A 54789-nucleotide genomic window follows, 5' to 3' on the forward strand; every position below is an offset into this window, starting at 1 on the left:
GTCCACGCCACCCCACCTTAGTGAACAACCGGCTGTTGTGGATTGCTGGCAGATCGGTTGTTTGACCTGCCGTTGTCCTGCCCGCTTATCTCTCATCGGTCAACGTCGGTTTGTGCGGGTGGGCCTCAAGGGGAGTGCGCTGAGCATGGTGGGCAGGAGACGGTTGGGCCGGCAGTTCGGCTGGCTGTGGGCGTCCTATGCGGTGAGCGCGTACGGGTCCGGGCTGGGGTTCGGGGCGTTGCCGCTGATCGCCGTACTGGTGCTGCATTCCGGCCCTGCCGAGGTGTCCGTGCTGTCCGCGGTGGGGCCTGCGGTGGGTGCGCTGATCGCGGTGCCGCTCGCGCCGTGGATGGAGTTCCGGCGCAAGCGCCCGGTCATGATCACGATGGACCTGGCCCGGTTCGCGGCCATGGCGACGATCCCCGTCGCCTACGCCTTCGGATGGCTCGGTTTCGTCCAGCTGCTCGTGGTCTCGGCCGTGGCCGCCGCAGCCAAGATCGCGTTCAGCGCGGCCAGTGGCGCCTACCTCAAGGCCCTCGTCCGACCGGATGACCTGCTCGTCGCCAACGCGCGGTTCGAGTCCACGAACTGGAGCTCCATCGCCGTGGGGCCACCGCTGGGCGGGGCGGCGATCGGCCTGTTCGGGCCTGTGATCACCGTGGTGGCCGACGCCCTCAGCTACCTGCTCTCCGCGCTGGGCATCACCGCGATCCGCGGCCGGGAAGAAGCACCGCGAACGACCGGCAGGAGCCCGGCCCGGGCGGGCGCACTGCTCGACGGCTGGCGACACATCATGGGCCACCCCGGTCTTCGGCCGCTCTACCTCAACCAGATACTCGTCGGCGGGCTGATCATGGCCACCGAGCCGCTGCTGGCCGTGCTCCTGCTTCGCCAGCTCGGATTCCCACCCTGGCAGTACGCCCTCGCCTTCGCCGTCCCCTGCCTCGGCGGACTCATCGGCTCCCGGCTGGCCCGCCGTGTCGTGGCGCGCTTCGGCCGGCACTGGGTCTTCCGGACCGTCGGCACCCTGCGCGCCATCTGGCTGATCGGCCTGGCCTTCGTCCGTCCCGGCGTCGTGGGCCTCGTCACCGTGATGGCCGTCGAGCTGGCCATCATCATCAACATGAGCCTGTACAGCCCGGTGCTCGCCACCTACCGGCTCGAACACACTCCCAAGCACCTCGTCGCCCGCACCCTGACGGCCTGGTCGATCGGCCAGCAGGCGTCCATCGCCGTCCTCACCGCACTCGCCGGGCTGCTCGCCGACGTCACCGGCCCACGCACCGCACTCACGGTCGCGGGACTGCTCATCCTGGCCACACCGCTCCTGCTCCCCCGGCACGACGGGACGCCGCACCACGAGCCGGAACCGTCCCGCAGCCACTCATGAGACACCGCGACCCGCCACCCGCAGGCGGCGCGGGCATCCCCACTCCGGTCGTCTCCGGCATCAGTACCGGCGGCGTGGTCCTGTCCACCGTGCGCCTCCGGGCCGCGCGCCCTGCTCCGGGCCGACCGGCTCAAGAGGAACGGCTCAGGAGGCGAACGGCTCGATCTCGCCCGCGAAGACGATGATCTGGTCGATGAGGCTCCGCCGCAGATGGACGACGTCCGTTCCCGCGAGGCGGGGGCCTCCGTCAGGCGTGGTGAAGACCCACTGGTACCGGGCCCACTCGTCCGGCATGTCAACCGCCGAACAGCGCACCATCGTGCCGGTCCCCGCCGGGTGGCGCCGGATGTCCAGCACGAACCGCTCGACCGCCGCGATTCCTTCGCTGCGGCCCAACGGCCCCCAGAAGACCACGTCCGAGGTCAGGGCCTGGGAGAGCAGGTCGGTCACATAACTGTCGTCCGAGGCGTTGAACGCGGAGATGAATGTGTCGATCGCGGAACATGCGGTCTCATCCTGCATACCCCAGTAATACCAGGAGTCCCAGGTGCTCTTGCCCCACGATCGGCCTTCCGGGCCGGTCATGCTTCCTACTGCCCGAGGGTCATCCACTTCTCCGGCGTGACCACCGGCGCGAACCTCACCTGAATTCGATCCGACATGGAGGAGAGATGGCATCCGACATTGCCGCAGTGGCTGCGGAGCTCACCGGGATGGCCGCGGCAGATCACCGGGCCGCCCACCGGGCGAACAGCGATGATCCGGCGGAGCAGTTGGCCTGGCGCCGCTTGACCGCACAGCACGCGGACCGCCTCGGCGAGATCATGGACGCGCACGGGTGGCCGACCGCGGAACTGGTCGGTGAGGACGCGGCCCGGGCCGCGTGGCTGATCGCGCAGCACGCCGACCGGCAGCTCGACGTCCAGCGGCGCGCGCTGCGGCTGATGGAACAGGCGGTGTCCAACGGCGCTGCCAGCCCCCGGGATCTGGCCTTCCTGCGCGATCGCACGCTGGTGAACGACGGGCGGAAGCAGATCTACGGCACGCAGATCGCCGGAGTGAAGGACGGCGCGCCGGTCCCGTGGCCCTGCGAGGAACCCGAGCGCATGGACGAGCTCCGTGCCGAAGTCGGGATCCCTCCGTTCGCCGAGTACATCGCCCAGTTCTCGATCGCCTGAGCCACTCCGGCATCCGCCGGACGGACACTGGCCCCACGCACCCGGCGGCACTCCCGAGCCCTACGCAAGGAGGATGGTTCCCCATGACCGTCAGCGTTGACCTGCCCGACCATGTACGCGCTCGCTGCACCGAGCTCGGTGACGGTGCCCTGTACGCGGTCAAGACCCTGGTCCGGCAGCTGACCGACGATCCGCACCTGGGCGAGCGCACCGGCAGCCTCGGCCTGTACACGGCGACGATCGACAGTGACGCCTTCGACGCGTGCCCTCCCCTGGTCGTGCGCTACGCCTGGGGTCCACCCCTGCTGGACGTGGACCTGATCGAGATCCGGGACATCGAGGCGACCGGGCCACTGCCCGATGTCGGCGACGAGCAGGCCCCCGCGCCGGATCCTCACACGCGGCAGATCGCCGCACGACAGGTGACCGAGGCATGGCGGCGGATCACCAACTGGCTTGCGCGGCACGCGCCCGCTACCTGTGCGGCGCTGCTGCCCGGCGCGTCCCCACACGAGATCGCCGCGCTGGAGCAGGCACTCGGGGTGGGCGTGCCCGTGGAGCTGCGGGCGTTGTGGCTGCTGTGCGCGGGCGGCAAGGACACCCCGGGGGCGGGTGTGATACCCGACCGCGGCTGGGCGTTGATGTCTCTGGGCGCGGTGGCCACGTCCTACCGGTGGCATCGGGAGAACCAGCGGGAGCTGGAGGCCGAGTGGGGTGTCGAGGACTCCATGGTCTGGCAGCCGTCATGGATTCCGTTCTGCTCGTGGTCGGTGACCGACACCAGCTACGGCCTGTTCATCGACGCCGGGACGGGCGAGGTCGGGCACTGGGACGAGACGGCGGTGCGCACGGTCGGGGATCAGACGTTGAGCACGCTGCTGGAGGAGACGGCCGACACTCTGGAGAACCCGCAGCTGGCCACCGGCCGCATGCCGGGGCTGATCGGCGGCCGGCTGGTATGGGGGCCGCCACTCGCCGCGGATGAGGCCGCCCTGTGGGAGCGGTTCACCGGCTGACGTGCGGGAACGGCCGAGCAGCACACACCGTTGAAGATTGAACTTAACGTCTGAATACCGCCGGACCCGCAGGTCGTGCCGGTCTTGGATTGGCCATGTCCAAGACCGGAGCAAGGAGTTCTACGGAGATGACGATGAACGGTGCGACGACGCTCGACGGCAAGGTGGCGCTGGTGACCGGCGGCAGCCGGGGGATCGGGGCGGCGGTCGCGCTGCGGCTGGCCGAGGACGGCGCGGATGTGGCGCTGACGTACCAGGGCTCGGCCGGGCCGGCCGAGGAGGTGGTCGCCAAGATCACCGCGATGGGGCGGAACGGCTGGGCCGTCCGTGCGGACAGCGCGGACCCGGAGGCGGTGCGCGGTGCGGTGGCCGCGGTCGCCGAGCGGTCCACGCGGCTGGACATCCTGGTGAACAACGCGGGTGTCGGCGCCGTCGGCCCCATCGAGGCGGTGGCATTCGACCAGATCGACCAGGTGCTGGCGGTGAACGTGCGCGCGCCCTACCTCTATGCCCAGGCGGCGCTGCAGTACATGGCCGAGGGCGGGCGGATCGTGAGCATCGGCAGCTGCATCGCCCAGCGTGTGGCCTTCCCCGGAAGCACGCTCTACGCGACCAGCAAGGCCGCCCTGATCGGCTTCACCAAGAGCATGGCCCGGGAACTCGGCCCGCGCGGGATCACCGTCAACCTGGTCCACCCGGGCCCGATCGACACCGACATGAACCCGGGCGACGGCGATTCCGCCGACTTCCAGCGCGGCTTCACCGCGATCGGCCGCTACGGAACGGTGGTGGAGGTCGCGGACGCCGTCTCGTACCTGGCCGGTGAGAGCGCCCGATACGTCACGGGCGCGGAGCTGGCGGTGGACGGCGGCTTCGCGGTCTGAGCCCGCACGGTCCACCACCGACCGTTCGCCCCTCCGTCCACCTTGATCATGAATCATGACCAGGAGGCCAGAATGACTTCACTTGTCCTATATTCTGGGGTCATTGATTTACCATAGATCAACCTAGTGGAGAGTGAGGAGGCTGCCAGTGCCGGCCAGGCAGATCCCCAGCACCTCGACGTTGCTGGCGTTCGAGGCTGCGGCGCGGCATGGCAGCTTCTCGCTCGCTGCCAAGGAACTGGTCGTCACCGAGGGGGCGATCAGCCGCCAGGTCGCGCGACTGGAAGCGCTCCTGGGGGTGCCGCTGTTCCTTCGCCATGGGAACCGTGTCGAGCTGACGGCGCACGGGGCGCAGTACGCCGAGGAGCTGGGGCGGCTGCTCGTGTCATTGGAGCAGTCGACGCTTCAGGTGATGACCACCCCGCCGCAGCGGCGGGTGCTGGAACTCGCGACGATCGGAACCTTCGCCACCAAGTGGCTGATCCCGCGGCTTCCGTTGTTCCTGCGGGATCACCCGGACGTGGTGGTGAACCTCAGCACGCGCAACGATCCGTTCGTGCTGAACGGCAGCGGTTTCGATGCCGCGATCACCTTCGCCCATCCGGCGTGGGCAACAGCCGAATCACGGCACTTGTTTCGAAGTTCCCTGATCCCGGTATGCCGACCCGGCCTTGCGCCATCGGGTCAGCGCGCACACTCCGCGGTGTTGTCCGGGCCGCCGTTGGTGCCGTTGCTGCCATTGGTGCCGTTGCTGCACAAGACCACGACACCCGAGAGCTGGCGCGACTACTCACGCGAGTTCGGGATCGACCTTCAGGACGCGGTGGCGGGAAGCTGTTTCGAGCAGTTCTCCATGCTGATCGAGGCGGCACGTGCCGGTCTCGGCGTGGCGCTCGTTCCGTATCTCTACGTCGCCGACGAACTGCGAACCGGGGAACTCGTTTCCCTCGGTCCGCCCGGGCGGCAGGTGGGCAAGGACTTCATCCTCGTCGCCAACTCCCGGAACTCCCGGAACTCCCGGATGGAACTGCTCGACGAGTTCTCCGATTGGCTGGTGGAGGAGGCGAAGCCGGACACCCCGCCCGACGCGCCGGAGGCCGCCGCCCCTCAGTCCTCGTCCGTGATCGAGTAACCGCTGCTCGACCGTGCGACCCGCGCGAATCCCCGGTCATTGAGATGCGCACCGGCGACAAGCATGTGCTCGGAGCTGACCATCTCGAAGACCTTGGAGCGTGTCTCGGCGGCACGGACCGGATCGTTGTCCAGCGTGACCGACGCATCGGGACGCGTCAGCTGGATCGTCGGGAAGTGAACGGTGTCGCCCCAGAAAAGCGCACTCTGCTCTTCGGAGTTGATGAGGTAGCCGGTGTGGCCACTGGTGTGACCGGGAAGCGGAATTGCCGAAACGCCGGGCAGGACCTCGCCCTCCTTGATCGTGCGCAGCCTGCTGCCGTAGGCGTCGAGGGCCCTGCGGGCGATCTGGAAGTTGCCGCGGGCGCGTTCGTTGGCGCGCGCGAGGTTGCCGTCGTCCTGCCAGAAGGCCACCTCGCGGTGGTGGATCAGCAGTTCCGCGTTGGGGAAGACGATCTCTCCCGACCCGTCGAGGAGACCGCCGATGTGGTCCGGGTGTGCGTGCGTGAGAAGAACCGTGTCGATGTCCGAAGGCTGCACCCCTGCCAGCGGCAATCCGGCCTTCAGATGGCCACCCCAGTGCTTCACGCCGCCCGCCCCGGCGTCCACGAGGGCGGTGCGGCCGGAGCCGCGTACCAGGTAGCTGTTGATGTGCATGGGCGACTGATCGTCCAACCCGCCTCGCTGTTGCAGCTCGGATGCGTGGTGGCGGTCGATGTTCAGGAGAAGGTCCAGGCTCGCGGTGAGGTACCCGTCGCTGATGGCGGTGACCGTGTAGTCGCCGATCTTCTTGGTGGGGAACGAGGCGTCCGCCATTTTCAGTCCCTTTCGGGGCGCGTTGGTTGCGTGCGTGAATGTGTTGCTTCAGGATCTCTCGAAAATCCGACCTACCCCCCTCTCCTCATTCAGCTGAGGAGTCATCGGCACGTAGACGTAGATATCGTTCGACACCTGCGAAAGGAGCGGGAATTCGGCACTTTCTGCCGTGGCCAGCCAGCGCTGTTCCGGGTTCGTTTTCGGGCTCATCTCCGGGTTCTTTCCCATCGCAACGGCATGCATGGCGTGCGGCGCCAGCCCCAGCCGCGTCAGAGCCTCTGGGCCGGTCGAGCTCAGCGCCAGGTACTCGCCTGCGACCACATCGGGCGCCCGGTCGATCCCGTCGTACAGGTTGCGGCGCCAGTCGGTGATATCGGGCTGCCAGCGAGCGAAGTTCCCACCGCCCTTCTCCCGGTACTCGTCCCCGTTCAGCACCTCAAGGCCATCGATGGTGTGAACGGCGAGATAAGCGGGACATCCGGCGCTGATCGCCTTGAAACGCTGCGAGGTGCGGAACCCCGTGACGGATATGAGTGCCGGCAGCTTGAGGTCGGAATAGAAATCGTTCCACTCGCCCTCTCGCGTCGACTCAACGAAGCCGCACTCCACGGTGTAGATCATCTGAAACACCCTTTGCTATGACCGATGTTCAAAATCATAGATCGGGTAATGGCGCAAAAATGCGGAGATGAGCCGGACACTTCTGCATCTCAGTATGACTTCAGGTAATGGAGAGGCGTGTCAGGACGATCCGGGTGGTCCAGCCTGGTGGGCGGCGAGGCCGGTGACGGCGCGGTCTCGGCCTGCCTCATGCCAGGTAGCGGGCGCCGGTGGCGAGGACGTCGTCGTAGAGGGCGGGCGGCGGGTCCGCCTCCCGGAGGTGCTCGGCGGCCAGGCTCATGTGTTCGAGGTTCCGGGCGATGGCCCAGGCGCGACCGCCGCACCGGTCGATCAGGCCGGCGACGACGGCGACCTCCGCCTCGCCCACCTCGCCCCGGCCACCGTAGAAGGCGGCGAGCGGTTCGCTGTCACGGTGCCCGGACGCGAGGGCGACCGTGACCATGGGCGTCATCTTGCGGCGGCGGATGTCGCCGCCCGTGGCCCGGCCCCTGTCGAGCGTCGGCCACACGTCCGTCAGGTCGTTGTGGTACTGCGCGGCCATGCCGAAGTGGAACCCGTACCGGCCGACGGCCGCCACCTGCTCGCTGGTGGCGTCGGTGAACAGCACGGGCAGGCAGAACACGCCGCGCAGACTTCTGGCGGTCTTGGCCTCGTTCACCGCGACGGCCTGCTCCGGGGACGTCCGGGGCTGCCCCTCCTGGCCGGTGTCGCGCACCTGGCCCGCGCAGAGGTGGCTCCAACCGTCGCTCATCGTCCGCAACGCCTGACGGGTGCGAGGGTGGTCCTGCTCGCCCAGGAGGGAGAAGGCCAGCCCCGTGAGCGCGTCGCCGACCATGAGGGCGCACTCGGTGCCGTAGGCCGCCCACAGGGCCGGTCTGCCCCGGCGCACCGGGTCGCGGTCGAGAACGTCGTCGTGGATGGCCGAGGCGTTCACCAGAAGATCGCCGACGACGGTGGCGGCGAGGCCCCGCTCGACCGGCCCGCCGTCGACTCCCGCGCACAGCAGAGGAAGCACCAGCCCTCTGCGTCCGACACCGCCGGGCTCGCCGACGGCCTGGCCGCCGTCCTTACCGGCCCAGCCGTAGTGGTAGCGGACGGCGTCGACCAGCGGTGGGGGCAGGCGCTCCACCACCTTCCTGACGGCCGGGTCGATGAGCCTGCCCCCGCGTCGAAGATCTCATCGGCCGTGCGGCCGCCGGTACGCCGAACAGGCCGCGCACCGGTGCTCCTACGGCTTCCGTCGGGCCTTGGGCTCGGGGTCGTGGTCCCACCGTTCATGACCGGTCAACGAGCCACGGATACCGGGATCACCCCCGCTCACCCGGCTGCCGGATCACCACGCGTCACGTCTCACGCCCATCGCACGTCCGGAACCGGCGTTGTCAGAGGCTCCCGATAGCGTGCCCCGGCCAGCTCCGACGCCTCTCCGGGAGAACCGCCGTGGACATCCTGCTCATCGCCGGCCTGTGGCTCGACGCATCCGCCTGGGACGATGTCGTCCCCGGACTCACCGCGCTCGGGCACCGTCCCGTCCCGGTCGCCCTCCCGGGCCAGGGCGACGGCGCCGATTCCGCGACGCTCGACGACCAGGTGGCGGCCGTACTCGCCGCCGTCGACGCGGCACCCGGCAAACCGCTGGTGGTGGGACACTCCGCAGCCTCCACCCTGGCCTGGCTCGCCGCCGACGCACGACCGGAGAAGGTGGCCGGGGTCGCCCTGATCGGCGGCTTCCCCGCCCCCGACGGACGGGCCTACGCCGACTTCCTGCCGATCGAGGACGGCGTCCTGCCCTTCCCCGGCTGGGCCCCCTTCGAGGGGCCGGACGCCGCCGACCTGGACCAGGAGGCCCGGGACCGCTTCGCGTCCGCCGCGATCCCCGTACCCGAGGCGGTCGCCCGAGGCGTGGTGCGACTGACCGACGAGCGCCGCTTCGACGTCCCCGTCCTGGTCGTCTGCCCCGAATTCACCCCGGCACAGGCCGAGAAATGGATCGCCACCGGGGAGAGCCCCGAACTCGCCCGCGCCACCCGCCTCACCTACGCGGACATCGACTCGGGCCACTGGCCCATGACCACCCGCCCCCGCGAACTCGCCCGCCTCCTGGCGGAAGCAGCCGGGGCGTAGGCCCCGGCCCAGCGGTCGGCGCCGACGGGGACGCCCGTACTCGCACCACGCCAGCAGAATCACTCATGCACTCACGAAACCGTGCACCAAGGCGAAAGGAGGGCCGGCGCCATGACCTACTTGACCACCAACCCGGATCTCAACGCGCGGGATGAACCGACGACGCGCGAAGGGGCTCTCGTCTACGCGGTCGACGGGCTACTCGCCGCCACCGATCCCATCGGGATCATTCGTGACGAGTCCCTGTGGTACCTGGGCTCGGCGTTGGAGGGCGAGGACAATCTCGAACTCGTTCTGACGACCGGCCGGGACCGCGAGATCGCGCTGCGCGTACTGCTGAGGGGAGAGGCGCTCACTGTCGGCTGGGGCGGCGAACTGTGCGAGGACCCGGTCGTGACGACTGTTGTCGCGGCGGTTCCCTCCCTCGGGGAGATGGTCGGCCTCGTCGATACGGAGCTCTCCCGCGAGCTGCGGGTATCACGGCGTCGACGTCTCTTCGGGGGAGCATCGGAGTTCCACCTCCTCCGCCACGGCTGCTGGACCGATCTGCTCCGCCAAGGTGCCCCGTCGAGCGAGCGGAACCTGAAGCGCGCCCCGCATCGGACCACACTGCGAACAGCCTGAACGTCCCCTCGCACGAAGCCTCGGCCCCCGGCTCTCCACCCCACTCCACTCCACTCCGGGAACCCGGGCTTCCACGCGGCAGCGCCCCGCCCCGCCGGAAGCGCCTGCCCCGAACCGCTCGGCAGGCAGCCGGTGCGCCCCTCCCGCCCGCCGCCTGGGGGCCGGGCAGTGGTTGCGCCGGCGGGACACGTCCAGCGGGCGTCGGCGGGTCGTGATGACGATCGTGAACGTCGCCTTCGTCGGCCGGTTGAGGAATTCGGTTGCGGCGCATCAGGCGGATCCGGTGATACTCCGGCATGAGTAGAGATGCTGAGGTCATCGTGCTCGCCCGCCATTCGGACGAGGTCATGGAACCGCTGACCCGGGAAGATCCGGAACGTACGTGGCGAGGCCGCTTCGTTCCGATAGCCGGGCACTGGGGCTACGAGTTCGGGTGGGCCCTTGAGTTCGAGAAAGTGCGCGCCCGCAAGGGCCTGCTCAAGCACCTGGAGTCGCTGCCGTGGCCGCGTCCGAATACGGTGCAAGTTCTGCTTCGCGACCAGGACGACGACTGCTTCGGGCTATGGATGTTCCAGGAGGGCCGACTGGTGGAAGTCACCATTCCGCGCACCGAGCGATTCCACCAGCCGGCACCGCCCAATGAGGACTTCGAACCCGACCCGGGCATGCTGCTGCGCACCGACCAAGGCACGACCCTGCCCGAGCAGACCCCGGAAGCACTCCGCGACACCCGCCCGCCCTGGTAGCCCGAGGTCGACCAACTTCCGTGCCATGCCTACTGGTTGGAAGACGCATTCGCCAGGCGGACCGTCACCGCGCTCAGCCACAGCAGACCGAGTCCGGCGCCTGCGGTGAACGCCAGGACCGATGCGGCCGAGGCCATGAAACCGGCGAGGACCGCCACCGGGACGACGCGGGACGCGACGGCCCAGCCCCGCAGGCCCCGGGCCGCCAGCGGACGGGCCAGGACGAAGAACGCGGCGCACAGGGCGAGGTAGCCGATCATCCCGGAGGCCATGTGGACGGTTCCGTGTCCGGTCATCACGGTCGCCTCGGGCGTCCCGACGGGGAAGCCCGCCCCGGCGTCCGCCGGGAACGCCGCGGCCGCCCAGAAGGAGGCGCCGAAGACACCGACCAGGGCCGGTCCCCACGTCGCACCGGGGCCACCGCGCAGGGCCCGTGCCAGTCCGGCCGCCCCGGCGACCAGGAGGGCACCGGTCAGCAGGAAGCTCGCCGTCTGGACCCAGCCCGCCCCGCCGAGGGCGAGCTGGCTGATCGCGTTCCGGGTGAAGTCGAAGCCGTCCCGCACGGCCCCCTGGACGAGCCCGGCCGCCAGGAACAGCGGCCCCGCCACCGCAGCACCGGCCACGGACCACCGTGCGGCGGCACGCGGCGTGGGCGCGACGGAGGAGACGTGGCGGGGCGCGGTGAGTGTGTCGGTCATGGTGGGCCTTCCTCGCTTTGTCGTGGTCGCTTGTATGACCGCTGGCGAGGCCCGAATTCATCGCTGCCGAAGATGTGCGCCGGGCCGCATGCGCGCTGGTGGAGGCGGCGAGGAGACGGTGCCCGGACCGGGTGACCTGATGCCGAAGTCGTGCTTTGCTGAACCGGTTTGACGGTCCGGGAGGTCCGTACGGCGCACCGCGGTCCGCGCGGAACCACGAGGAACCACGAGGAAAGAGGAAAGCCGACGATGATACCGACGCTCACGCTCGCCAGGGCCCGTTCATGGCCCCTGCCCCGGTGGGCCGCCTCCGCGCGCTCCTCCGCACGGCCCTCCGCTCCGGGGCGGCGTGCGGCCGGTGGGCTGCTCGCCGTCGCCGCCTGCGTGGCCGCGCTGCTCGTACCCGCGCAGACCGCCGGTGCGGCCACCGTCCCCACCAGCCCGGTCTTCAACAAGCCGACCGGCACCACGGCCGAGCAGCAGGCCATCCGCGCCCAGGTCCGCGCCGTGATCGCGAACGCGGACAGCGGCTCGGTCCTGCGGCTCGCGATGTACCACCTGTGGGACGAGACGGTCGCCACGGAACTCGGCGCCGCGAAGGCCCGGGGCGTCAGCGTCAAGGTCGTCCTCGACGAGAGCACCCTGGACTACCGGGCCTCCTACGACCTCCTGGCGAGCAGCCTCGGCACCAGCACCTCCGCCGCCTCCTGGGTGACCCTGTGCGCCAAGGGCCGCTCATGTCTCAGCACGGAGCAGACGGGCATCAACCACAACAAGTTCCTGCTCGCGAGCAGTGTCGGCGGCGGCACCCAGAAGAACGTCGTCGTCCAGCTCACGTCGAACCTGACGCCGTCCAACTACAGCCGCTACTGGAACAGTTCGGTGACCGTCGCCGGCAACACCGCCCTGTACGACGGTTACGTCGACTACTTCACCCGGCTCCCGGCCCAGAACCGCACCGCCTGGTCATACACATACGGCAACGCGGGCGACTACAAGTACTACTTCTTCCCCCGTGCGGGCAGCGACTCGACCACGGACACCGTGGTCAACGCGATGGACAACATCACCTGCCGCTGGACCGACTCCACGGGCACCGCGCGCCGCACCACCGTCCACGCCGCGATGCTGAAGATCACCCGGCAGGGCGTCGCGGACAAGCTGCGCGCGCTGGCGGGCCAGGGCTGCCTGGTCGATCTGGTCTACAGCGAGAGCGACTCCGGTACTTGGACGGCCCTGCACGGCGTCTCCGGCATCACGAACCGCTGCTACCAGCACGACGACGACGCCGACCCCGCGACGCCCAACCGGATCGTGCACTCGAAGAACTGGATGGTCGACGGCATGTACGCGGGCACCGTCCAGAAGGTGATGTTCACCGGCAGCCACAACTGGAGCGGCCCCGCCCTGCGCAACAACGACGAGGCCATGCTGCGCATCACCACACCGGCGGTCTTCGACGCCTTCGAGGCCAACTTCCAGGCCGCACGGTCCGCCGCCGTGCCCGGCACCAGCGACAACGTGGCCGCCTGCAAGAGCTGACGGCGACCGGATCGGACCGGACCGGTCGCAGCCGTGATCGAGGGCTGCGACCGGCACCGGCGCCACCGCGCTCAGTGGACGTCGAACTCGTTGCCCTCGGGATCCTGCATGGCGACGGCGTAGAACCCCGCCTCCGGCTCGTCCTTGGTCTGCAGCACGGTGGCACCGGCTCCGACCAGCCGCCCCACCGTCTCGTCGACCCGCTGCCTCCGGACGTCCAGCGCAACGTCACGGCCGCCACTGACCTTCAGGTCGAAGTGCCACCGGTTCTTGATGGTCTTCGGCTCCGGAACCTTCTGGAACCACACCCTCGGCCCACGCCCCGCAGGGTCGATGATCGACTCCGGAACGTCCCCCGCCCCGGGCGGCAACTCCTCCTCGGGCACCCCCATCGCCGACCAGTAGGCCCGCCACGTGGCATGCCCACCCGGCGGGGGCTCCGGAACGTAGCCCAGGGCCTCGGTCCAGAAGGCCACCATCCGCTGCGGATCGGAACAGTCGATCGTCATCTGCACGGTCATCTCCATGCCCGGAGCATCGCAGGCACCTCTGACAACCGGCCCGATCCCCGCCGAGCAGCCGCGCATCTCCCTCGGGGCTGTTCCCCTGAGCAAACACATTGGCACACCAAATCCCCTTAATCATTGAAGAGGTTGGCTCGAATCCCATTGCTATCGCTACGAGCACGTTGATAGGGATGGGGGCTGGGCGCACAAGGGGGTAGGCATGACTGGATGGGACATCAAGCCGAGCGGCGTGGAGTCCGTCCTCTCGCTGGTGGGGCTGGCCGGCGAGGACCTGAGCAAGAGCGTCAAGGGCTACGGCGAGAACGTGGAGGACGCCGCACCACAGTTGACGCGGAACCTCGGATTAGCCAGCAACCTTCAAGCCATCCAGAAAGCGCTGGGCTTGCACAACGGAGTCCGCCAATGACATACAACCTGCTCACGGTCGACTCTTTGCCCGCGTCACTGATCACTCTTGCTCTCTCATCATGTCTGCGGGTGGAATCGCACTCCGTCGATGTCGCCAATGTCGACGGAGATCAGGAGAGTCGCAACTGGGATGCTCTCGCCCTCTGCGACTACGCCCTCACCCTCGGGGACGTTTCGCTCTCCCTGGATGTCTTCGTCCAGGATTCCGCCCCCCACAGGCCGACAGAGCCGGAGTTCGCCTCGTCCTTCGCCGCTGCCGCGCAAACCTTGGTCCTCTATCCCACCGAAGAGAACATCCCCAGCGCGTACTGGCTGGTGACCCCAACCGGTTCGACAACCCGAGCCCGCCTTCTTCAGTCGGACGACGACCAGCCCCGCCACTCCCTCGATGCCGTCGAGGCCACGGTCCCCCAACTTCCCGACGTTCGCGTCATGCAGCTTCCAGAAATCGCCCGCGAACAACCCGTCTCCACACCTGTCACCTCGGAATTCATTCAAAAAATGTCCCGCCTGCGAGATTCGAAGGAGGAGGCAAGGGAGTTCGAGCTGTCCGACGGACCGGGATCCCCCTCATACAACGCCCGAACCCTCCTCGCCGAGTGGGAAAGAATGGTGGGCCGAATGGAGTCGGGCTGGCATCCGACCGGAAAAAATCCGATCGACCTCTACTCCGAGGCCCTGCTCTCGCGAGACCTAATCGAGACAATTTCCGGGCAGCTCTCCGAATCCGTTGCCGATCTCTCTTGCACAGTTCCGTCCGGAAGGTCGACGAGAGATTCAAAGAGCACACCGTCCGGGACGACCAGTGGGCATCCATATCGGGACTTTCAAATTCCCTCACCGATCTCAACGAATCCAAGTGGTGGCGGAAAAGAAAACCCCGCAATCCACCATGGGGAGAGAGTGAGCAGAATTGAGGAGCTGGTGAACACCCAACCCTGAAACAACCCTCAAGAGAAAATCGTATAGTCGAACGGGTTGCGAATCCTCACGGGACAGCTCTCCTGATTCGCTTCGAAGGCGCAGCGACCCCCTCCCACCCAGCGTCCCGACTTTCCCCTGAGGAGCCCCTATGGCCTTTCTGATGCGCGCTCCGCATCATTGCGGATCCTGGTCCTGGGATCTCGACGAAGCAATGCCCGCGGGATTCGATTCGGCACTGACTGCGGCAACAAAAATCATCGGCATCCTGAATCGCTTCGAGCTGTTCTCCCCAGTGACACTTGAATATAAATGGCACATTCCTAAATCAGGCCCTACCGGAGTGGGGACCTGTCTGATAATCGCTGATTCCCTGGATGAATCTTCACTTCTCGAAAGAGTACGGGGAAGTCGCCCCACCGCTTTTCCGGACGCCGAAGTAGGAATTCTTCACTTTACTGGCTCCGGGGCCTGGTCCGATGCCAAGGGAAACCTGCGCCGGGAGGCTCGTCTGATCGATCTCTCGGTCAGCCCCTCACCCTTCAGCCTGGTTGCCGAACTCTCTGTTCACCACGACATCTGGAGCTGGTTCGACTTCTCCGGCCATCCGCATCCCGAGGTGTACAGCCGAAACGCACCACGGCTGGCGGATGCGTTGCGGGAGGTTACCTCGACCCTGGGCGTGAAGCCCGAAGTGGGCGAACCGACGTACTTCGGCCATGCCGTCGGCTACGGCATCTCCACTCCGGACGCCGACAGGAACGGTCTGGGACTCGATGTGACCGATCACCTCTGAACCATCGCGGGAACTGCCCCTGTCCCAGACCATCCAACGATTCCCGGAGTACAGCGCGCCCCAGGACGTCATCACCCTCAGGGCCGTTCCTCTGAGCAAGCACACTGGCACACAAATCCCCTTAATCATTGAGGTTGGCAGGGATGGGGACTGGACGCACAAGGGGTAGGCGTGACCGGATGGGGCATCAGTCCGAGCGGAGTGAAGTCGTGCTCTCGTTGATGGAGCTAGCCGGCAAGGATCTAAGCAGGAGCTTCAAGGGCTACGGCGAGAACGTGGAGGACGCCGCGCTCAACGCGGGCACGATCAGCAGGCCGTACAGGATCACCCCGCGCGCCAAGGCCGACCCGAAGGGCGTCCGGTGATTACGACCAACGCCGTGGGCAGCTGGTTCTGGGAAACCAGGATGGGGGACCCGGATCAGGACCTGGCGCTACGGTGCGGCGGCATGGCCCTTCACACATGGCGGGCCATGCGGCCCATCGGAATCGTTCAGAGTTACGCAACGGCCGATGTCACCTCTCGTGCCAGGAGTAATCCTTCCATCCTCTTCACCCGAAAGCGGGTACGTACAACACTTGCCGAGGCTACGAATGAGAGCACTTTCTTCGAAGCCCTGAGTTCGGCCCCGAAAGAAGGAGTCGGCTCCGTGGAAGTAAGTCTGGCCGTTCCAGGCACCTGCATGCGCACCGGGATGCCTCATCGGGTCGAAAAATTCTTCACGATCTCAGTCGAAGGATGGGAAAATGGAGCGGCTACTGTAACGCTCGACACATACAGCGATGCCTGGCTTTCTCATGATCTGCGCGGACATCGGCAATCAGGAATCCAGAGGGAGAATGCACCCCGTCTGAATGCCGCCATCACGGCAATCACACAGGCTCTGGAAGCCGAAGTCGTCCCTTCAGGTTTCACCTCCTACGGAATCCCTACCGAAGACGGGTTCGAATATTTTCCGGATGATGATCCAGACACTTTGGATTCCTGGTACATGGCAGAGATCCCACGCCGGACAGCCTGGCTCAGATCTCACCTTCCACCGAGTTCACCTTTCTTCGAGGCAGAGACCGATAAGCCGGTCACCTGCGTGGAGGTGGCCGAGGGCAGTCGCACCCTCGGCTATCTCTGGGCAGCGGAAGATGGACTCGCAGCAGGGTTCGAGCCCCGCACCCCGGCGGGCGACGAGGCCATCGATGCCGCACAGAGCTGGTTGCTCTACCTCGGAAGGGCAAAGCACCACAACCTGACACCTGGTCAGGCGATTTCCGAGTCCGGGTCCTGGCCCGGCAGCGCCCACTCCGGAAGTGCTTTGCCAGAGACTCGAAGAGTCTTCTCCTCGCTGGAGGAGCTGCAGGATCTTTCAGGGCGCGAATGATAATTTGATTCGCGGAGGCACACGTGCCCAGGACGTCATCGCCCTCACGTCGCGGATGCCGGACACCAGGACGCTGATGGCCGGACTGGCCGCCGGTCCTCGGACCGGCGGTTCTTGTTGTCATCCATCGGTTGTGAACGGAGGCGGACATGTTCCCCGAGACGACCCTGCGCAGCAGACGGTTGGTCCTCCGCGCCTTCAACAGCGGGGACGTCCCGGACGCATACGCGAGCTGTTCGGACTCCCTCACTCAACAGTGGCTTCCGCTGCCCCGGCCCTACACGCTGGGCGATGCCACAGCCTGGTGCACCACGACGGCACACGCGATGCGGGAAAGCGGCGACGGCATCCAATTCGCCATCGTCGATGTCGGCACCGACCGCCTGGTGGGCCAAGTCGGTTTGAAGAAAACGGACTGGCGGGCGCTGACGAGCGAAGTCGGCTACTGGGTGTCGCCCTGGGCGCGCGGGCACGGCATCGCGGCCGAGGCGACCCGCGCGCTCGCACTCTGGCTCCTGGCCGACCAACGCTTCCAACGGCTGGAGCTGCGGGCCGCCACCGCGAACACCGCGTCCCAGTCAGTAGCCCTCAAGGTCGGTTTCCATCGCGAAGGCACCCTTCGCAACGCCGGTTTCGTGCACGGAGGCCGAGTCGACCTGGTTCTCTTCTCCCTCTTGCCCGGTGACGTATCGCCCGGCACCCTCCGGGCGTCGGGCAGCCCCGCGAAGCGCCGCTAGCTTTCGGCTCGCGCCGGGGCCCGGCACCGGCGGGCGGTACCGGGCCGGCCCCGGGGCTCATGCCTCAGGGCCGCCGGTGAAGAAGGCGGTGAGGGCCGGGGCCAGGTCCTTCGGGGCGATGGTGTGCTCCTCGCCCGGGAAGACCTGGAGGGTGAAGTTGTCGCCCGTACCGGCGAGTTCACGGGCCCCGGTGAGGATGTGCGGGGCGCCCGCGTCGCCGCTGCCGACGAGGACGGGGACGGTCACCGACGCCCACCGGTCGAGCGGGAGGGGGCGGCCGGACATGGTGTCGCCCATGACCCTGCCGTCGTAGGAGAGGGTGCGGGCGACCGCCGCCATTCCCGCCCAGAAGGGGGCCTGGCGCATGCCCGCGACGGCCTCGTCGGGCAGGTTGATCGCCGCCGTCATGAAGTAGGCCGCGGCGTCCCCGTACGCCTCGCGGGCCACGAGCTCCGTCAGGTGCTCCACGTAGTCGGCGGGCAGCGGCGGGCGGCTGTCGTCGGTGATGAACGGCGACTCGTACAGCGCCAGGCGCGGTACGGCGCTGCCGGAAGCAGTGGCCTCCAGGGCGAGGACGCCGCCCGAGGACATCCCGAAGAGCATGGCCGACCCGCCGCCCGGCCCCTCGATCAGCGCGTCCAGATCCTCGATCTCGCGCCGCACCTCGTACGCCGCGCCGTCCCCGCTGTCGCCACGGCCCCGGCGGTCGTAGGTGATCACCGTGAAGTGCCCGGCCAGCAGGGCGGCCAGCTCGGCCGAGTCCGCGCGGGTCATGAAGGCACCGCCGACGAGCACCACCGCGGGGCCCGAGCCCTGCCGCTCGAAGGCGATGGCCGTGCCGTCGGCCGAGAACACCTGATCCATTGCGCAACCCCCATCGACATGCGGTGCGGAGCCCGCCCCGCACCACGGAACTGGACGGTACAGTACCCACGCGGGTACTGGTCGGTCCAGTACCCTCCGGGGAACGGCGGACTGGAACGACGAGACGAACGAGAGAAGGAGCCGACGATGGACAGCCGGTCAGCGCGCAAGCACCAGGCGATCCTGGACGCCGCGACCACCGTGTTCCTGGACAAGGGGTACTCGGGGACGAGCATGGACGACATCGCGAGACTGGCGGCGGTGTCCAAGCAGACCGTCTACAAGCACTTCGCCGACAAGGAGAAGCTGTTCGCGGAGATCGTGCTGGCCACCACCGATCGCGTCGACGCCATGGTCGACCTGGTGGCCGACATCCCCGTCGACGCCGACGCGCTGGACGAGAACCTGACGCGTCTCGCCCGTCAGTTCCTGACGACCCTCACCCAGCCCCGGGTGATCCAGCTGCGGCGCCTGATCATCGCCAACGCCGACGCCTTCCCCGAGCTGGGCGCGGCCTGGTACGAGCAGGGCTTCGAGCGGGTCCTGGCCACCCTCGCGGCCACCTTCCGCAACCTCACCGACGAGGGGCTGCTCAAGGCCGACGACGCGATGCTGGCCGCCCACCACTTCGCCGGGCTGCTGCTGTGGATCCCGGTGAACCGGGCCATGTTCCAGGGCGCCGCCCTGAGCGGCGGGGCCGCTGGGGCCGGGGCCGGTGCCGGGGTCGCTGCCGAGATCGACCGGCTGGCCGCCGCCGGCGTCCGCGCCTTCCTCGCCGCGTACGCCTGAGCCCCGGGCCCGTCCGTTACGCCGGCGCCCCGGGCTTGTACGTGTCCAGCCAGGCCGGGAAGTCGGTCAGGGACGGGAGGATGACGTCCGCGCCCTCCGCCAGGAGCTCCCGGGCGTCGCAGGGGCCCGTGGGGACGCCGACCGAGAGGGCTCCGGCGGTACGGGCGCCGCGCACGTCGCCGGTGTGGTCGCCGACGTAGATGTGCGCGCCGTGCTCGCGCAGGGCGCGGGCCTTGGCCTCGGCCCACAGGCCGCCGATGACCGCGTCGGGTTCGATGCCGAGGTGGATCAGGTGGAGTTCCGCGTTCGGGCCGTTCTTGGCGGTGACGACCACCGCGCGGCCGCCCCGGGCGCGGATCGCGTCGACCGCCTCGCGGGCGCCCGGGAGCGCCCGGGTCGGGGCTATCGCGTACGTGGGGTAGAGCGCCCGGTAGCGGTCGGCGACGGCGGGCACGTCCCCGGCCGGGAACCAGTTCCGCAGCTCGTCCTCGACCGGCGGGCCCAGCCTGCTCACCACCAGATCGGCGTCGATCGGCGTGCCCGTCTCGGCGGAGAGCGCCAGATAGGTGGCCCTGATGCCGGGGCGGGAGTCGATGAGGGTCATGTCGAGATCGAACCCGACCGTGAGGGGGTGGGAGGGGGACGTGGGGTGTGAGGACATGACGTCCATTGTTCCCGAGCGCGGGAGCCGGGCGCGGGCGTCGGGAGCGGGAGGCGGGGTACGGGAGGCGGGTGGGGGCCTTCGGCCCCGGAACGGCGGTGCTTAGACTTAGCCAAGGCTTACCTTCGCGATGTTCTCAGCCGTCTGTTCCTTGCCACTTCGTTCCTCGTAGCTCCGCCCCTCGCAACTCCGCCCCTCGCCCCGCACCTCCGATTCTCGTCACGTGATTGGGTCCGATGTCAGCCGCCGCTCCACGCCGCTCCAGACGCGCTCTCGCGACGGCGGCGGCCGTCGTGGCGCTGCTGGTGGCGGTCCTCCTCAGCCTGGCCGTGGGGGCCCGTTCCATACCCCCGGCCGAGGTCTTCGACGCCCTGCTGCACGGCGGGCACTCCGACAACGCCGAAGTCGTACGGAACATGCGCGTGCCGCGCACCCTGATCGGCCTGATGGTCGGGGTCGGGCTGGCCCTCGCCGGGACGGTGCTCCAGGGCATCACCCGCAACCCCATCGCCGACCCCGGCATCCTCGGGATCAGCCAGGGCGCCTCGGTGGGGGTGGTGCTGGCCATCGCGTTCGCCGGGGTCCACACGCTGACCGGGTACGTGTGGTTCGCCTTCGCGGGCGCGGCGATCGCCTCCGTCGCGGTGTACGCCATCGCGTCGAGCGGGCGCGGCGGTGCCACGCCGGTGAAGCTCGCGCTCGGCGGGGCCGCGATCAACGCGCTGCTGGTCTCGGTGACCTCGGCGGTGCTGACGACGAAGGCGTCCGCGCTCGACGAGTTCCGCTTCTGGCAGGTCGGCTCGCTCGGCGGGCGCGAGGCCGTGGTGGCGGGGCAGATCTGGCCGTTCCTGCTGGTCGGAACGGTGCTCGTACTGTCCGTCGCACGCGGTCTGGACGCGCTGGCGCTCGGCGAGGACGTCGCCAAGGGGCTCGGGCAGAACGTCGCGACGGTCCGGATCCTCGGCGGCGTCGGCGCCACCGTGCTGACCGGGGTCGGGGTCGCGGCGGCCGGGCCGATCGCGTTCATCGGCCTCGCCGTCCCGCACATCGCCCGCGCCGTCGTCGGCACCGACCACCGCTGGGTGCTGCCGATGGCCGCGCTGATCGGTCCCGTGATGCTGCTGGTCGCCGACGTGATCGGCCGCGTCGTCTTCCCGCCGAGCGAGGTCCCGGCGGGGGTGATGACGGCGCTGATCGGCGTTCCGTTCCTGGTCACCCTCGTACGCCGGAAGGCGGTGCCCGCATGAGCGTCGAAACCGAGGCGCGGGCGGGGGCGCCGGTACGGGTGCGGCCCGCCGGGTACCACGTCGTACGGATCGGGGCGCGGGGACGGTTCCTGCTGCACCGGCGGGCCGCGCTGGTCGCCGGCGCGCTCGTGGTGGCGCTCGCCGTCGTCTGCGTCGCCTACCTCTGCGTCGGCGAGAACTTCGTGGCACCCGGCGAGGTGCTGAAGGTGCTGCTGGGGCAGCCGTCCTCGAACGAGCTGGTCGTCGGCACGCTGCGGCTGCCCCGGATGGTGACCGGGCTGCTGGTCGGCGTCGCCTTCGGGATCGCCGGGGCGCTGATCCAGACCGTCGCCCGCAACCCGCTGGCCAGCCCCGACATCATCGGGATCAGCCAGGGCGCGAGCGCGCTCACGGTCGGCGCGATGACCTTCGGCATCACCTCGTACACCGTGCTGCCGTACCTCTCCGTGCTCGGCGGGGTGGTGGCGGCGGCGCTGGTGTACGTCTTCGCCTGGCGCGGCGGGCTGCACGCCACCCGCTTCGTCCTCATCGGCATCGGCTTCGCGATCGCGCTGCGCTCGGTCACCACCCTGTTCCTGACGAAGGGCGACTACCTGGTCGCCCAGCAGGCCAAGATCTGGATGACCGGCTCGCTCAACGGCCGGGGCTGGGCCGAGGCCACGCCGCTGCTGTGGACGCTGCTGGTCCTGCTGCCCGCCGTGCTGTGGGCGGCCCGCGCCCAGCGCACCGTCTCCATGGACGACGACACCGCGACCGCGCTCGGGGTGCGGCTCGGGCGGGTGCGGCTGGGGCTGGTCGCGCTCGGCGTCGTCCTGGCGTCGGTGGCGACCGGGACGGCCGGGCCGGTGGACTTCGTGGCGCTGCTCGCCCCGCAGATCGCCCGCCGGATGACCCGTACCGCGCAGATCCCGCTGCTCTGCTCGGCGCTGCTCGGCGCGGTCATCGTGGTGTTCGCGGACCTGCTGGCGCGCAGGCTCTTCTCGCCCACCGAGCTTCCGGTGGGCGTACTGACGGCGGCGGTCGGCGCCCCGTATCTGATCTGGCTGATCATCCGAGGCCAGGGTGGCGGTCGCGGCCGCAGTGGAGGAACGGCATGACTTCGACCCGTACGGTGTCCGGGACCCCGGACCCTTCCACGAACCCGTCCGCGTCCCCGGACCCGGTGGGCGGGCGGCTCACCGCACGGGGGCTGACGCTCTCGTACGAGGAGCGCACCGTCGTCCACGAGCTGGACCTGACCGTGCCGGACGGGCAGGTCACCGTCATCGTCGGGCCGAACGCCTGCGGCAAGTCGACCACCCTGCGCGCGCTCGGCCGACTCCTCAAGCCGCGCGGCGGGGCGGTCCTCCTCGACGGCACCGAGCTGTCGAGCATCCCCACCCGGAAGATCGCCCAGGCCATCGGGCTGCTGCCGCAGACCCCGGTGGCCCCGGAGGCGATCACCGTCAGCGATCTCGTCGCGCGCGGGCGCCAGCCGCACCAGCACTGGTGGCAGCAGTGGTCGGACGAGGACGAGCGGGCGGTGACGGAGGCGATGGAGCGAACCGACATCACCGCGCTCGGCGAGCGGTCCGTGGACGAGCTGTCCGGCGGCCAGCGCCAGCGGGTGTGGATCGCGATGGCGCTCGCCCAGGAGACCGATCTGCTGCTGCTCGACGAGCCGACCACGTACCTGGACATCGCGCACCAGGTGGAGGTGCTGGACCTGGTGCGCCGGCTCACCGCCCCGGCGGCGGACGGCAGCCGGGGCCGGACCGTGGTCACCGTGCTCCACGACCTCAACCAGGCCGCCCGGTACGCGGACCACCTGGTCGCCATGAAGGCGGGCCGGATCGTCGCCGAGGGCCGCCCGGCGGACGTCGTCACGGCCGGGCTCGTCCGCGAGGTCTTCGGGCTGGAGGCGGTGATCGTCCCGGACCCGGTGACCGGTTCGCCGCTCGTGGTGCCGGGCGCGCCCTGGCAGCCCGGCACATCGGGCGACTGAAACCCGGCGTCGGCCCCGTGGACGACCGGCCCCCGGGCCGGCCACGCGGACGAGCGACCCGTTCGAACCCACGACAGGAAAGCACGACAAGAAAGCAGGCAGCCCATGACCGCCACCCCCCTCACCCGCCGTCGCGGCCTCGCGCTCGGCGTGCTCTCGCTGGCCGGGGCGCTCACCCTCTCCGCCTGCGGTTTCTCGGAGTCCGGCGGGAGCGCCAGCGGCTCCGGCGACTCCGGGTCCGACGCGGCCGGAACCCACACCGTGAAGACGGCCATGGGCGACGTCGAGGTCCCCGCGCACCCGAAGCGCGTCGTGGTCCTGGACACCGGCGAGCTGGACTCCGCGCTCACCCTCGGGGTGCGGCCGGTCGGCGCGACGCACTCGGCGTCGGAGGACGGCTTCCCGTCGTACCTGCCCGCGAGCGCCACGAAGGGCATCAAGGAGGTCGGTGAGATCGCCAACCCCAACCTGGAGACCGTCGCCTCGCTGAAGCCGGACCTGATCCTCACCAGCAAGGTCCGCGACGGCGACCGCTACGAGCAGCTGCGCGCCATCGCCCCGACCGTGATGACCGAGTCCACCGGCACGGCCTGGAAGGAGAACTTCCAGCTCCACGCGGAGGCGCTCGGCAAGCAGGCCGAGGCCAAGGAGGCCGTCGCCGCCTACGACGCCCACGTGGCGAAGGTGACCGAGGCGATCGGCGGGAAGAAGAAGGCCGCCGCGACCGAGGTGAACTTCGTCCGCTTCGTCGAGGGCGCCGACATCCGGATCTACGGCAAGAAGAACTACATCGGCTCGATCCTCGCCGACCTCGGGGTGGGCCGCCCCGCGATCACCGACAAGGCCAAGGACGGCTTCTCCTACGACGTGTCGCCGGAGAAGATCGACCTGGCCGACGCGGACGTCGTCTTCACGTCGACGTACGGCGACCCGGCGAAGGCCGGCACCGACAGGACGATGAACAGCGGGCTGTGGAAGAACCTGCGGGCATCGAAGAACGGCAAGGTCTTCAAGGTCGACGACCGGCTCTGGATCGCGGGCATCGGCTACACCGCGGCCGACAGGATCCTCGACGAGTTCCAGGCGAAAATGGCGACGGCCGGCTGAGGCCCCGCGCCTCCCGCCGCTACGACCGCGGCCTCCGCGCGCGCCAGATCAGGTAGAGCGCGGAGGCGACGGCCGCTCCCCGGACCGCCCACGGCCAGGTCTCGTCGATCGCGGCGTTGAGCTGCCCGGCCGCGACGGGCTCGCCCCAGCGGCCCTCGGTCCGGCCCCACAGCCAGAGCAGCGCACCCGCCGCGACCGTGCCCGGCAGCCCCATCGCGGCCCACTTCGCCTCCGTGCGGGAGAGCGTGCGCGAGCTGTACGCGAGGAGCCAGCCGCCGCCCAGGGCCAGCCAGGAACCGGTCACGGCGCCCGCCACCAGGAGCACCGCCGCGAGGAAGAGCAGCGGATGGGTGATCCGGCGGCCGCCCTCCCGCTCCTCGCGCGGGGCGCGGCGGACGAGGCGCAGCAGGCGGCGCGGCTTCCCGGCGGGCCGCCCGTCGTCCCCGGCCCCCGCTTCCTCGCCCGGCTCCTCCGCGTCCTCCGCGTTCTCCGCGTCCTGCTCCGCCTCTTCCTCACCTGGTTCGGAGGGCGGAAGCGGCCGGCGGAGCATGGCCGGGATCTCCACCCCGCCGCTGAACCCGGGTACGTCGACGCCCCGGCCGAACGGCACCGGATCGACACGCCACCAGTCGGGCTCGCCCCGGGAGGGCCCCAGCTCGTCCGTACCGGCCCGGTGCGGCGGCAGGGGGCCCTCGTCGGCCATCGGCTCCGGCGGCACTCCGGCGTCCGCCGCCGGGGCGGGGGCGTCCTCGGGGGCGCTCTTGCGGAGCAGCCCTCGGCGGGGGCGGGGCACGGCGGGGCGGGGCTCCGGGACCACCGGGGCTGCTGGGGCCTCGGGACGTCCCGGCCCGCCGCTGTCGTCCGGGGACGCGCCGCCGCCCGAGGCCGCGGCGGCCACCAGTTCGTCCGGGGAGCCGAGGCGGCCGATGATGCGGCGGACCGTCGCCGGGCTGTCCCCGGACGCCTTCCCGCGCTGCCGGTCGATCTCGCCCCGGACCTCCGCCACCAGCCTCATCCGGTCCGCCGAGGACATCTGGCGCTGGTGAGCCAGGTCCCCGACCCGGCTCAGATAGTCGTAGACCAGCTGGTCGCTCTCGATGCCCACGTACGCGTCCCCTCCTGAAGCCTGCACCGAAGGTAGCGCCCTCGGGCCCCTCCGGAGCGGCTACCGTGGGGCGGATGGGGACGACCACACCACCACGGACGCTCGCCGAAGCGCTCCGCGCCCGGGACGACGCGTCGCTGGCCGCACTGCTGCGGGCCCGCCCCGACCTGCTCAACCCGGTGCCGGGCGACATCACCCAGCTCGCGACCCGGGCCGGTACCCGCGCCTCCGTCGTCCGCGCGCTGGAACGGCTGGACCGGTTCGCCCTCCAGACCGCCGAGGCGCTCGCGGTGGCCGCCGAACCCGTCCCGTACCCGACCCTGCTCGCCCTGCTCACCGGCGACGGACCGGACGGCGACCCGGACCAGGCCGCTGAGCGCGCCCCGGACGCCGGGGCCACCGCCGGGGCCGTCGCCGGCGCCCTGCCCCGCGCCCTGGCCACCCTGCGCGAACAGGCCCTGGTCTGGGGCGAGGACGACCGGCTGCGGCTGGTCCGTACGGCGCGCGAACTCCTCGCCCCGTCCCCGCAGCACCCCTCCCCCACCGGTCTCGGGCCGACCGTCGCCGAGGCGACCTCCGGCATGTCCCCGGGCCGCCTCCAGGAGATCCTGGCCGCCGCCGGACTGCCCGCCACCCACGATCCGGTCTCCGCCGTGCAGTCCCTGACCGGGCTCTTCACCGACCGGGCCGCGATGGGCGCGCTGCTCGACACCGCCCCGGCCGAGTCCCTGGCCGTACTGGACCGGCTGGTGTGGGGGCCGCCGTACGGGGAGGTCACCCCGAACCCCGCCCCGCCGGTGACCTGGCTGCGCGACCGGGGGCTGCTGCTGCCGGTGTCGGCCCGCACGGTGGTGCTCCCCCGCGAGGCCGCCCTGCATCTGCGGGCCGGGCGCGCCCACCGGGTGCCGGAGCCTGAGCCGCCCGTCGTGACGGCCGCCGCCCACCGCGATCCACAGGCTGTGGACAACGCGGCGGCCGCCCAGGCGTTCCTCGCGGTGAGCACCGTCGAGGAGCTGGTGAAGAGCTGGGACGGCGGCGGACCGCCGATACTGCGGGCCGGCGGGCTCAGCGTCCGCGAGCTGAAACGGACCGCCGCCACCCTGGACGTCCCCGAGCGGACCGCCGCCTTCTGGGCCGAACTGGCCTATGGGGCAGGGCTGTTGGCCTCCGACGGCGAGGCCGACGAACGGTACGCGCCGACGCCCGCGTACGACGACTGGGCCGCCCTGCCCGCCCAGGAACGCTGGGCGGAACTGGCCACCGCCTGGCTGACCGCCACCCGCGTCCCCGGACTCGTCGGCGGCCAGGACGCCAAGGGGCGGACGATGGCCGCGCTCGGGCCGGGGCTCGACCGCTCCGCCGCGCCCGAGGTACGCCGCCGGGTCCTCACCCTCCTCGCCGGGCTGGAGCCCGGCACCGCGCCCGCCCCGGAGACCGTCCTCGCCCGGCTCCGCTGGGAACGCCCGCTGCGCGGCGCCGCCTCCGCCGCCGCCGACGACGGCACCGCCGACCTGCGGTCCCGGGTCGCCCTGTGGACGCTCGACGAGTCGGAGCTGCTCGGCATCACCGGCCGGGGCGCCCTCGCCGCCCCCACCCGGGCCCTGCTGGACGACCGGCCCGCCGAAGCCGCCGCACGCCTCGCCCCGCTCCTGCCCGAACCGCTCGACCACGTCCTGCTCCAGGCCGACCTGACGGCCGTCGCCCCCGGACCGCTGGAACGCCCGCTGGCCGAGGCGCTCTCCGTCCTCGCCGACATCGAGTCGAAGGGCGGCGCGACGGTCTACCGCTTCACCCCCGGCTCGGTGCGCCGCGCCCTGGACGCCGGGCAGTCCGCGGCCGACCTGCACGCCTTCCTCACCGCCCACAGCCGTACCCCCGTACCGCAGCCGCTCAGCTACCTCATCGACGACATCGCCCGCCGCCACGGCCACCTGCGGATCGGCGCCGCCTCCTCGTACGTGCGCTGCGACGACGAGGCCGTGCTGAACGAGATCCTCGCCGACAAGCGCTCCGCCACACTGCGGCTGCGCCGCCTCGCCCCGACGGTCCTGGCCGCGCAGGCCGACCCGGCCTCACTGCTCGACGGGCTGCGCGAGATGGGGTACGCCCCGGCCGCGGAGTCCGCCGACGGCGACGTCCTGATCACCCGCGCAGGTGCCCGCCGCACCCCGCCCCGCACCGCGCCGGCCCCGGTGCCCGAGGGCCCGCCGGTACCGGACGCCACCCTGCTCGACGCGGCGGTCCGGGCCATCCGCGCCGGGGACACGGCCGCCACGGTCGCCCGCAAGGACACCCCGGAATCCCCCGCCACCACCCCCGGCGCCCTGCCCCGCACCACCTCCGCCGAGACCCTCGCCACCGTCCAGGCCGCCGTACTGACCGGTTCGGCGCTCTGGATCGGCTACGTGAACGCGGACGGCGCCGCCAGCCAGCGGGTCATCGCCCCGGTCCGCGTCGAGGGCGGCTTCGTCACCGCGTACGACCACACCGCCGACGAGATCCGCACCTACCCCCTCCACCGCATCACCGGCGTCGCCGAACTCGCGGACGACGTGACGGAGTGACGGCGTGGCCCGGTCCCGGGGCGCCCCCGGACGGACGGGGTCAGCCCCGTGGACCGGTACCGTGCCGCGCCGCCCTCAGCAGACCCACCAGCCGGTCCACGTCCGTCCACGGGTTGTCCGTGTACCCCTTCGCCCTCCGGCGCAGCGCCCCCGCGCGCCTCTCCGCTCCCTCGTGCCTGCCGCTCAGACTCTCGTACGCCAGATGCTTGCGACCGGCCGCGTAGCCACAGGTACCGAGCTTCTCCAACGCCCGCTGCGCGTCGGCCGACGTGCGGTATCCGGACACGTCCTGGAAGTGGAGCAGAAGCCAGAGCTCGAAGCAGGGATTGGTGAGCGCCACCTCGACGCCGTTGCGCCGGGCCAGGTCCAGGGCTTCCGCGAGCCCGTCGTGCGGAACGGGTGCTTCGACGTCGATCACGCACCAGACCTCGTCGTACTCCGTGTACCGGTCGTCCGGCGAGTGGGGCGCCCGCTTCTTGTGCTCGATGGCCGCGCGCACGAGTGATTTCGGCTCGCCGTGCTCCTTGCCGAGGCAGATGGCCAGCGGGAGAGTACGCAGTTCGGCTTTCAGCCCCCGGAAATACTGGACCTCCGTGCACTCCCCCTCGCAGTAGATCAGGAACCTACGCTGCTCCGGGCGCACGCCCTTCGTCCGCCGTAGCGGCTTCCCCCGCTTCACGTCCACCCCCGTACCGCAACGCCGCCGTCATGTCCCGCAGCACATCGTCGTCCAGATGCGGCACCGCCCCGTAACGTCCGCCCAGATACCGCTTCTCCAGATTGTCGGCCTGGCCGCGCACCGAGAACTCGGTCAGGGGGAACAGCCGTGTCGCCAGTGTCTCGGGGTCCTTCTCCGTGAACCAGACCTGGTCCCTGAAGAGCCTCGTCCGGACGTTCCGCCCGAGCAGAGCCGCTTCGTGCGTACTGAACACCAGCTGGGCTCCGGTGACATTGGTCTCGGGCGACTGGAACATGCCCACCAGGGCGTCCACGAGGTAGGGGTGCAGGCGTGCGTCGAGTTCGTCCACGCAGAGGACCCCGCCCCCCATCAAGGTGGTGATCACCGGGCCGATCAGCCCGATCCAGGTACGCGTCCCGCTCGACTCGTAGGCGAGGTCGAGGGGGAACACCCCGTCCGTCGTACGGTGATCCACCCGCACACGCCGCTTCTGGTCCTGCTGGATGCGGACCTTCTCCCCCAGGACGTCCCTGATCGCCCGGGTGATCCGCTTGTGGTCCTCCTGCGCCGCCTCGTCCCACTCCTTGATCTCCAGGCCGGAAACGCCGAGGTCCGCGAAGCGGAGCAGCGCCATCGCGGATTCCGCCGCCGGTTCTCCGTCCTCCGCGAGGCACAGCCGCACGGTGTGGTCGAGGCGCTGCGGGAAGTCCCGGTCCGTCGCCATCCGCAGACCGGACCCGAACCAGCGGAACACCGCCCCCAGCTGTTCGTGCCCCTGGGCCGCCGCCACCGACAGGTAGAGGCTGTTGGGCCTCAGCAACTCGGCGATCAGCTTGCGCCGCCCGGTGAGCCAGCGCCCGAAGACCACCTGCCCCTCGGCGTCACGCTCGTAGAGACGCCGCTGCCGGCCCTCGGGGTAGTAGTAGAGCCACTCCTCGGTCACCCGGTCGTCGTCGGCCGAGAAGCCGAACTGGTGACGCACCCCCGCCACGACGAAGTCCACGGCGAAGGAGCTGGGGTGCGCGGAGGCGTCCCGCCGCAGGGCGAACGGCCGCCGCGGAACCCCACCGCTCGGATCCCAGTGCCGGAACGACGACAGCACCGCCGAACGCATCCAGCCCAGCGCGTCGAGGAGATTCGACTTGCCGGAGGCGTTGGTCCCGTACACGGCGGCGACGGGGACCGCGCTCACGTCGTCCGACAACCTCACCTCGGCACGCTCCGGGCGGTGGTCGCCCACGACGAGCGACAGCTCCTGCTCCTCCCGGAGCGAAGCGTGGTTCGCGACCTGGAACCGAAGCAGCATGGCGACTCCTCCCCGCATTGGACGATGTCGTCAGACAGGCTTTCCCGTCAGTATTCGACCATACTGTTGGCCAAACGACATTGCATAGAGTTGTCACTCCTTCTGCTCGGAGTAACTCACTTCGTCTTCTCCTTCAGTCATTTCCTTCAGTCATCTCCTTCGGTCTTCTTGCTCCTCCTTCTCCTTCGTCTTCTCCCCTCGCCCTGTTCCTCCGGCATTCCCCCAGCCGTGTCGCGTCAACGAGGGCGGCGCGCGTTGAGCCGGGCCGCCTGGCGGGTCAGGTGGTCGCGTTCGGCGAGGTTGGTCGCCCGGTGGGCGGCCTCGGCGTACAGCCGGGCCGCGGTCTCCCGGTCGCCGGCGCGCTCGTGGAGGTAGGCCGCGGCGGCGGTGTGGCGGGGCAGGCCGGCGTCGAGTTCCGCGAGGGCGGCGAGTCCGGCGTGCGGCCCGTCCGCCTCGCCGACGGCCACCGCCCGGTTGAGCCGGACGACCGGGCTGCCGGTCAGTCGGGCGAGCTCGTCGTACCACTCGACGATCTGCGGCCAGTCGGTCTCCCCGGCGCTCGGCGCGTCGGCGTGCAGGGCCGCGACGGCGGCCTGGGCCTGGTACTCGCCCAGCCGGTCGCGGGCGAGGGCGCCCTGGAGGATCGCGATGCCCTCGGCGATCGCCCCGGTGTCCCACCGGCTCCGGTCCTGCTCGGCCAGCGGCACCAGACTGCCGTCGGGGTCGGTCCGGGCGGCGCGCCGGGCGTGGTGGAGCAGCATCAGGGCGAGCAGCCCCGCCGCCTCCGGGTGGTCGACCCGGGCCGCGAGCTGCCGGGTGAGCCGGACGGCCTCGGCGGCCAGGTCGATGTCGCCGGAGTAGCCCTCGTTGAAGACCAGGTAGAGGACGCGCAGCACGGTGGCGACATCGCCGGGCCGGTCGAACCGCACCCCGGACACGATGCGCTTGGCCCGGCTGATGCGCTGCGCCATCGTCGCCTCGGGCACCAGATAGGCGCGGGCGATCTGGCGGGTGGTGAGCCCGCCGACGGCGCGCAGGGTGAGCGCGGCCGCGGCCGAGGGCGTCAGCGACGGATGGGCGCACAGGAAGTAGAGCTGGAGGGTGTCGTCGGCCGAGGGCGCGGGCCCGGCCGACGGTTCCTCGTCGACGAGGTCCTCGCGCCTGCGGCGGGCGGTGTCCGCCCGTACCGCGTCGAGGAAGCGGCGCCAGGCGACGGTGACCAGCCAGCCCTTCGGGTCGCGGGGCGGTTCCTCGGGCCAGACGCGGACCGCCTCGACCAGCGCGTCCTGCACGGCGTCCTCGGCCGCCGCGAAGTCGGCTCCGCGGCGGACGAGGATCGCGAGCACGCCCGGGGTGAGGCCCCGGATCAGTGCCTCGTCCATGGGCGGGGTCACTCCGTGATGGTCGGCGGCTCGGTCAGGAACGGGCGCAGTTCCAGCCACTCGTGGATCGGCCGGCCGCCCGCGCCGGGCGCGGCCGACAGCTCCCCGGCCAGCTCGACGGCGCGCTCGTGGCTGTCGACGTCGATGACCATCCAGCCGGCGATCAGGTCCTTGGTCTCGGCGAACGGTCCGTCGGTGACGGGCGGGCGCCCCTCCCCGTCGTACCGGACCCACTCCCCCTCGGGGGCGAGCGCCAGGCCCTCGACGAACTCTCCGGTCTTCTCCAGCCGGGCCGCGAAGTCGTTCATGTACTGGACGTGCGCCGTGATCTCCTCCGGGGTCCACTGGTCCATCGGTACGCAGTTGACCGCGTCCGGGGCGCCCCGGTAGTGCTTCAGCATCAGGTACTTGGCCATGGTGTCTCTCCTCGTCGGTGCGGCCGGTGCGGTCGCGTTCGTCCCGGGGACGGAGCCGGGTCCGGGTTCTCGACATCCCCGCGGACATCTTTCAGAAGTTTCTTCGAGGACCGGCCCCGGGCTGTGCACCGGACCGTACGCCGGGCCGGTTTCCGCTCCGATGCGGCACACTGGACGTTTGGCCTCATCCCTGGCCGCACCCCGTAGAAAGGGCCGACGCGCGTGACCGGACCCCTCATCGTCCAGAGCGACAAGACGCTGCTCCTCGAAGTCGACCACGACCAGGCCGACGCCTGCCGCCGGGCCATCGCCCCGTTCGCCGAGCTGGAGCGGGCACCGGAGCACATCCACACCTACCGGCTGACCCCGCTCGGACTGTGGAACGCGCGGGCCGCCGGGCACGACGCCGAGCAGGTCGTCGACGCCCTCGTGCAGTACTCGCGCTACCCGGTGCCGCACGCGCTGCTCGTCGACATCGCCGAGACGATGGCCCGGTACGGCCGCCTCACCCTCTCCAAGCACCCGGTGCACGGGCTGGTGCTGACCTCGACCGACCGGCCGGTGCTGGAGGAGGTGCTGCGCTCGAAGAAGGTGCAGCCGCTGGTGGGGGCGCGGATCGACCCGGACTCCGTGGCGGTGCACCCCTCCGAGCGCGGGCAGATCAAGCAGACGCTGCTGAAGCTGGGCTGGCCCGCCGAGGACCTCGCCGGTTACGTCGACGGCGAGGCGCACCCGATCGAGCTGGCCGAGGACGGCTGGTCGCTGCGGCCGTACCAGCGGCAGGCCGTGGAGGGCTTCTGGCACGGCGGCTCGGGTGTCGTCGTGCTGCCCTGTGGTGCGGGGAAGACGCTGGTCGGGGCGGGTGCGATGGCGCAGGCCAAGGCGACCACGCTGATCCTGGTGACGAACACGGTCTCGGCCCGGCAGTGGAAGCACGAGCTGGTGAAGCGGACCTCGCTGACCGAGGACGAGATCGGCGAGTACAGCGGGACCCGCAAGGAGATCCGGCCGGTCACGATCGCCACGTACCAGGTGCTGACGACCCGCAGGAAGGGGATCTATCCGCACCTGGAGCTGTTCGACTCCCGGGACTGGGGGCTGGTGATCTACGACGAGGTGCATCTGCTGCCCGCTCCGGTCTTCAAGTTCACCGCCGACCTCCAGGCGCGGCGGCGGCTCGGCCTGACCGCGACGCTGGTGCGCGAGGACGGCCGCGAGTCGGACGTGTTCTCGCTGATCGGGCCGAAGCGGTTCGACGCCCCGTGGAAGGAGATCGAGGCGCAGGGCTACATCGCGCCGGCCGACTGCGTCGAGGTGCGGGTCAATCTGACGGACTCCGAGCGCCTCGCGTACGCGACCGCCGAGACCGAGGAGAAGTACCGGTTCTGCGCGACGACGGCGACGAAGCGGAAGGTGACCGAGGCGCTGGTGCGGCGGCACCGCGGCGAGCAGACCCTGGTCATCGGGCAGTACATCGACCAGCTCGACGAGCTGGGCGAGCATCTGGACGCCCCGGTGATCAAGGGCGAGACGAGCAATGCCCAGCGCGAGAAGCTCTTCGACGCGTTCCGGTCCGGTGAGATCAGCGTGCTGGTGGTGTCGAAGGTCGCGAACTTCTCGATCGACCTTCCGGAGGCGACCGTGGCCATCCAGGTCTCCGGTACGTTCGGCTCCCGCCAGGAGGAGGCGCAGCGGCTGGGCCGGGTGCTGCGGCCGAAGGCGGACGGGCACGAGGCGCGGTTCTACTCGGTGGTCGCGCGCGACACCGTCGACCAGGACTTCGCGGCACACCGCCAGCGCTTCCTGGCCGAGCAGGGGTACGCGTACCGGATCGTCGACGCGGACGAGCTGCTGGCCGAGGGCTGAGCCCTCGGCTCAGCGGGCGTGGTGGTGGCGGCCGGTCTCTCTGCCGTGGTGCCGGGGGTCCGTCTCGTCGGCGTACTCCCCGAGCACGACCACGTCGAAGGCGGCGCGGACGAAGACCTTGACGGCGCGTACCGCGTCGCCGACGCGGTGGGTACGGGGGTGACCGGTGGCCGCGGTCGCGCCGTGCGCGGGGCCGGTCCTGCGGGGGTTCAGGATGACGGTGCTCATGTGTTCCATGGTCCTGCGCCCGGACCGGCGGGGGTATCGGTCCGGGGGTGGAATTCGGCGGCGCCCCTGGTAGGCCCCTGGTTGCACCCGTCTCCACCCCGTCCCCTACGGGACGTAGGAGCGTAGGGGGGGTACGCGCCCCCGGCACGGCACTCCGGCGACGACGGAGCGGCGTGCCGGGGGTGGTGTTCAGCGCAGCCCGAAGCGCCCGGCCCAGCCGGTCACATCGGCGGTCGTCGCGTTGCCTCCGCACACCACCAGGCCGAGCCGGGCGTCCTCACCGACGCGCTCCAGGACCCGGCGTGCCGCGGGCAGCAGGCATCCGGCGGCGGGCTCGCCCCAGACCTTCGCGTGGTCGGCCAGGTCGAGGGTGCCCTGCACGGCCTCGGCGTCCGTCACCGTGAGCACGTCCGTGACCAGCGCCGAGACGTGCTCGTAGGTGAGCTGTGAGGCACTGGGGGCGCTCAGTGTCGAAACGATCGAGGACAGTTCGACCGGCACCGGCCCGCCGGATGCCAGGGCCTGCGACATCGCTCGCGCGCCCTCGGTCTCCACGCCCCAGATCCGTACCCCGGGGCGGCGCGCGTGCAGCGCGGCGGCGACCCCGGAGATCAGTCCCCCGCCGCCGATGCTGACGAGTACGTCGGTGAGTTCCCCGGCGTCCTCCGCGAATTCCAGGCCGACCGTGCCCTGGGCGGCGACGACGACGGGGTCGTCGAAGGGGTGGACCGCGGTGAGTCCCTTGGCCCGGAAATCGTCCAGGAGGGCGAACGCCTCGTCCATGGTGTCGGCGAGGACGACGCTCGCCCCGGCGGCCTCCGCGACGGCCACGGCGCGGCCCGGAGCGGACCGCGGCATGACGACGGTCGCCTCGATGCCCAGTGCTCCGGCCATGACCGCGGTCGCGATGCCGTGGTTGCCACCGCTGACCGCCACGACACCGGCGGCGCGTTCGGCCCCACCGAGCGCGAGCAGCTTCGCCGTCGCGCCACGCGCCTTGAACGAGCCGGTGCGCTGGAGGAGTTCCAGTTTCACGGTGACGTCCGCGCCCAGGAACGCGGACAGACCGGGGCTCGGCACCGTGGGGGTCCGTACGACATGCCCGGAGATCCGCTCGGCTGCGGCTTCCACGTCCGCGACAGTAACCAGCACATTCGCCTCCGTCACACGATCCGAGCCGCGACAGCCGGGGATCCGTGTCGTCCACGGCACGGGGCGGCGGCCACGCGGCGCCGCTCCCGCACGGGTGGGATCGTCCGGGCGGCAGTTCGATCACCCTACGCCGTCCGTGCCCCGGTCGGCACGGGCCTCGGGACCGGGCGCCGGCCTCCGACGGGGCGCCCGCGGGGGACGGTGGCGGCTCCGGTCGGAATTCGTTGGCCTCGGCCCGGACCGGTCGATACAATCGCCGGTCTGCCCGCCTCCCGCACCGTGGTACCGGCGGCCCGCGAGGGTCCGTGCCGGCAGCCGGGGGAGCGCCGCCGACCGGACGGAAACCGGTCGACACCCCGACGCGCGCCCGTCGCGCGTACCCGTGATCGATCCCTCAGCGGACCGTACGGCCCGCGCAGTGAGCGGGTCGGCACGGTCCGCCGTCCTGCGTTGAAAAGCCGGAGGCGACACCGTGCCCGCGCACGAACTCGAGAACGACAGCACCACCGATCCGCTGGCCCGCGAGCGCGCCCATCTCACCGCGTCCCGCGCCGCGCTGCGCGCCATGCGTGAGGACGCCCAGGCCCTCGACATCCGCGACGTGACCGCGAACTGGGTCAACGCGGCCGTCCTCCAGGCCCAGATCGACGAGCGGATCAAGTCCCTCGCCGACCTCGCCCACACCCCGCTCTTCTTCGGGCGGCTCGACTACCTGCACCGGGTCGGCGGAGAACGGGCGGAAGGCGCGGAGGGCGAGCAGTTCTACATCGGCCGCCGCCATGTCCACGACGCGGGCGGCGACCCGATGGTCATCGACTGGCGCGCCCCCGTCTCGCAGCCCTTCTACCGGGCGTCCCGGAAGGACCCGCAGGACGTCGGGCAGCGCCGCCGCTTCGGCTACACCGGCGGCGAGCTGACGGCGTACGAGGACGAGCACCTGACCGACCCGGCCGAGGCCGAGCAGACCAGCCGCCTGCTCCAGGCGGAGATCGAGCGTCCGCGCGTGGGCCCGATGCGGGACATCGTCGCGACGATCCAGCCCGAGCAGGACGAGATCGTCCGCAGCGGGCTCGGCGGGACGGTGTGCGTGCAGGGCGGTCCGGGCACCGGGAAGACGGCCGTGGGCCTGCACCGGGTGGCGTACCTGCTGTACGCGCACCGGGAGCGCCTGGCCCGTACCGGGACGCTGGTGATCGGGCCGAACCGGTCCTTCCTCCAGTACATCGAGCAGGTGCTGCCCGCCCTCGGCGAGCTGGCGGTGGAGCAGTCGACGGTGGACGACTTGGTGGTGCCCGCCGGTATCGAGGTGCGGGGTACGGACTCGGCCGGGGCGGCGGTCGTCAAGGGCGACGCCCGGATGGCGGAGGTGCTGCGGCGGGCGATCCGTTCGCATGTGACGCCGCCCGAGGAGCCGGTCGTGGTGGTGCGCGGTTCGCGGCGCTGGCGGGTGCCCGCGTACGAGGTCGCCGAGATGGTCGAGGAGCTGCTGGCCCGGGACATGCGGTACGGGGCGGCCCACGAGGCGCTGCCGCAGCGGATCGCGCACGCCGTGCTGGTCCGGATGGAGGAGGCGGGCGAGGCCCCCGACGACCGGGTGCAGAACGCGGTGGCCCGCAACGCCGCGGTGAAGGCCGCGGTGAAGGCGGTCTGGCCCGCCGTGGACCCGGCGAAGCTGGTGCTGCGGCTGCTCGGCGACGCGGAGTTCCTGGCCACGCACGCCGAGGGGCTGCTCGACGCGGACGAGCAGAAGGCGATCCTGTGGACGAAGCCCGCGCGGAGCGTGAAGTCGGCGAAGTGGTCGGCGGCGGACGCGGTGCTGATCGACGAGGCGAACGACCTGGTGGCCCGGACGCACTCGCTGGGGCATGTGGTGCTCGACGAGGCGCAGGACCTGTCGCCGATGCAGTACCGGGCGGTGGGCCGGCGCTGCACGACCGGTTCGGCGACGGTGCTGGGCGATCTGGCGCAGGGCACGACGCCGTGGTCGACGGCGAGCTGGGCGCAGGCGCTGCACCATCTGGGGAAGTCGGACGCGGTGGTGGAGGAGCTGACGGCGGGGTTCCGTGTGCCGCGCGAGGTGATCGCGTACGCCTCCCGGCTGCTGCCGGTGATCTCGCCCGGGCTGGCGGCGGTGGAGTCGGTGCGTGAGTCGCCCGGTTCGCTGGAGGTGCGGGCGGTGGACGGTGCGGACGGGCTGGACGCGGCGGTGGTCGCGGCGTGCGAGGAGTCGCTGGCCCAGGAGGGGTCGATCGGCCTGATCGCGGCGGACGCCCGGATTCCGGCGCTGGCGCGGGCACTGGAGGCGGCGGGGCACGCGTACCTCTCCCCGGGCGAGGAGACGACCGCCGCGTCCCGGCTGACGCTGGTGCCCGCGTCGCTGGCGAAGGGCCTGGAGTACGACTACGTGGTGCTGGACGAGCCGGCCGCGGTGGTGGACGGCGAGGCGGACACCCGGACGGGGCTGCGCCGGCTGTACGTGGCGCTGACCCGTGCGGTGTCGGGGCTGACCGTGGTGCACGCGGCGGACCTGCCCGGGGAGCTGTCGGCGCCCGCGGCCGGCTGAGAGCCCCTCGGGTGACCTTCGACCGGTCAGAGGTCGCCCGACAGGCTCTGAGCGTGCGGGGGCGGGGAGGCCGGGCCCCCGCCCCCGCACGTGTTCCCGTTACGCGTCGAGCACCGTGCGCCACTCGCGTACGGCTGCCGCGTCCACCGGGCCGGACCAGCCGAGCGGGCGGGCGGCGCCGCCGATGTGCACGGCGTCGATCCCGGCCGCCAGCAGCTCGGGCAGGTGCTCCAGGCGCAGGCCGCCGCCCACCAGGATCTGCGGCTCGTAGCCGGGCTGCCCCTTGCGGGCCGCCTCGGCCAGCAGGGTCGGGATGCCCTCGTCGACGCCCCTCGCCGAGCCGGCGGTGAGGTACGTGTCCAGGCCGGGCATGTCCGCGAGGCGCTTGCGCAGCGCGTCCCGGTCGGCGGCCCGGTCGATCGCCCGGTGGAAGGTCCAGGGGCAGCCGTCCAGCTCGGCGATGAGCCGCTCGACGGCGACCAGGTCCGGGCGCCCCCGGTCGTCGAGGAAGCCGAAGACGAACTCCTCGGCGCCCGCCGCGCGCAGCTCGTGCGCCTTGGCCACGAGGACCTCGATGTCACCGGCCGCGAAGCCGTCCGCCACCCTGAGCATCACCCGCAGCGGGATGTCCACCGCTGCCCGGATCTCCGCGAAGGTCGCACAGGACGGGGTCAGGCCGTCCGCCGCCATGTCGGTGACCAGCTCAAGCCGGTCCGCACCACCCGCCTGGGCCGCGACCGCGTCCTCCGCGTCGAGAGCGATCACCTCCAGGACTGCACGGTTGCTCATGGGATCCCAATCCTCCAGGAGACAGCAATAGGTCTAGTCCAATGTCCACCCTACGGGCCGGTACACCGGGGGCGCAGCCTCAATGCCAGGTGAAGATACGTGAGGTCGACCGCACATCCGGTGACCGAACGCACACGTTCCGGGCTCGCACGGCATATCCACCCTTGCGCTTTATAGGGGAGGGGGGTATACATGAGTCAGCAGGGGATACCCCCTGGGGGTATCAACGTCACGGTCAGGGAGGACAACGTGTCCGCGCACATCGCCACACCAGGCACCGACACCGGCACCGCCGCAGAGGTCGAGCTCGCGATCGGCGGCATGACCTGCGCCTCCTGCGCGGCCCGGATCGAGAAGAAGCTCAACCGGATGGACGGCGTCACCGCCACCGTCAACTACGCCACCGAGAAGGCCAAGGTCAGCTACCGGGGCGAGGACGTCTCCGTAGAGGACCTCATCGCCACCGTCGAGAAGACCGGCTACACCGCGCACGAGCCCGCTCCCCCGGCCTCCACCGCGGCGGCGGACCCGGCCGAGGGCGGCACCGAGGGGGCGGACGAGCTGCGGCCGCTGCGCCAGCGGCTGCTGACCGCCGTCGCGCTCGCGGTGCCGGTGATCGCAATGTCGATGATCCCGGCGCTCCAGTTCGACTACTGGCAGTGGCTCTCCCTGACGTTGACCGCCCCGGTCGTCACGTACGCCGCCTGGCCGTTCCACAAGGCCGCGTTCACCAATGCCCGGCACGGCGCGGCCACGATGGACACGCTGATCTCGGTCGGTACGTCGGCCGCGTTCCTGTGGTCGCTGTGGGCGCTGTTCTTCGGTACGGCGGGCATGGTCGGCATGACGCACCCGTTCGAGCTGACGATCGGCCGGACCGACGGCTCCGGGAACATCTACCTGGAGGCCGCCGCCGGGGTCACCGCGTTCATCCTGGCCGGGCGCTACTTCGAGGCCCGCTCCAAGCGGAAGGCCGGCGCGGCCCTCAAGGCGCTGCTCGAACTCGGCGCCAAGGAGGTCACCGTGATCCGCGGCGGCCGCGAGGTGACCGTGCCGACGGCCGAACTCCAGGTCGGCGACCGCTTCCTGGTCCGCCCCGGCGAGAAGATCGCCACCGACGGCACCGTCGTCGAGGGCGCCTCGGCCGTCGACGCCTCCATGCTGACCGGCGAGTCCGTACCCGTGGAGGTCGGTGTCGGCGACCCGGTCACCGGGGCCACGCTCAACGCGGGCGGCCGGCTCGTCGTCGAGGCGACCCGGGTCGGCGCCGACACGCAGCTCGCCCGGATGGCCAAGCTCGTCGAGGACGCCCAGAACGGCAAGGCGGCGGCCCAGCGCCTCGCGGACCGGATCTCCGCCGTCTTCGTCCCCGTCGTGATCGCGCTGGCGCTCGGCACGCTCGGCTTCTGGCTGGGCAACGGCGCGGGCCTGACGGCCGCGTTCACGGCCGCCGTGGCCGTGCTGATCATCGCCTGCCCCTGCGCCCTGGGCCTCGCCACCCCGACCGCCCTCATGGTCGGCACCGGACGCGGCGCCCAGCTCGGCATCCTCATCAAGGGACCCGAAGTCCTGGAGACCACCCGCCGCGTCGACACCATCGTCCTCGACAAGACCGGCACCGTCACCACCGGCCGCATGACCCTCCTCGACGTCCACACCACCGGCACCACCACCGAGAACGAGGCCCTCCGCCTCGCCGGAGCCCTGGAGCACTCCTCGGAGCACCCCATCGCCCAGGCCGTCGCCACCGGAGCCACCGACCGCACCGGCACCCCCCTCCCCACCCCCGAGGACTTCGCCAACGTCCCCGGACTCGGCGTCCAGGGCATCGTCGACGGCCACGCCGTCCTCGTCGGCCGGGAACAACTCCTCGCCCAGTGGGAGATCCACCTCCCGGTGGAGCTGGCCCGGCTCAAGGCGGCCGCCGAGGCCGCCGGCCGGACCGCCATCGCGGTCGCCTGGGACGGCGAGGCACGAGCCGTCCTGGAAGTCGCCGACGCGGTGAAGGACACCAGCGCCGAGGCCATCGAGCGGCTGCGGGGCCTGGGGCTCACCCCGATCCTGCTGACCGGTGACAACCGGGCGGTGGCCGAGTCGGTCGCGGCCGAGGTCGGGATCGAGAAGGTGTACGCGGAGGTCATGCCGGAGGACAAGGTCGACGTCGTCAAGAAGCTCCAGGCCGAGGGCCGTTCGGTCGCCATGGTCGGGGACGGGGTCAACGACGCCGCCGCCCTCGCCCAGGCCGATCTGGGCCTCGCGATGGGGACGGGTACGGACGCCGCGATCGAGGCGGGCGACCTGACGCTGGTCCGCGGCGACCTGCGGTCCGCCGCCGACGCCATCCGGCTGTCGCGCCGGACGCTCGGCACCATCCGCACCAACCTGTTCTGGGCCTTCGCCTACAACGTGGCCGCGCTGCCGCTCGCGGCGGCCGGGCTGCTCAACCCGATGATCGCGGGCGCCGCGATGGCGTTCTCCTCGGTATTCGTGGTCGGCAACTCGCTGCGGCTGCGGGGGTTCAAGGCGGCGGCCCGGAAGGGCTGACAGCCTCGGCACACCTCAGGGCCCGTCCGGCCGAGCACGACCGGACGGGCCCTCGTCGTCGGGCGGCGGGCCCGGCAGCGACACCCGGACGGTGAGTCCTCCCCCGGGGTTGGGGGCCAGCGCCAGGTCCGCGTGGTGGGCGCGGACGATGCTGGCGACGATCGCCAGTCCGAGGCCGTGACCGCGCCGCCCCGGTTCCGGCCCGACCACCCGCCCCCCACCCCGCAGGAACGGTTCGGTGAGCCGGTCGACGGTGCCGGCCACCAGCGGTCCGGCGTTGGCGACGGTCAGGAGCGCGTGGCCGGGACGCGCCGGGTCGGGGCCGGTGGTCAGGGTGAGCGTTCCGTCCGTGGGCAGGTTGTGCCGTACGGCGTTGTGGAGCAGGTTCACGACGAGCTGACGCAGCAGGACGTCGTTGCCGGTGGCCGGGGCCGGGCGGATGTCGGTGGTCAGGGTGACACCCCGCGCCCCCGCCTCCTCGCGGACGGCGTCGACGGCTCCCCGGGCGGTGTCGGCGAGGTCCAGGCGCCGGGTGACGGGCGGGTTGTGGTCGAGCGCGGAGAGTTCCAGCAGGGCGTCGGTGATCTCGATGCCGCGCCGGTTGGTCTCGCTGAGCCGGGAGACGAGCTGCCGGTAGTCCTGGCCCTCGGGGTCGGCCGCGGCCACGTCGAGCATGGTGCGGCTGACGGCGAGCGGGGTGCGCAGCTCGTGCGAGGCGTTGGCGGCGAAACGCTGCTGGGCCTCGAAGGACCGCTGGAGGCGGGCGAGCATGTCGTCGAAGGTGTCGGAGAGTTCGGTGAACTCGTCGCGCGGGCCGGTGAGTCCGATGCGGTGGTCCAGGGAGCCGTCGGCGGCCCGCCCGGCCGCCCGGGTGATCTCCTGGAGGGGGCGCAGGACGCGGCCCGCGATGATCCAGCCGCCACCGAGCCCGAGCAGGGCCAGGAGCAGCAGGGTGACGCCGGCGGCCGCGAACAGGGCCTGAAGGATGTCCGGCCGGGCCGCCAGGGCCGCGGCCTGCGGGTTCACCGCGGTCAGCGGGTAGTTGGGCAGGAAGCGCATGGCCAGGTAGACCACGATCAGGCTGAGCGCCCCCGAGCCGAGGACGAACAGGGCGTAGGTCAGGGTGAGTTTCATCCGGGCGGTCAGCCGCCGCGGCCGCGCGGTCCGCACCGCGCCCCGCTCCGTGTCCCGGGGTTCCCGGCCGGGTGCCGTGCGGCGGTTCACCCCGCGGACCCGGTCGGCCCGTCGATGCGGTAGCCGACGCCCGGCACGGTCTGGATGGCGGAGGGTTCGCCGAGCCGTTTGCGGAGGGTGGAGATGGTGATGCGGACGGCGTTGGTGAACGGGTCGGCGTTCTCGTCCCAGGCCCGCTCCAGCAGCGTCTCCGCGCTGACGACGCCGCCGCGCGCGGTCATGAGGACCTCCAGGACGGCGAACTGCTTCCGGGTGAGCGCCACGTACCGCCCGTCGCGGAAGACCTCGCGCCGGAACGGGTCCAGCCGGATTCCGGCGCACTCGACGACCGGGGGCGTGCTGTCCTTGGGCCGGCGGGCCAGTGAGCGCAGCCGTACGACCAGCTCCTTCAGGTCGAAGGGCTTCGTCAGGTAGTCGTCGGCACCGATCTCGAAACCGGTGACCTTCTGGTCGAGGAGACCCGCCGCGGTCAGCATGAGCACCCGGCAGCCCAGGCGCCGTTCCACGATGGCCCGGCACACGTCGTCCCCGTGCGTACCCGGGATGTCGCGGTCGAGCACGACGACGTCGTACTCGTTCACTTCCAGGCGCTCCAGGGCGGCGTCGCCGTCCCCGGCAATGTCGGAGGCGATGGCTTCGAGCCTCAGACCCGCCTGCACCGCCTCGGCGAGATACAGCTCGTCCTCGACAATCAGCACCCGCATACGGCCTCTCCTGCTCTGCTTCGCACCCGGACCTCTCGCCTGAACCATGCCGGGCCCATCGAAAACGTAGCGCTCCGGACCTATCGAAAACGTATGGGGAAATCGAGACGGCCCCACAACACGGTCCGCTCTTCACTCGGTGCATCGGCCCGCGGCACCCGCCGCCCGCCCCGACCGAGTTTCCCGGAGGCCACCATGCACGACGACCCGGCAGCGAACCCTTCCGCCACGGCGGCGCGCCGCTTCCCCGTCCGGGCGGCGGCAGGGGTGTGCGCGGTCGCCGTGCTGGCGCTCGCGGCGGCATGCGGCACCACGGCCCGGAGCGAACCGGCCGCACGGGCCGTCGCGACGGCGGACCCTGGGCCGGGCAGCACGGCGGCGGGGGTCGCACCGGAGAGCACCGACGGCGGCGACACCCCGCGGGAACGCGACCTCACCCCCTTCGACACCCGGTCCCCGGCCATCGACCGGCTGGACGAGGACCTGCTGGAGGCCGTGCGGAAGGCGGCCCGGGACGCCCGCGAGGACGGCATCGAATTCCGGATCACCTCGGGGTGGCGCAGCAAGGAACACCAGCAGCGCCTGCTGGACGAGGCCGTCCAGAGGTACGGGAGCGCGAAGAAGGCGCGGCAGTTCGTGAACACCCCGGAGAAGTCGGCCCACGTGTCCGGGAAGGCCGTCGACATCGGCCCCACCGACGCCGACGACTGGCTCATCCGCAACGGCGCCGACTACGGCCTGTGCCAGGTCTACAACAACGAGATGTGGCATTTCGAGCTGCTGACCAGCCCCGGCGGCCACTGCCCGACACCGCGGACCGACGCCGCCGGCTGACCGGCGCCGCGACCGGCACCGGTCGGCGACGCGCGTTCCCAGCCCTGGGCCCTTGCCGCGCCCCTCCCTGCTTCCGAGCTTCCGAAGGACATGTCATGGCCGATCTGCGCGAGGACCCCTATCCGGATGTGTACATCGGAGGCGGATTCTCAGACCCCTCTGGTCTCTCCGGTCCCACCGACCCCTCCGACCTCGCTGATCCCTCCGGCCCCACCGATCGCCCCGGACCGATGGCCGATCCCCCGCCCGCCCCGCCGCGCCGGTACGGCCCGGTGCTCCGTACGGGCCGGACCGCGAGCGCCGTCGCGGCGGGGGCGGCGCTCCTGATGGTCGGCCACCCGCTCGTGCCCAACCGGCCGGGCCACCTCGGCAGCCTGCTCGAAACCCTGCTGCCCTGGACCGGCCTGGTCGTACCGGCGCTGCTCCTGACCGCCCTGCTCCGCAGGTCGGTACCGGCCGTCGTCGCCGCCCTTCTGCTCGGGGCCGTGTGGGTCGGGGTGTTCGGGCCCCTGCTCCTCGGCGGAGGGAGCGGCACGAAGCCGGATCTGACCGTGGTCACCCACAACGTCGGCGCCACCAACCCCGACCCCACCGCGACCGCCCGTGCGCTGCTGGCCGCCGACCCCGACCTGGTCGCCCTGGAAGAGATCACCGACGACGCCCTGCCCGCCTACCGCGCGGTACTGGACCGTCGGCTCCCGCACTCCGTACACATCGGCACCGTCGCCCTGTGGAGCCGCTACCCCCTCGCCGAAACCCGCCGTATCACCATCGACCCCGGCTGGAGCCGCTCCCTGCGCGCCCGGGTCCAGGCGCCGACCGGCCCGCTCGCCGTCTACGTGGTCCACCTGCCCTCGGTACGCGTCGGCGCCGCCGGCTTCACGACCGGGCGGCGCGACGCGGCCCTCGCCGCCCTCGACCTCGTGCTCGACCACGAGCGGCGGAAGAAGGTCCTCCTGCTGGGCGACCTCAACGGCGCCACCACCGACCGCCGCCTCGCCCCGTTGATGTCCCGGCTGGCCTCGGTCGAGGACGAGGCGGGCAGCGGTTTCGGCTTCAGCTGGCCCGCGGCCTTCCCGATCGCCCGGGTCGACCACATCCTCGTCCGGGGCGTCGTCCCCACCGACGCCTGGACCCTCCCCGCCACCGGCAGCGACCACCGTCCCGTCGCCGCCTCGCTCAAGACGTAGCACGGGGCGAGCCCTTAGGGTCGGTGCCATGACCGACAGCTCCCGTGCGAACGGTGCCCCCGGCGCGGGGCGCGACGACTCCCTCCGTGAGCGCTGGCGGACGGCGCTCGTCGGTGCGCGGGGCGGCGCCCCCGGCCCCGACCCGGCGCCGTACGCCGACAACCTGCTGGCCCGCTGGGCCGAGCCGCAGCGGAAGTACCACACCACCGCGCACCTGGCCGCCGTGCTCGGCCACATCGACACCCTCGCCCCGTACGCGGCCGACGCGGACACGGTGCGGCTCGCCGCCTGGTTCCACGACGCGGTGTACCGGCCCGACCGGTCCGAGAACGAGGAGCGCAGCGCAGCGCTGGCCGAGCGCGCGCTCCCGGAGGCCGGGGTGCCGGACGGGGTCACGGCCGAGGTCGCCCGTCTCGTCCGGCTGACCGTCACCCACGACCCGGCGGACGGCGACGCCGACGGCGAGGTGCTCTGCGACGCGGACCTGGCGGTGCTCGCGGCGGGCCCGGAGGAGTACGCGGCGTACGCGGCCCGGGTGCGCGAGGAGTACGGGTTCGTGCCCGACGAGGCGTTCCGGGAGGGGCGGGCGGCGGTGCTCCGCCAACTGCTCGGGCTGCCGAGGCTGTTCCGTACCCCGTACGGGGCGGAGCACTGGGAGCCCCGGGCGCGGCGGAACCTGCTGACCGAGCTGGAGCTGCTGAACGGCTGAGCCCGTCGCCCCTGCCGACCGCAGGGCGGGCGACCGGGCGACCGGGCGACCGGAAGATGACAACTACGTAAATCCGACAAGCGCCGGGAATCTGACGGCGCCGGGGGCGGTTGTCTGCTGGCATGCCCGACTCTGCCGCTCGACGCTCCCGCATGCCCCTGGCCGTCTACATCCTGGGACTCTCGGTCTTCGCCCTGGGGACCAGCGAGTTCATGCTCTCCGGTCTGCTGCCGCCCATCGCCGACGACATGAACGTGTCCATCCCGCGCGCCGGACTCCTCATATCCGCCTTCGCGATCGGCATGGTGATCGGTGCCCCGCTGCTCGCCGTCGCCACGCTCCGGCTGCCCCGCCGCACCACTCTGATCACCCTGATCACCGTCTTCGGGCTCGGCCAGGTCGCGGGCGCGCTGGCCCCGACGTACGAGGTGCTGTTCGCGTCCCGGGTGGTGAGCGCGTTCGCCTGTGCCGGGTTCTGGGCGGTGGGGGCGGCGGTCGCCATCGCGATGGTGCCGGTGAACGCGCGGGCCCGCGCGATGGCCGTGATGATCGGCGGTCTGTCGATCGCCAATGTGCTCGGTGTGCCGCTGGGCGCGTTCCTCGGGGAGAACCTCGGCTGGCGGTCGGCGTTCTGGGCGGTCGGCGCGGCCTCCGCCGTGGCACTGGTCGGGGTGGCGACGCTGATCCCGCGGATCCCGCTGCCGGAGCAGAAGCCCCGGCTGAAGCGGGAGATGGCCATCTACCGGGACCGGCAGGTGTGGCTGGCGATCGTGATCACGGCGCTCGCCGCGGGCGGTGTCTTCTGCGCGTTCAGCTATCTGGCCCCGCTGCTGACGGATGTCGCCGGGCTGGACTCGGGCTGGGTGCCGACCGTGCTCGCGCTCTTCGGGGTCGGCGCGCTGATCGGTACGACGATCGGCGGCCGGGTCGCGGACGCGCACCTCTTCGGGGTGCTGATGAGCGGGATCGCGGCCTCGACGGTCTTCCTGGTCGCGCTGGCGCTGTTCGCGTCGAGCCCGGTCGCGGCGGTCGGGCTCGCATTCCTGCTGGGGGTCTCGGCGTTCTACACGGCCCCGGCGCTGAACGCCCGGATGTTCAACGTCGCGGGCGCCGCCCCGACGCTGGCGGGGGCGACGACGACCGCCGCGTTCAACCTGGGCAACACGGGCGGCCCCTGGCTGGGCGGTGCGGTGATCGACGCCGACTTCGGCTTCACGTCGACGGCGTGGGCGGGGGCGGCGATGACGGTGGTGGCGCTGGTGGCCGTGGTGATCGCGCTGCGGCTCCAGGGCGGCGGCCGCTCGCGCCGGGTGACGGGAGCGCCGGCCGCGGTGTCGGAGCCGGTGGAGGCGGCCGCGGAGGTACGCCCCTGATCCCGCGCTCCTCGCGCGTACCGCGCGTACGCCGGTCCCCGGACTCCGCCGTCAGGCGCCGGGGGCCGGTCGTCGTTTGGGGCGGCGCAGCCCCGCCTCCGTGATCCGGCGGACCAGCTCCTTCGAGCCGATCTGCCGGGCCCCGGCCCGTACCGCTTCCTCGTAGTGGGACTCCGGTACGTCGTAGTGGTCCCGGTCGAAGGCCCGGGGCGGGCAGCCGATGGACGCCGCGAAGGCGTGCAGCTCCTCGAAGGACACGTCGCTGACCAGGTGCGACCAGAGCCGGCCGTGCCCCGGCCACTGCGGCGGGTCGATGTACAGGGTCACCGGCGCGGTATCCCGGCCAGCGAACCGACCGGCGCCACCGCCACCGCGGCCTTGGCGCACACCCAGTGCGGGTCCGGCCCCAGCTCGGGTTCGACGTCGAGGGCGTGCGGGTCGCCCGCGTCGCAGACCGGGCAGAGCGGCCAGCGCCCGTACCGTTCGAGCAGGGCGTCCTGCACGTCCTGGGCGACCAGCCCGACCACGAACTCGACGCCATCGGGCCACTGCTCGACCCACCAGCGGCGGTGCGTCACCGCGTCCTCGACCAGCGAGACGATCCCGGCCTCGGCGACGCCCCCGGCGGCGAGATCGGCCATGACCAGCGCACGGGCCGTGTGCAGGGCCTGTTCCAAGGGATTCATCTCCATGGCCCCATTGTCTCCCGCCCGAACGGCCCGGACCGCCGGGCACCGCCCCTCCGCACGGCCGGACGGCCGGGAACGGTCCGCCCCGAACGGCCGGAAGCAGACAGACCGGCGACCAGCCGAAGGAACGGGGACCAAAGGGGGGTTGACGGCCAACCCGGTTGAAAATATCTTTCAAATGTGACCCATGACCTGAAGGAAAGTTTCAGCGCCGAATCCCCGCCCGCCCCGGCGGCCCTCGCGGCCAAGGTACGTACGCTCGCGCCGTCCATGACCCGTTCGATGCAGCGCGTCGCCGAGGCCGTAGCCGGGGATCCGGCCGGCTGCGCCGCCCTCACGGTCACCGGTCTCGCCGAGCTCACCGGCACCAGCGAGGCCACCGTGGTCCGCACCGCCCGCCTCCTCGGCTACCCCGGCTACCGCGATCTGCGCCTGGCCCTCGCCGGGCTCGCCGCGCACCAGCAGTCCGGCCGGGCCCCCTCCGTCACCGCCGACATAGCGGTCGACGACCCGATCGCGGACGTGGTCGCCAAGCTGGCCTACGACGAGCAGCAGACCCTCGCCGACACGGCCGCCGGGCTCGACACGGTGCAGCTCGGCGCCGCCGTGGCCGCCGCCGCCACCGCCCGCCGCATCGACATCTACGGGGTCGGCGCCTCCTCGCTCGTCGGCCAGGACCTGGCGCAGAAGCTCGCCCGGATCGGCCTGATCGCCCACGCGCACACGGACCCGCACCTCGCGGTGACCAATGCCGTCCAGCTGCGCTCGGGCGACGTGGCGATAGCGATCACGCACTCCGGCTCCACGGGCGACGTGATCGAGCCGCTGCGGGTCGCCTTCGACCGGGGTGCGACGACCGTCGCGATCACCGGCCGCCCCGACGGCCCGGTCACGCAGTACGCCGACCACGTACTGACCACGTCCACCGCCCGGGAGAGCGAGCTGCGCCCCGCGGCCATGTCGAGCCGCACGAGCCAGCTGCTCGTGGTCGACTGCCTGTTCATAGGTGTCGCGCAGCGCACCTACGAGACGGCCGCCCCGGCCCTCGCCGCCTCCTACGAAGCACTCGCCCACCGCCACACCCCGCGCCCCCGCTGACCGGGCCCGCCCCGACGGGCCGGGGCGCCCGCAGAGCCGTACGGACCAGAACCGCACCACGCGCGTCCGACCCGCGCGCACCCGAACCGCACGTACCCGAACCGCACGCAACCGACCGAGACGAAGACCGAGAAAGCTGAGCCGCCCCCCATGACCTCCACCACTTCCCCCGACGCCGCCGGCGGATACGGCGAGCTGCGCGCCGAGCTGGCGACGCTCACCACCGAGGCGTTCCGGCCGGAGCTCGCCGAGATCGACCGCCTCGGCACGCTCGACATCGCCCGCATCATGAACGGCGAGGACCAGTCCGTACCGACCGCCGTCGCCGCCCGGCTCCCCGAGATAGCCGCCGCCATCGACGGCACCGCGGCGCGCATGGCCCGCGGCGGCCGGCTGATCTACGCGGGCGCGGGCACCGCCGGCCGGCTCGGCGTGCTCGACGCCAGCGAGTGCCCGCCCACCTTCAACACCGACCCGTCCGAGGTCATCGGGCTGATCGCGGGCGGCCCCGGCGCCATGGTCAAGGCCGTCGAGGGCGCCGAGGACAGCAAGGAGCTGGCCGCCGCCGACCTGGACGCGCTGAACCTCACCGCCGACGACACCGTGGTCGGCATCTCCGCCTCCGGCCGCACGCCGTACGCGATCGGCGCCGTCGAGCACGCCCGCGCCAGGGGCGCCCTGACGATCGGCCTGTCCTGCAACGCGGACTCCGCGCTGGGCGCCGCGGCGGAGCACGGCATCGAGGTCGTCGTGGGCCCGGAGCTGCTCACCGGCTCCACCCGGCTCAAGGCGGGCACGGCCCAGAAGCTCGTCCTCAACATGATCTCGACGATCACGATGATCCGGCTCGGCAAGACGTACGGGAACCTGATGGTCGACGTCCGCGCCTCCAACGAGAAGCTGCGCGCCCGCTCCCGCCGGATCGTCTCGCTCGCCACCGGGGCCTCCGACGCCGAGATCGAGGCCGCCCTCGCCGCGACCGACGGCGAGGTGAAGAACGCCATCCTCACCATCCTCGGCCAGGTCGACGGGGAGACCGCCGCCACGCTGTTGGCCGCCTCCGACGGCCACCTCCGCGCCGCCCTCGCCGCCACGACCGGCACGACCGGCACGACCGGAACCAACTGACCCGACCACCCCATCCGCACCACTTCCCCCCTCGTACCACCCGCACCCCCGCACTGCCTGCACCACCCGCACCCCCCGCACAGCAAGGCCCCCAGCACCATGGCACCAGAAGACAAGAACCGCGCCACCGCCGCCGCGATCCTCCCGCTCGTCGGCGGCGCCGCGAACGTCGACTCCGTCGCCCACTGCATGACCCGGCTCCGGCTGGGTCTGCGCGACCGCTCGCTCGTCGACGACGAAGCCCTGAAGGCGGTCCCCGCCGTCATGGGCGTGGTCGAGGACGATACGTACCAGATCGTCCTCGGCCCGGGGACCGTCGCCCGCGTCACCCCGGAATTCGAACGAATGATCGAGAAGGCTCGGGCGGCGGAGCCCGGCGCACACCACCCTCCGGAAAGCGCCCCCGGAGCCGCCGCCGGAACCACCGACCCCGCGTCGGCCCCCTCCGGACCCGACGCCTCCGCGGCCGGGCTGGCCGCGCAGGGAGCCGCGATGAAGGCGGCGCGGAAGGCGAAGAACGCCACCCCGTTCAAGCTGTTCCTGCGCCGGATCGCCAACATCTTCGTCCCGCTGATCCCCGCGCTCATCGGCTGCGGCATCATCGCCGGCCTCAACGGCCTGCTGGTGAACCTGGGCTGGCTGCCCTCCGTCACCCCCGCGCTGGCCGCGATGGCGTCCGGTTTCATGGCGCTGATCGCCGTGTTCGTCGGCTTCAACACGGCGAAGGAGTTCGGCGGAACGCCGATCCTGGGCGGCGCGGTCGCCGCGATCATCGTCTTCCCCGGCGTCGCGAACATCGAGGCGTTCGGCCAGAAGCTCTCCCCGGGGCAGGGCGGCGTCCTGGGCGCGCTCGGCGCCGCGGTGCTCGCGGTGTACGTGGAGAAGTGGTGCCGCCGCCGGGTCCCGGAGGCGCTGGACGTCCTGGTCACCCCGACCCTGACGGTCCTGGTCTCCGGCCTGGTGACGATCTTCGGCCTGATGTACCTGGCCGGTGAGGTCTCCACCGCCATCGGCACCTTCGCCGACTGGCTGCTCTCCAACGGCGGCGCGGGCGCGGGATTCGTCCTCGGCGGCCTCTTCCTGCCCCTGGTGATGCTGGGCCTGCACCAGGCGCTGATCCCGATCCACACCACCCTCATCGAGCAGCAGGGCTACACCGTGCTGCTCCCGATCCTCGCGATGGCGGGCGCCGGCCAGGTCGGCGCGGCCGTCGCGGTCTACTTCCGCCTCCCCCGCAACGGGTCGATCCGCCGCACCATCAAGTCCGCGCTGCCGGCCGGTCTGCTCGGCGTCGGCGAACCGCTGATCTACGGCGTCAGCCTCCCGCTCGGCCGCCCGTTCATCACGGCATGCGTGGGCGGCGCGTTCGGCGGCGGCTTCGTCGGCCTGTTCAACCAGCTCGGCGACAAGGTCGGCTCCACGGCCATCGGCCCGTCCGGCTGGGCGCTCTTCCCGCTCCTCGACGGCAACCACAGCCTGGGCACCACCGCCGCGATCTACGCGGGCGGCCTGCTGGTCGGCTACCTCACCGGCTTCCTCGCCACATACTTCTTCGGCTTCGGCAAGGACCTGCTGGCGGAGTTCGACGTCGCCCAGGAACCGGCTCCCGCCGCGTCCCCGAACCCGGTCACGGGTACGAGCACGGGCCCCGGGAGCAACGGCCCCGACTCCCCGACGAAGGAACCCGCCGGAGTCTGACCCGCGCCCCCTCCCACGAACTGCTGGGCCACCCGATCACGGGCGGGCGGGGGGCGTCGACGGGAACGGCGCAACGGCGCTGGTACGCCTCGTCGCCGCTCCCGTTCCCGTCGACGCCCCACGCCCCCGTGGTCAACGCGGCGGACCCGGCACCCTCATGGCAGCCTCCCCTCCCGGTTGACCTCCCGGACCCTGGCCCGCAGAACCTCCCGCAACGGTGCCGGGCGCACCGACTCCGGCGGACACTCCCATTCCGGCCCGCCGCCGGGCGCCCGCAACTGCACGTACGAACCGATCGTCCCCATCACGCGCCCCACCCGGCCGTCCCGGATGTCCACCGCGAACGATCCCGGCTCGGGCGCCCCCGGCTCGCGGTCCTCACTCCGCATGACCGGCCGACCTCTGCGCCTCCAGCACCGTGCTCAGCCGCAACGCCGTATCGAGGTTGCACCGCCCCAGGTCCACCAGCGGCGCCGCCGAGTCGTCCGCCGCGCACGACACCGGGTCGATCCGCAGCGACGGCAGAGTGATCCCGACGTTCGAGAACCCCTCCTTCAACCGCGTCACCGCGTCCTCCGCAGCCCGCACTCTGCCCTCCGCCGCCCCGCGCCGTTCCTTGATCGTCATGAGCCATTCCTTTCCACGCTGAGTAACGAAAATGCACACCCAGCGTGTCCAACGCGCCGCACGCCCGGAAGAGGCGCAGAACCCGCAACCGCACATCTGTCACAGGGAGTTGTCATGCTGCGCCCAAGCGATTCACTCCTCCGGATTGCGGCGCACCCAACAGACGCGGACACGCCGCCCGACACTCCCCGTAGTACCCCCGGACATCCACAGAGCCCCTCACCACCCTCCGATAAACCACGCCCGCCCGCTCATTGAGCGGCGTCACCACCGCCTGCCCGGAGAACGGGGAACAAAGACCGAAATCCCTCGATTGGGTGGAGGTTTCAGGCCATACATGTGGTTTGGACGATGAATACCCCCTCCGGACGCAATCATGCGGCGGTGATCTCAACACTCCGGACGGCACACCGTCCCCGTCCCCGCCCCACGTCGCTGCGTACGGCCGGACTCGGCGCGCTCGCCGTACTGACCCTGCTCCCGGCGATCCCGGCGGCGGCCGCCGCCCCCGCGCAGGCCCCGGCCGCCCACTCCACCGCCCGCGTCCTGCCCCGCGCCGTCACCCCCGCCGAGGCCAGGACCTCCGCGCACCTCTCGTCGCTGCGGAACAACCCTGCGCGGCTGAAGGCCTTCTTCAAGGCACTGCCCAAGGGCGGCGACCTCCACAACCACCTCTCGGGTGCGGTCACCACCGAATACCTGATCAAGCTCGCGGCCGAGGACGGGCTCTGCATCGACGCGACGATGACGGCCGTGGCGCCGCCGTGCGGTCCGGGCACCCGCCCCGCGGCCGACGCCCAGCACGACGCCGCGTTCCGCCGGCAGATCGTCCGGGCCTGGTCGATGCAGGACTTCCCGCCCAACGAGCTCGGGCACGACCACTTCTTCGACACGTTCGGCAAGTTCTCCATGGCCACCTGGTACACCAGGGGCAAGATGCTCGCCAACGTGGCCAACACCGTGGCCGAGCAGAACCAGTTCTATCTGGAGACCCTGGTCACCCCCGCGTCGGACAGCAGCAGGGCGCTCGCCGACAAGGTCGGATACGACTCCGACCTCGCCGCCCTGCACCGCAAGCTGCTGGCCGGCGGACAGCTCGACCGGGTGGTGGACGAGGCCGTCAAGGAGGCCGACGACACCGACGTGCAGTTCCGGGCGACCGCGCACTGCGACACCGCGCGCCCCGACCCGGGCTGCCGGCTCCCGGTCCGCTGGATCTCCCAGGTGTCCCGGGGCAGTTCCCCGGTCCGGGTGTTCACGCAGATGGCGGTCGGCATGCGGCTGGCCGAGCGCGACCCGAGGTTCGTCGCGGTCAACCTCGTACAGCCCGAGGACGGCGCGACCGCGCTGGCCGACTACAGCCTCCAGATGCGGATGCTGAAGTACCTGCGCGGCCAGTACCCGGGCTCCCACCTCACCCTGCACGCCGGTGAGCTGGCCCCCGGCCTGGTCAAGCCCGAGGACCTGACCTTCCACATCCGCGAGGCCGTACTCGTCGCGGGCACCGAGCGCGTCGGCCACGGCGTGGACCTGGTCCACGAGGACGACTGGCGGCAGCTGGCCCGGACGATGGCCCGGCGCAACGTTGCCGTCGAGGTGCCGTTCTCCAGCAACAAGCAGATCCTCGGCATCGCCGGCAACGACCACCCGTTCAACGCGTACCGCCGCTACGGCGTCCCGATCGTGCTGGCCACCGACGACCCGGGCGTCTCCCGGATCGACATCAGCCACGAGTACCAGTACGCCTCCAGGACCTACGACCTCGGCTACGTCGAGCTGAAGGACCTGGCCCGCGCCTCCCTGGAGTACGCCTTCCGCGAGGGCCGCAGCCTGTGGGCCCGGAACACCGCCCCGTCCGCCTACCGTCCGGTCGCCGCCTGCCTGGCCGACCGGCTGGGCAGCGACCGCCCGGGCCCGCGCTGCGCCCGCTACCTCGCCGCCAACCCGAAGGCGGCGACCGAGTGGCGTCAGGAGGCGGCCTTCGCCGTCTTCGAGCGCAACAACGCCTGACCGGCGGCCGCTCGTTCGCTCCGGGCCCGGGACTTCCCGTTCCGGGCCCGGTCATGTCACATCCACCCGGCACACCGCTACGTACCCGGCGCCTCCTCCGCCCCATCCGCATCACCTGGTTGCGCCGCCCAGAGGTGGCCCAGCGTGCCGAGCACCAGACGGCAGACCTCGTCCGGCTCCGCACCGGCCAGCGGCTCGCGCGCGACCACCGTCCGCATCAGTCCGATGCCCAGCAGCCAGGCCATCGCGAGATCCGCCCGCAGCACCGCGTCGGGGGCATCGGAGAGCCCGGCCAGCGCCTTCTGGTACTCCTCCCCCAGCTCCCGCAGCGTCCCGGTCGACTCACCACCGCGCCCCGTCGAACGCAGATAGACCTCCAGCGAGCGGTCCTCCGCCCCCTCCGCACTGCGGGTCAGCATCGAGCGCAGAGCGGCCTCGAACAGCTCCTCCGGCGGCGTCGCCCGCACCTGCTCCAGACCGCCCTGCGCCATGACCTCCGTGAGCAAACCTCGTTTCGAGCCGAAATAGCGGAACAGCAATGCCTGGTTGACCCCGGCCCGTGCCGCGATGCTCCGGACCGTCGCCCCCTCGTAGCCCCGCTCCGCGAACAGGTCACGGGCCGCCTCCAGCAGCCTCCGACGAGTGGCCGCCGCGTCCCTGCGGCGCTCTTCGGGCGGCGGAACGGAACCGGGTTCCATGGCGGTCTCCTCTCGAACGGCCCGTCAGGATAACGGCCGTAAAGCGTCGTTGACCGC

At 71.4% G+C, this 54789-nt stretch carries 56 protein-coding genes (1 of these 56 running past the window's edge); 32 read left to right on the plus strand and 24 right to left on the minus strand.

Going from position 1 to position 54789, the window contains the following annotated elements; all coding sequences use genetic code 11:
* Nucleotides 1–6, minus strand: the 5' portion of a protein-coding gene (locus tag ACIQGQ_RS12570; RefSeq protein WP_402394182.1) for a LysR family transcriptional regulator. 930 nt of this gene lie to the left of the window's left edge; the window shows 6 of its 936 coding nt (coding positions 1–6); the start codon lies at nucleotides 4–6; its stop codon lies beyond the left edge, outside the window.
* 139 nt (nucleotides 7–145) lie between these two features.
* Here ACIQGQ_RS12570 and ACIQGQ_RS12575 point away from each other — a divergent pair, with 139 nt between their 5' ends.
* Nucleotides 146–1390 (plus strand): MFS transporter, encoded by a 1245-nt coding sequence (locus tag ACIQGQ_RS12575; protein WP_402394184.1) that lies wholly within the window; start codon nucleotides 146–148, stop codon nucleotides 1388–1390.
* A gap of 144 nt (nucleotides 1391–1534) precedes the next feature.
* On the opposite strand, the gene ACIQGQ_RS12580 is transcribed toward ACIQGQ_RS12575, so the two are convergent.
* On the minus strand, nucleotides 1535–1912 hold the full coding sequence (locus tag ACIQGQ_RS12580) for a nuclear transport factor 2 family protein (RefSeq protein ID WP_352278075.1): 378 nt from the start codon (nucleotides 1910–1912) through the stop codon (nucleotides 1535–1537).
* Nucleotides 1913–2061: 149 nt separating this feature from the next.
* On the opposite strand from ACIQGQ_RS12580, the gene ACIQGQ_RS12585 reads away from it, so the two are divergent.
* The 4 genes from ACIQGQ_RS12585 (at nucleotide 2062) to ACIQGQ_RS12600 (ending at nucleotide 5600) form a co-directional block, all read left to right on the plus strand.
* Nucleotides 2062–2568, plus strand: coding sequence for a DUF6624 domain-containing protein (locus ACIQGQ_RS12585; protein WP_402394187.1), 507 nt, complete (start codon nucleotides 2062–2064; stop codon nucleotides 2566–2568).
* Nucleotides 2569–2651: 83 nt separating this feature from the next.
* Entirely contained in the window at nucleotides 2652–3584 is a 933-nt protein-coding gene (locus ACIQGQ_RS12590; protein WP_402394190.1) for an SMI1/KNR4 family protein, read from the plus strand.
* Between the two features lie 128 nt (nucleotides 3585–3712).
* Nucleotides 3713–4468, plus strand: coding sequence for an SDR family NAD(P)-dependent oxidoreductase (locus ACIQGQ_RS12595; protein WP_402394193.1), 756 nt, complete (start codon nucleotides 3713–3715; stop codon nucleotides 4466–4468).
* A gap of 148 nt (nucleotides 4469–4616) precedes the next feature.
* Entirely contained in the window at nucleotides 4617–5600 is a 984-nt protein-coding gene (locus ACIQGQ_RS12600) for a LysR substrate-binding domain-containing protein (RefSeq protein WP_402394196.1), read from the plus strand.
* Here the strand turns inward: ACIQGQ_RS12600 and ACIQGQ_RS12605 are convergent.
* The 3 genes from ACIQGQ_RS12605 to ACIQGQ_RS12615 all read right to left on the minus strand — a co-directional run bounded on the left by ACIQGQ_RS12605 (nucleotide 5576) and on the right by ACIQGQ_RS12615 (nucleotide 8165).
* Entirely contained in the window at nucleotides 5576–6415 is an 840-nt protein-coding gene (locus ACIQGQ_RS12605) for an MBL fold metallo-hydrolase (protein ID WP_402394199.1), read from the minus strand. The genes ACIQGQ_RS12600 and ACIQGQ_RS12605 overlap by 25 nt on opposite strands.
* 48 nt (nucleotides 6416–6463) lie before the next feature.
* Complete coding sequence (locus tag ACIQGQ_RS12610) at nucleotides 6464–7036, minus strand: hypothetical protein (protein WP_402394202.1); 573 nt, start codon at nucleotides 7034–7036, stop codon at nucleotides 6464–6466.
* A 187-nt stretch (nucleotides 7037–7223) separates the two neighbouring features.
* Nucleotides 7224–8165, minus strand: a complete 942-nt coding sequence (locus ACIQGQ_RS12615; protein ID WP_402394204.1) for a polyprenyl synthetase family protein — start codon at nucleotides 8163–8165, stop codon at nucleotides 7224–7226.
* A 311-nt stretch (nucleotides 8166–8476) separates the two neighbouring features.
* Between ACIQGQ_RS12615 and ACIQGQ_RS12620 the strand changes: the two genes are divergently transcribed.
* The 3 genes from ACIQGQ_RS12620 to ACIQGQ_RS12630 all read left to right on the plus strand — a co-directional run bounded on the left by ACIQGQ_RS12620 (nucleotide 8477) and on the right by ACIQGQ_RS12630 (nucleotide 10530).
* A complete protein-coding gene (locus ACIQGQ_RS12620) occupies nucleotides 8477–9160 on the plus strand; it encodes an alpha/beta fold hydrolase (protein ID WP_402394207.1) in 684 nt (227 codons plus the stop codon).
* Nucleotides 9161–9271: 111 nt separating this feature from the next.
* A complete protein-coding gene (locus ACIQGQ_RS12625) occupies nucleotides 9272–9784 on the plus strand; it encodes a hypothetical protein (RefSeq protein WP_402394210.1) in 513 nt (170 codons plus the stop codon).
* Between the two features lie 296 nt (nucleotides 9785–10080).
* Nucleotides 10081–10530, plus strand: a complete 450-nt coding sequence (locus ACIQGQ_RS12630; protein ID WP_402394212.1) for a hypothetical protein — start codon at nucleotides 10081–10083, stop codon at nucleotides 10528–10530.
* Nucleotides 10531–10559: 29 nt separating this feature from the next.
* Here ACIQGQ_RS12630 and ACIQGQ_RS12635 read toward each other — a convergent pair whose 3' ends face one another.
* On the minus strand, nucleotides 10560–11228 hold the full coding sequence (locus ACIQGQ_RS12635) for a DUF998 domain-containing protein (protein WP_402394215.1): 669 nt from the start codon (nucleotides 11226–11228) through the stop codon (nucleotides 10560–10562).
* Nucleotides 11229–11477: 249 nt separating this feature from the next.
* Between ACIQGQ_RS12635 and ACIQGQ_RS12640 the strand changes: the two genes are divergently transcribed.
* Complete coding sequence (locus ACIQGQ_RS12640) at nucleotides 11478–12770, plus strand: phospholipase D-like domain-containing protein (protein WP_402394217.1); 1293 nt, start codon at nucleotides 11478–11480, stop codon at nucleotides 12768–12770.
* 71 nt (nucleotides 12771–12841) lie between these two features.
* On the opposite strand, the gene ACIQGQ_RS12645 is transcribed toward ACIQGQ_RS12640, so the two are convergent.
* A complete protein-coding gene (locus ACIQGQ_RS12645) occupies nucleotides 12842–13297 on the minus strand; it encodes a VOC family protein (protein WP_402394219.1) in 456 nt (151 codons plus the stop codon).
* 199 nt (nucleotides 13298–13496) lie between these two features.
* Here ACIQGQ_RS12645 and ACIQGQ_RS12650 point away from each other — a divergent pair, with 199 nt between their 5' ends.
* The 6 genes from ACIQGQ_RS12650 to ACIQGQ_RS12675 all read left to right on the plus strand — a co-directional run bounded on the left by ACIQGQ_RS12650 (nucleotide 13497) and on the right by ACIQGQ_RS12675 (nucleotide 17534).
* On the plus strand, nucleotides 13497–13703 hold the full coding sequence (locus ACIQGQ_RS12650; RefSeq protein WP_402394221.1) for a DUF6507 family protein: 207 nt from the start codon (nucleotides 13497–13499) through the stop codon (nucleotides 13701–13703).
* A complete protein-coding gene (locus ACIQGQ_RS12655; protein WP_402394224.1) occupies nucleotides 13700–14647 on the plus strand; it encodes a hypothetical protein in 948 nt (315 codons plus the stop codon). The genes ACIQGQ_RS12650 and ACIQGQ_RS12655 overlap by 4 nt, the downstream gene beginning before the upstream one ends.
* Before the next feature lie 130 nt (nucleotides 14648–14777).
* Nucleotides 14778–15422, plus strand: a complete 645-nt coding sequence (locus ACIQGQ_RS12660) for a hypothetical protein (RefSeq protein WP_402394227.1) — start codon at nucleotides 14778–14780, stop codon at nucleotides 15420–15422.
* Between the two features lie 209 nt (nucleotides 15423–15631).
* Entirely contained in the window at nucleotides 15632–15787 is a 156-nt protein-coding gene (locus ACIQGQ_RS12665) for a hypothetical protein (RefSeq protein WP_402394230.1), read from the plus strand.
* A gap of 284 nt (nucleotides 15788–16071) precedes the next feature.
* Nucleotides 16072–16797, plus strand: a complete 726-nt coding sequence (locus tag ACIQGQ_RS12670; protein WP_402394232.1) for a hypothetical protein — start codon at nucleotides 16072–16074, stop codon at nucleotides 16795–16797.
* A 149-nt stretch (nucleotides 16798–16946) separates the two neighbouring features.
* Nucleotides 16947–17534 carry a GNAT family N-acetyltransferase gene (locus ACIQGQ_RS12675; RefSeq protein WP_402394235.1) on the plus strand — a complete coding sequence of 196 codons (588 nt, stop codon included), beginning with the start codon at nucleotides 16947–16949 and terminating at the stop codon, nucleotides 17532–17534.
* A 57-nt stretch (nucleotides 17535–17591) separates the two neighbouring features.
* On the opposite strand, the gene ACIQGQ_RS12680 is transcribed toward ACIQGQ_RS12675, so the two are convergent.
* The gene (locus ACIQGQ_RS12680; RefSeq protein WP_402394238.1) at nucleotides 17592–18398 is read right to left on the minus strand and encodes an alpha/beta fold hydrolase; all 807 of its coding nucleotides are present in this window, start codon (nucleotides 18396–18398) and stop codon (nucleotides 17592–17594) included.
* 147 nt (nucleotides 18399–18545) lie between these two features.
* Between ACIQGQ_RS12680 and ACIQGQ_RS12685 the strand changes: the two genes are divergently transcribed.
* Nucleotides 18546–19187, plus strand: coding sequence for a TetR/AcrR family transcriptional regulator (locus ACIQGQ_RS12685; RefSeq protein WP_402394239.1), 642 nt, complete (start codon nucleotides 18546–18548; stop codon nucleotides 19185–19187).
* 16 nt (nucleotides 19188–19203) lie between these two features.
* On the opposite strand, the gene ACIQGQ_RS12690 is transcribed toward ACIQGQ_RS12685, so the two are convergent.
* Nucleotides 19204–19848, minus strand: coding sequence for an HAD family hydrolase (locus tag ACIQGQ_RS12690; RefSeq protein ID WP_402394242.1), 645 nt, complete (start codon nucleotides 19846–19848; stop codon nucleotides 19204–19206).
* Nucleotides 19849–20084: 236 nt separating this feature from the next.
* Here ACIQGQ_RS12690 and ACIQGQ_RS12695 point away from each other — a divergent pair, with 236 nt between their 5' ends.
* From ACIQGQ_RS12695 to ACIQGQ_RS12710, 4 genes are all read left to right on the plus strand, one after another.
* Entirely contained in the window at nucleotides 20085–21095 is a 1011-nt protein-coding gene (locus tag ACIQGQ_RS12695; RefSeq protein ID WP_402394244.1) for a FecCD family ABC transporter permease, read from the plus strand.
* Nucleotides 21092–22192, plus strand: a complete 1101-nt coding sequence (locus ACIQGQ_RS12700; protein ID WP_402394246.1) for a FecCD family ABC transporter permease — start codon at nucleotides 21092–21094, stop codon at nucleotides 22190–22192. The genes ACIQGQ_RS12695 and ACIQGQ_RS12700 overlap by 4 nt, the downstream gene beginning before the upstream one ends.
* On the plus strand, nucleotides 22189–23079 hold the full coding sequence (locus ACIQGQ_RS12705) for an ABC transporter ATP-binding protein (RefSeq protein WP_402394249.1): 891 nt from the start codon (nucleotides 22189–22191) through the stop codon (nucleotides 23077–23079). Before ACIQGQ_RS12700 ends, ACIQGQ_RS12705 begins: the two co-directional genes overlap by 4 nt.
* Before the next feature lie 105 nt (nucleotides 23080–23184).
* The gene (locus ACIQGQ_RS12710) at nucleotides 23185–24186 is read left to right on the plus strand and encodes an ABC transporter substrate-binding protein (protein WP_402394252.1); all 1002 of its coding nucleotides are present in this window, start codon (nucleotides 23185–23187) and stop codon (nucleotides 24184–24186) included.
* A 19-nt stretch (nucleotides 24187–24205) separates the two neighbouring features.
* On the opposite strand, the gene ACIQGQ_RS12715 is transcribed toward ACIQGQ_RS12710, so the two are convergent.
* Nucleotides 24206–25291 carry a hypothetical protein gene (locus ACIQGQ_RS12715; RefSeq protein WP_402394254.1) on the minus strand — a complete coding sequence of 362 codons (1086 nt, stop codon included), beginning with the start codon at nucleotides 25289–25291 and terminating at the stop codon, nucleotides 24206–24208.
* A 74-nt stretch (nucleotides 25292–25365) separates the two neighbouring features.
* Between ACIQGQ_RS12715 and ACIQGQ_RS12720 the strand changes: the two genes are divergently transcribed.
* Nucleotides 25366–27855 (plus strand): helicase-associated domain-containing protein, encoded by a 2490-nt coding sequence (locus ACIQGQ_RS12720; RefSeq protein ID WP_402394257.1) that lies wholly within the window; start codon nucleotides 25366–25368, stop codon nucleotides 27853–27855.
* A 40-nt stretch (nucleotides 27856–27895) separates the two neighbouring features.
* Here the strand turns inward: ACIQGQ_RS12720 and ACIQGQ_RS12725 are convergent, their stop codons facing one another.
* The 4 genes from ACIQGQ_RS12725 to ACIQGQ_RS12740 all read right to left on the minus strand — a co-directional run bounded on the left by ACIQGQ_RS12725 (nucleotide 27896) and on the right by ACIQGQ_RS12740 (nucleotide 31638).
* Nucleotides 27896–28498 carry an RloB family protein gene (locus ACIQGQ_RS12725; protein WP_402394259.1) on the minus strand — a complete coding sequence of 201 codons (603 nt, stop codon included), beginning with the start codon at nucleotides 28496–28498 and terminating at the stop codon, nucleotides 27896–27898.
* Complete coding sequence (locus ACIQGQ_RS12730; RefSeq protein ID WP_402394260.1) at nucleotides 28479–29840, minus strand: ATP/GTP-binding protein; 1362 nt, start codon at nucleotides 29838–29840, stop codon at nucleotides 28479–28481. Before ACIQGQ_RS12730 ends, ACIQGQ_RS12725 begins: the two co-directional genes overlap by 20 nt.
* Nucleotides 29841–30076: 236 nt before the next feature.
* Nucleotides 30077–31222, minus strand: a complete 1146-nt coding sequence (locus ACIQGQ_RS12735) for an RNA polymerase sigma factor (protein WP_402394263.1) — start codon at nucleotides 31220–31222, stop codon at nucleotides 30077–30079.
* 8 nt (nucleotides 31223–31230) lie between these two features.
* The gene (locus ACIQGQ_RS12740) at nucleotides 31231–31638 is read right to left on the minus strand and encodes a YciI family protein (protein WP_402394266.1); all 408 of its coding nucleotides are present in this window, start codon (nucleotides 31636–31638) and stop codon (nucleotides 31231–31233) included.
* Nucleotides 31639–31860: 222 nt separating this feature from the next.
* Here ACIQGQ_RS12740 and ACIQGQ_RS12745 point away from each other — a divergent pair, with 222 nt between their 5' ends.
* Nucleotides 31861–33504, plus strand: coding sequence for a DNA repair helicase XPB (locus ACIQGQ_RS12745; RefSeq protein WP_402394268.1), 1644 nt, complete (start codon nucleotides 31861–31863; stop codon nucleotides 33502–33504).
* 9 nt (nucleotides 33505–33513) lie between these two features.
* Here the strand turns inward: ACIQGQ_RS12745 and ACIQGQ_RS12750 are convergent, their stop codons facing one another.
* Nucleotides 33514–33732: a hypothetical protein gene (locus tag ACIQGQ_RS12750; protein WP_366292705.1), complete on the minus strand. Its 219-nt coding sequence runs from the start codon at nucleotides 33730–33732 to the stop codon at nucleotides 33514–33516.
* A 189-nt stretch (nucleotides 33733–33921) separates the two neighbouring features.
* Nucleotides 33922–34881 carry a pyridoxal-phosphate dependent enzyme gene (locus ACIQGQ_RS12755; RefSeq protein ID WP_402394819.1) on the minus strand — a complete coding sequence of 320 codons (960 nt, stop codon included), beginning with the start codon at nucleotides 34879–34881 and terminating at the stop codon, nucleotides 33922–33924.
* A 475-nt stretch (nucleotides 34882–35356) separates the two neighbouring features.
* On the opposite strand from ACIQGQ_RS12755, the gene ACIQGQ_RS12760 reads away from it, so the two are divergent.
* On the plus strand, nucleotides 35357–37447 hold the full coding sequence (locus ACIQGQ_RS12760; protein ID WP_402394272.1) for a HelD family protein: 2091 nt from the start codon (nucleotides 35357–35359) through the stop codon (nucleotides 37445–37447).
* 99 nt (nucleotides 37448–37546) lie between these two features.
* Here ACIQGQ_RS12760 and ACIQGQ_RS12765 read toward each other — a convergent pair whose 3' ends face one another.
* Nucleotides 37547–38236 (minus strand): copper homeostasis protein CutC, encoded by a 690-nt coding sequence (locus tag ACIQGQ_RS12765; protein WP_402394274.1) that lies wholly within the window; start codon nucleotides 38234–38236, stop codon nucleotides 37547–37549.
* 249 nt (nucleotides 38237–38485) lie between these two features.
* On the opposite strand from ACIQGQ_RS12765, the gene ACIQGQ_RS12770 reads away from it, so the two are divergent.
* A complete protein-coding gene (locus tag ACIQGQ_RS12770; protein WP_402394277.1) occupies nucleotides 38486–40780 on the plus strand; it encodes a heavy metal translocating P-type ATPase in 2295 nt (764 codons plus the stop codon).
* 15 nt (nucleotides 40781–40795) lie between these two features.
* On the opposite strand, the gene ACIQGQ_RS12775 is transcribed toward ACIQGQ_RS12770, so the two are convergent.
* Complete coding sequence (locus tag ACIQGQ_RS12775) at nucleotides 40796–41950, minus strand: sensor histidine kinase (protein WP_402394279.1); 1155 nt, start codon at nucleotides 41948–41950, stop codon at nucleotides 40796–40798.
* Nucleotides 41951–42000: 50 nt separating this feature from the next.
* On the minus strand, nucleotides 42001–42678 hold the full coding sequence (locus ACIQGQ_RS12780; RefSeq protein WP_402394281.1) for a response regulator transcription factor: 678 nt from the start codon (nucleotides 42676–42678) through the stop codon (nucleotides 42001–42003).
* 195 nt (nucleotides 42679–42873) lie between these two features.
* On the opposite strand from ACIQGQ_RS12780, the gene ACIQGQ_RS12785 reads away from it, so the two are divergent.
* The 4 genes from ACIQGQ_RS12785 (at nucleotide 42874) to ACIQGQ_RS12800 (ending at nucleotide 46784) form a co-directional block, all read left to right on the plus strand.
* Nucleotides 42874–43512, plus strand: a complete 639-nt coding sequence (locus ACIQGQ_RS12785) for a M15 family metallopeptidase (RefSeq protein ID WP_402394283.1) — start codon at nucleotides 42874–42876, stop codon at nucleotides 43510–43512.
* Between the two features lie 230 nt (nucleotides 43513–43742).
* Entirely contained in the window at nucleotides 43743–44702 is a 960-nt protein-coding gene (locus tag ACIQGQ_RS12790) for an endonuclease/exonuclease/phosphatase family protein (RefSeq protein ID WP_402394821.1), read from the plus strand.
* A 28-nt stretch (nucleotides 44703–44730) separates the two neighbouring features.
* Nucleotides 44731–45411 (plus strand): hypothetical protein, encoded by a 681-nt coding sequence (locus ACIQGQ_RS12795; RefSeq protein ID WP_402394285.1) that lies wholly within the window; start codon nucleotides 44731–44733, stop codon nucleotides 45409–45411.
* A gap of 152 nt (nucleotides 45412–45563) precedes the next feature.
* A complete protein-coding gene (locus tag ACIQGQ_RS12800) occupies nucleotides 45564–46784 on the plus strand; it encodes a Cmx/CmrA family chloramphenicol efflux MFS transporter (RefSeq protein WP_402394824.1) in 1221 nt (406 codons plus the stop codon).
* Between the two features lie 51 nt (nucleotides 46785–46835).
* On the opposite strand, the gene ACIQGQ_RS12805 is transcribed toward ACIQGQ_RS12800, so the two are convergent.
* Both ACIQGQ_RS12805 and ACIQGQ_RS12810 read right to left on the minus strand, forming a co-directional pair.
* A complete protein-coding gene (locus ACIQGQ_RS12805; RefSeq protein ID WP_402394287.1) occupies nucleotides 46836–47111 on the minus strand; it encodes a DUF4031 domain-containing protein in 276 nt (91 codons plus the stop codon).
* Nucleotides 47108–47476, minus strand: coding sequence for a hypothetical protein (locus ACIQGQ_RS12810; RefSeq protein WP_402394290.1), 369 nt, complete (start codon nucleotides 47474–47476; stop codon nucleotides 47108–47110). Before ACIQGQ_RS12810 ends, ACIQGQ_RS12805 begins: the two co-directional genes overlap by 4 nt.
* 177 nt (nucleotides 47477–47653) lie before the next feature.
* Here ACIQGQ_RS12810 and ACIQGQ_RS12815 point away from each other — a divergent pair, with 177 nt between their 5' ends.
* From ACIQGQ_RS12815 to ACIQGQ_RS12825, 3 genes are all read left to right on the plus strand, one after another.
* Complete coding sequence (locus ACIQGQ_RS12815) at nucleotides 47654–48571, plus strand: MurR/RpiR family transcriptional regulator (RefSeq protein ID WP_366298363.1); 918 nt, start codon at nucleotides 47654–47656, stop codon at nucleotides 48569–48571.
* Between the two features lie 150 nt (nucleotides 48572–48721).
* The gene (gene murQ / locus ACIQGQ_RS12820) at nucleotides 48722–49699 is read left to right on the plus strand and encodes an N-acetylmuramic acid 6-phosphate etherase (protein WP_402394293.1); all 978 of its coding nucleotides are present in this window, start codon (nucleotides 48722–48724) and stop codon (nucleotides 49697–49699) included.
* 99 nt (nucleotides 49700–49798) lie between these two features.
* Nucleotides 49799–51397 carry a PTS transporter subunit EIIC gene (locus ACIQGQ_RS12825; RefSeq protein WP_402394296.1) on the plus strand — a complete coding sequence of 533 codons (1599 nt, stop codon included), beginning with the start codon at nucleotides 49799–49801 and terminating at the stop codon, nucleotides 51395–51397.
* A gap of 155 nt (nucleotides 51398–51552) precedes the next feature.
* Here ACIQGQ_RS12825 and ACIQGQ_RS12830 read toward each other — a convergent pair whose 3' ends face one another.
* The gene (locus tag ACIQGQ_RS12830) at nucleotides 51553–51786 is read right to left on the minus strand and encodes a hypothetical protein (RefSeq protein WP_402394299.1); all 234 of its coding nucleotides are present in this window, start codon (nucleotides 51784–51786) and stop codon (nucleotides 51553–51555) included.
* Nucleotides 51776–52024, minus strand: a complete 249-nt coding sequence (locus ACIQGQ_RS12835) for a hypothetical protein (protein ID WP_366298367.1) — start codon at nucleotides 52022–52024, stop codon at nucleotides 51776–51778. The genes ACIQGQ_RS12830 and ACIQGQ_RS12835 overlap by 11 nt, the downstream gene beginning before the upstream one ends.
* Nucleotides 52025–52408: 384 nt before the next feature.
* Between ACIQGQ_RS12835 and ACIQGQ_RS12840 the strand changes: the two genes are divergently transcribed.
* Nucleotides 52409–54034 carry an adenosine deaminase gene (locus ACIQGQ_RS12840; RefSeq protein ID WP_402394301.1) on the plus strand — a complete coding sequence of 542 codons (1626 nt, stop codon included), beginning with the start codon at nucleotides 52409–52411 and terminating at the stop codon, nucleotides 54032–54034.
* 77 nt (nucleotides 54035–54111) lie between these two features.
* Here the strand turns inward: ACIQGQ_RS12840 and ACIQGQ_RS12845 are convergent, their stop codons facing one another.
* Nucleotides 54112–54732, minus strand: a complete 621-nt coding sequence (locus ACIQGQ_RS12845; protein ID WP_402394303.1) for a TetR/AcrR family transcriptional regulator — start codon at nucleotides 54730–54732, stop codon at nucleotides 54112–54114.
* Nucleotides 54733–54789 lie beyond the last annotated feature (57 nt).

Source organism: Streptomyces sp. NPDC092952, assembly GCF_044754785.1.
Lineage (GTDB): Bacteria > Actinomycetota > Actinomycetes > Streptomycetales > Streptomycetaceae > Streptomyces.

Excerpts from the sequence above, each read along its gene's own strand:
- ACIQGQ_RS12575 (WP_402394184.1), top strand. The coding sequence starts at position 146 with ATGGTGGGCAGGAGACGGTTGGGCCGGCAGTTCGGCTGGCTGTGGGCG.
- ACIQGQ_RS12580 (WP_352278075.1), bottom strand. The coding sequence starts at position 1,912 with ATGCAGGATGAGACCGCATGTTCCGCGATCGACACATTCATCTCCGCG.
- ACIQGQ_RS12585 (WP_402394187.1), top strand. The coding sequence starts at position 2,062 with ATGGCATCCGACATTGCCGCAGTGGCTGCGGAGCTCACCGGGATGGCC.
- ACIQGQ_RS12590 (WP_402394190.1), top strand. The coding sequence starts at position 2,652 with ATGACCGTCAGCGTTGACCTGCCCGACCATGTACGCGCTCGCTGCACC.
- ACIQGQ_RS12595 (WP_402394193.1), top strand. The coding sequence starts at position 3,713 with ATGACGATGAACGGTGCGACGACGCTCGACGGCAAGGTGGCGCTGGTG.
- ACIQGQ_RS12605 (WP_402394199.1), bottom strand. The coding sequence starts at position 6,415 with ATGGCGGACGCCTCGTTCCCCACCAAGAAGATCGGCGACTACACGGTC.
- ACIQGQ_RS12610 (WP_402394202.1), bottom strand. The coding sequence starts at position 7,036 with ATGATCTACACCGTGGAGTGCGGCTTCGTTGAGTCGACGCGAGAGGGC.
- ACIQGQ_RS12625 (WP_402394210.1), top strand. The coding sequence starts at position 9,272 with ATGACCTACTTGACCACCAACCCGGATCTCAACGCGCGGGATGAACCG.
- ACIQGQ_RS12630 (WP_402394212.1), top strand. The coding sequence starts at position 10,081 with ATGAGTAGAGATGCTGAGGTCATCGTGCTCGCCCGCCATTCGGACGAG.
- ACIQGQ_RS12635 (WP_402394215.1), bottom strand. The coding sequence starts at position 11,228 with ATGACCGACACACTCACCGCGCCCCGCCACGTCTCCTCCGTCGCGCCC.
- ACIQGQ_RS12640 (WP_402394217.1), top strand. The coding sequence starts at position 11,478 with ATGATACCGACGCTCACGCTCGCCAGGGCCCGTTCATGGCCCCTGCCC.
- ACIQGQ_RS12645 (WP_402394219.1), bottom strand. The coding sequence starts at position 13,297 with ATGGAGATGACCGTGCAGATGACGATCGACTGTTCCGATCCGCAGCGG.
- ACIQGQ_RS12650 (WP_402394221.1), top strand. The coding sequence starts at position 13,497 with ATGACTGGATGGGACATCAAGCCGAGCGGCGTGGAGTCCGTCCTCTCG.
- ACIQGQ_RS12655 (WP_402394224.1), top strand. The coding sequence starts at position 13,700 with ATGACATACAACCTGCTCACGGTCGACTCTTTGCCCGCGTCACTGATC.
- ACIQGQ_RS12660 (WP_402394227.1), top strand. The coding sequence starts at position 14,778 with ATGGCCTTTCTGATGCGCGCTCCGCATCATTGCGGATCCTGGTCCTGG.
- ACIQGQ_RS12675 (WP_402394235.1), top strand. The coding sequence starts at position 16,947 with ATGTTCCCCGAGACGACCCTGCGCAGCAGACGGTTGGTCCTCCGCGCC.
- ACIQGQ_RS12680 (WP_402394238.1), bottom strand. The coding sequence starts at position 18,398 with ATGGATCAGGTGTTCTCGGCCGACGGCACGGCCATCGCCTTCGAGCGG.
- ACIQGQ_RS12685 (WP_402394239.1), top strand. The coding sequence starts at position 18,546 with ATGGACAGCCGGTCAGCGCGCAAGCACCAGGCGATCCTGGACGCCGCG.
- ACIQGQ_RS12690 (WP_402394242.1), bottom strand. The coding sequence starts at position 19,848 with ATGTCCTCACACCCCACGTCCCCCTCCCACCCCCTCACGGTCGGGTTC.
- ACIQGQ_RS12695 (WP_402394244.1), top strand. The coding sequence starts at position 20,085 with ATGTCAGCCGCCGCTCCACGCCGCTCCAGACGCGCTCTCGCGACGGCG.
- ACIQGQ_RS12700 (WP_402394246.1), top strand. The coding sequence starts at position 21,092 with ATGAGCGTCGAAACCGAGGCGCGGGCGGGGGCGCCGGTACGGGTGCGG.
- ACIQGQ_RS12705 (WP_402394249.1), top strand. The coding sequence starts at position 22,189 with ATGACTTCGACCCGTACGGTGTCCGGGACCCCGGACCCTTCCACGAAC.
- ACIQGQ_RS12710 (WP_402394252.1), top strand. The coding sequence starts at position 23,185 with ATGACCGCCACCCCCCTCACCCGCCGTCGCGGCCTCGCGCTCGGCGTG.
- ACIQGQ_RS12720 (WP_402394257.1), top strand. The coding sequence starts at position 25,366 with ATGGGGACGACCACACCACCACGGACGCTCGCCGAAGCGCTCCGCGCC.
- ACIQGQ_RS12730 (WP_402394260.1), bottom strand. The coding sequence starts at position 29,840 with ATGCTGCTTCGGTTCCAGGTCGCGAACCACGCTTCGCTCCGGGAGGAG.
- ACIQGQ_RS12735 (WP_402394263.1), bottom strand. The coding sequence starts at position 31,222 with ATGGACGAGGCACTGATCCGGGGCCTCACCCCGGGCGTGCTCGCGATC.
- ACIQGQ_RS12740 (WP_402394266.1), bottom strand. The coding sequence starts at position 31,638 with ATGGCCAAGTACCTGATGCTGAAGCACTACCGGGGCGCCCCGGACGCG.
- ACIQGQ_RS12750 (WP_366292705.1), bottom strand. The coding sequence starts at position 33,732 with ATGAGCACCGTCATCCTGAACCCCCGCAGGACCGGCCCCGCGCACGGC.
- ACIQGQ_RS12765 (WP_402394274.1), bottom strand. The coding sequence starts at position 38,236 with ATGAGCAACCGTGCAGTCCTGGAGGTGATCGCTCTCGACGCGGAGGAC.
- ACIQGQ_RS12780 (WP_402394281.1), bottom strand. The coding sequence starts at position 42,678 with ATGCGGGTGCTGATTGTCGAGGACGAGCTGTATCTCGCCGAGGCGGTG.
- ACIQGQ_RS12785 (WP_402394283.1), top strand. The coding sequence starts at position 42,874 with ATGCACGACGACCCGGCAGCGAACCCTTCCGCCACGGCGGCGCGCCGC.
- ACIQGQ_RS12790 (WP_402394821.1), top strand. The coding sequence starts at position 43,743 with ATGGCCGATCCCCCGCCCGCCCCGCCGCGCCGGTACGGCCCGGTGCTC.
- ACIQGQ_RS12795 (WP_402394285.1), top strand. The coding sequence starts at position 44,731 with ATGACCGACAGCTCCCGTGCGAACGGTGCCCCCGGCGCGGGGCGCGAC.
- ACIQGQ_RS12800 (WP_402394824.1), top strand. The coding sequence starts at position 45,564 with ATGCCCCTGGCCGTCTACATCCTGGGACTCTCGGTCTTCGCCCTGGGG.
- ACIQGQ_RS12810 (WP_402394290.1), bottom strand. The coding sequence starts at position 47,476 with ATGGAGATGAATCCCTTGGAACAGGCCCTGCACACGGCCCGTGCGCTG.
- murQ (WP_402394293.1), top strand. The coding sequence starts at position 48,722 with ATGACCTCCACCACTTCCCCCGACGCCGCCGGCGGATACGGCGAGCTG.
- ACIQGQ_RS12825 (WP_402394296.1), top strand. The coding sequence starts at position 49,799 with ATGGCACCAGAAGACAAGAACCGCGCCACCGCCGCCGCGATCCTCCCG.
- ACIQGQ_RS12830 (WP_402394299.1), bottom strand. The coding sequence starts at position 51,786 with ATGCGGAGTGAGGACCGCGAGCCGGGGGCGCCCGAGCCGGGATCGTTC.
- ACIQGQ_RS12835 (WP_366298367.1), bottom strand. The coding sequence starts at position 52,024 with ATGACGATCAAGGAACGGCGCGGGGCGGCGGAGGGCAGAGTGCGGGCT.
- ACIQGQ_RS12845 (WP_402394303.1), bottom strand. The coding sequence starts at position 54,732 with ATGGAACCCGGTTCCGTTCCGCCGCCCGAAGAGCGCCGCAGGGACGCG.